This window comes from Sulfurimonas limnophila, assembly GCF_059705345.1.
The window spans coordinates 1957371-2015041 of the sequence record NZ_AP046127.1; the positions used below are offsets into that span (position 1 = coordinate 1957371).

Annotated in this window: 55 protein-coding genes (2 of these 55 cut by a window edge); 23 read left to right on the forward strand and 32 right to left on the reverse strand. The window is 36.0% G+C overall.

Annotated elements, in window-relative coordinates; genetic code table 11:
- From AC6H33_RS09965 to ppk2, 3 genes are all read right to left on the reverse strand, one after another.
- Positions 1-964: the 5' portion of a hypothetical protein gene (locus AC6H33_RS09965; protein WP_497604735.1), read on the reverse strand. 299 nt of this gene lie to the left of the window's left edge; the window shows 964 of its 1263 coding nt (coding positions 1-964); the start codon lies at positions 962-964; its stop codon lies off the left edge, out of view.
- 183 nt (positions 965-1147) lie between these two features.
- Positions 1148-2152: a phosphate ABC transporter substrate-binding protein PstS gene (gene pstS / locus AC6H33_RS09970; protein ID WP_497604736.1), complete on the reverse strand. Its 1005-nt coding sequence runs from the start codon at positions 2150-2152 to the stop codon at positions 1148-1150.
- A gap of 64 nt (positions 2153-2216) precedes the next feature.
- Positions 2217-3071 carry a polyphosphate kinase 2 gene (gene ppk2 / locus AC6H33_RS09975; RefSeq protein WP_497604737.1) on the reverse strand — a complete coding sequence of 285 codons (855 nt, stop codon included), beginning with the start codon at positions 3069-3071 and terminating at the stop codon, positions 2217-2219.
- A gap of 107 nt (positions 3072-3178) precedes the next feature.
- Between ppk2 and pstC the strand changes: the two genes are divergently transcribed.
- The 8 genes from pstC (at position 3179) to AC6H33_RS10015 (ending at position 13062) form a co-directional block, all read left to right on the forward strand.
- The gene (gene pstC, locus AC6H33_RS09980; protein WP_497604738.1) at positions 3179-4036 is read left to right on the forward strand and encodes a phosphate ABC transporter permease subunit PstC; all 858 of its coding nucleotides are present in this window, start codon (positions 3179-3181) and stop codon (positions 4034-4036) included.
- A complete protein-coding gene (gene pstA, locus AC6H33_RS09985) occupies positions 4036-4881 on the forward strand; it encodes a phosphate ABC transporter permease PstA (RefSeq protein WP_497604739.1) in 846 nt (281 codons plus the stop codon). The genes pstC and pstA overlap by 1 nt, the downstream gene beginning before the upstream one ends.
- Positions 4881-5666 carry a phosphate ABC transporter ATP-binding protein PstB gene (gene pstB / locus AC6H33_RS09990; protein WP_497604740.1) on the forward strand — a complete coding sequence of 262 codons (786 nt, stop codon included), beginning with the start codon at positions 4881-4883 and terminating at the stop codon, positions 5664-5666. Before pstA ends, pstB begins: the two co-directional genes overlap by 1 nt.
- 96 nt (positions 5667-5762) lie before the next feature.
- Positions 5763-6434: a phosphate signaling complex PhoU family protein gene (locus AC6H33_RS09995; protein ID WP_497604741.1), complete on the forward strand. Its 672-nt coding sequence runs from the start codon at positions 5763-5765 to the stop codon at positions 6432-6434.
- Positions 6435-6517: 83 nt separating this feature from the next.
- Positions 6518-7948 (forward strand): type I glutamate--ammonia ligase, encoded by a 1431-nt coding sequence (gene glnA / locus AC6H33_RS10000; RefSeq protein WP_497604742.1) that lies wholly within the window; start codon positions 6518-6520, stop codon positions 7946-7948.
- A 126-nt stretch (positions 7949-8074) separates the two neighbouring features.
- Positions 8075-10714 carry a bacteriohemerythrin gene (locus tag AC6H33_RS10005; protein WP_497604743.1) on the forward strand — a complete coding sequence of 880 codons (2640 nt, stop codon included), beginning with the start codon at positions 8075-8077 and terminating at the stop codon, positions 10712-10714.
- 125 nt (positions 10715-10839) lie between these two features.
- Positions 10840-12498, forward strand: coding sequence for a 2-isopropylmalate synthase (gene leuA / locus AC6H33_RS10010; protein ID WP_497604744.1), 1659 nt, complete (start codon positions 10840-10842; stop codon positions 12496-12498).
- Positions 12499-12639: 141 nt separating this feature from the next.
- A complete protein-coding gene (locus AC6H33_RS10015) occupies positions 12640-13062 on the forward strand; it encodes a hypothetical protein (protein ID WP_497604745.1) in 423 nt (140 codons plus the stop codon).
- 27 nt (positions 13063-13089) lie between these two features.
- On the opposite strand, the gene AC6H33_RS10020 is transcribed toward AC6H33_RS10015, so the two are convergent.
- From AC6H33_RS10020 to AC6H33_RS10055, 8 genes are all read right to left on the reverse strand, one after another.
- Positions 13090-15057: a penicillin-binding protein 1A gene (locus AC6H33_RS10020; protein WP_497604746.1), complete on the reverse strand. Its 1968-nt coding sequence runs from the start codon at positions 15055-15057 to the stop codon at positions 13090-13092.
- Positions 15054-15743, reverse strand: a complete 690-nt coding sequence (locus AC6H33_RS10025; RefSeq protein WP_497604747.1) for an ATP-binding cassette domain-containing protein — start codon at positions 15741-15743, stop codon at positions 15054-15056. Before AC6H33_RS10025 ends, AC6H33_RS10020 begins: the two co-directional genes overlap by 4 nt.
- Positions 15740-16834 carry an aminotransferase class I/II-fold pyridoxal phosphate-dependent enzyme gene (locus AC6H33_RS10030; RefSeq protein WP_497604748.1) on the reverse strand — a complete coding sequence of 365 codons (1095 nt, stop codon included), beginning with the start codon at positions 16832-16834 and terminating at the stop codon, positions 15740-15742. The genes AC6H33_RS10025 and AC6H33_RS10030 overlap by 4 nt, the downstream gene beginning before the upstream one ends.
- Positions 16834-18501 (reverse strand): sensor domain-containing diguanylate cyclase, encoded by a 1668-nt coding sequence (locus AC6H33_RS10035; RefSeq protein WP_497604749.1) that lies wholly within the window; start codon positions 18499-18501, stop codon positions 16834-16836. Before AC6H33_RS10035 ends, AC6H33_RS10030 begins: the two co-directional genes overlap by 1 nt.
- Positions 18502-18635: 134 nt before the next feature.
- Positions 18636-19184 carry a septum formation inhibitor Maf gene (gene maf / locus AC6H33_RS10040; RefSeq protein ID WP_497604750.1) on the reverse strand — a complete coding sequence of 183 codons (549 nt, stop codon included), beginning with the start codon at positions 19182-19184 and terminating at the stop codon, positions 18636-18638.
- Positions 19185-19667 carry a hypothetical protein gene (locus AC6H33_RS10045; RefSeq protein ID WP_497604751.1) on the reverse strand — a complete coding sequence of 161 codons (483 nt, stop codon included), beginning with the start codon at positions 19665-19667 and terminating at the stop codon, positions 19185-19187. It abuts the gene before it with no gap.
- The gene (alaS, locus tag AC6H33_RS10050) at positions 19667-22216 is read right to left on the reverse strand and encodes an alanine--tRNA ligase (RefSeq protein ID WP_497604752.1); all 2550 of its coding nucleotides are present in this window, start codon (positions 22214-22216) and stop codon (positions 19667-19669) included. Before alaS ends, AC6H33_RS10045 begins: the two co-directional genes overlap by 1 nt.
- A 71-nt stretch (positions 22217-22287) precedes the next feature.
- Positions 22288-23703, reverse strand: a complete 1416-nt coding sequence (locus tag AC6H33_RS10055) for an aldehyde dehydrogenase family protein (RefSeq protein ID WP_497604753.1) — start codon at positions 23701-23703, stop codon at positions 22288-22290.
- Positions 23704-23764: 61 nt separating this feature from the next.
- On the opposite strand from AC6H33_RS10055, the gene AC6H33_RS10060 reads away from it, so the two are divergent.
- Both AC6H33_RS10060 and AC6H33_RS10065 read left to right on the forward strand, forming a co-directional pair.
- Complete coding sequence (locus AC6H33_RS10060) at positions 23765-23986, forward strand: hypothetical protein (RefSeq protein ID WP_497604754.1); 222 nt, start codon at positions 23765-23767, stop codon at positions 23984-23986.
- Positions 23983-24381 carry a thioredoxin family protein gene (locus AC6H33_RS10065; protein ID WP_497604755.1) on the forward strand — a complete coding sequence of 133 codons (399 nt, stop codon included), beginning with the start codon at positions 23983-23985 and terminating at the stop codon, positions 24379-24381. Before AC6H33_RS10060 ends, AC6H33_RS10065 begins: the two co-directional genes overlap by 4 nt.
- Here AC6H33_RS10065 and AC6H33_RS10070 read toward each other — a convergent pair.
- The 12 genes from AC6H33_RS10070 to AC6H33_RS10125 form a co-directional block, all read right to left on the reverse strand.
- Positions 24378-24707, reverse strand: coding sequence for a YraN family protein (locus AC6H33_RS10070; protein ID WP_497604756.1), 330 nt, complete (start codon positions 24705-24707; stop codon positions 24378-24380). The two genes, AC6H33_RS10065 and AC6H33_RS10070, sit on opposite strands and share 4 nt — an antisense overlap.
- Entirely contained in the window at positions 24707-26770 is a 2064-nt protein-coding gene (locus AC6H33_RS10075; protein ID WP_497604757.1) for a molybdopterin oxidoreductase family protein, read from the reverse strand. The genes AC6H33_RS10070 and AC6H33_RS10075 overlap by 1 nt, the downstream gene beginning before the upstream one ends.
- A 35-nt stretch (positions 26771-26805) precedes the next feature.
- Positions 26806-27534 (reverse strand): SDR family oxidoreductase, encoded by a 729-nt coding sequence (locus tag AC6H33_RS10080; RefSeq protein ID WP_497604758.1) that lies wholly within the window; start codon positions 27532-27534, stop codon positions 26806-26808.
- A 6-nt stretch (positions 27535-27540) separates the two neighbouring features.
- Positions 27541-28803, reverse strand: a complete 1263-nt coding sequence (locus AC6H33_RS10085; protein WP_497604759.1) for a homoserine dehydrogenase — start codon at positions 28801-28803, stop codon at positions 27541-27543.
- A 26-nt stretch (positions 28804-28829) separates the two neighbouring features.
- The gene (locus AC6H33_RS10090; protein ID WP_497604760.1) at positions 28830-30047 is read right to left on the reverse strand and encodes an LL-diaminopimelate aminotransferase; all 1218 of its coding nucleotides are present in this window, start codon (positions 30045-30047) and stop codon (positions 28830-28832) included.
- Between the two features lie 74 nt (positions 30048-30121).
- Positions 30122-30943 (reverse strand): hypothetical protein, encoded by an 822-nt coding sequence (locus AC6H33_RS10095; RefSeq protein ID WP_497604761.1) that lies wholly within the window; start codon positions 30941-30943, stop codon positions 30122-30124.
- On the reverse strand, positions 30937-31833 hold the full coding sequence (locus AC6H33_RS10100; protein ID WP_497604762.1) for a helix-turn-helix domain-containing protein: 897 nt from the start codon (positions 31831-31833) through the stop codon (positions 30937-30939). Before AC6H33_RS10100 ends, AC6H33_RS10095 begins: the two co-directional genes overlap by 7 nt.
- Positions 31830-32510, reverse strand: coding sequence for a 23S rRNA (guanosine(2251)-2'-O)-methyltransferase RlmB (gene rlmB / locus AC6H33_RS10105; RefSeq protein ID WP_497604763.1), 681 nt, complete (start codon positions 32508-32510; stop codon positions 31830-31832). Before rlmB ends, AC6H33_RS10100 begins: the two co-directional genes overlap by 4 nt.
- A 39-nt stretch (positions 32511-32549) precedes the next feature.
- Entirely contained in the window at positions 32550-33365 is an 816-nt protein-coding gene (rsmI, locus tag AC6H33_RS10110) for a 16S rRNA (cytidine(1402)-2'-O)-methyltransferase (protein WP_497604764.1), read from the reverse strand.
- A gap of 12 nt (positions 33366-33377) precedes the next feature.
- Positions 33378-33578 (reverse strand): 50S ribosomal protein L31, encoded by a 201-nt coding sequence (gene rpmE, locus AC6H33_RS10115; protein ID WP_497604765.1) that lies wholly within the window; start codon positions 33576-33578, stop codon positions 33378-33380.
- Positions 33579-33699: 121 nt separating this feature from the next.
- A complete protein-coding gene (locus AC6H33_RS10120) occupies positions 33700-34371 on the reverse strand; it encodes a 16S rRNA (uracil(1498)-N(3))-methyltransferase (RefSeq protein WP_497604766.1) in 672 nt (223 codons plus the stop codon).
- Positions 34368-34769, reverse strand: coding sequence for a hypothetical protein (locus AC6H33_RS10125; RefSeq protein ID WP_497604767.1), 402 nt, complete (start codon positions 34767-34769; stop codon positions 34368-34370). Before AC6H33_RS10125 ends, AC6H33_RS10120 begins: the two co-directional genes overlap by 4 nt.
- 37 nt (positions 34770-34806) lie before the next feature.
- Between AC6H33_RS10125 and AC6H33_RS10130 the strand changes: the two genes are divergently transcribed.
- Positions 34807-36033 carry a molybdopterin molybdotransferase MoeA gene (locus AC6H33_RS10130; RefSeq protein ID WP_497604768.1) on the forward strand — a complete coding sequence of 409 codons (1227 nt, stop codon included), beginning with the start codon at positions 34807-34809 and terminating at the stop codon, positions 36031-36033.
- Here the strand turns inward: AC6H33_RS10130 and AC6H33_RS10135 are convergent.
- From AC6H33_RS10135 to AC6H33_RS10150, 4 genes are all read right to left on the reverse strand, one after another.
- A complete protein-coding gene (locus AC6H33_RS10135; RefSeq protein WP_497604769.1) occupies positions 36013-36594 on the reverse strand; it encodes a 6-pyruvoyl trahydropterin synthase family protein in 582 nt (193 codons plus the stop codon). The genes AC6H33_RS10130 and AC6H33_RS10135 overlap by 21 nt on opposite strands.
- Positions 36594-37355 carry a 7-carboxy-7-deazaguanine synthase QueE gene (locus AC6H33_RS10140; RefSeq protein ID WP_497604770.1) on the reverse strand — a complete coding sequence of 254 codons (762 nt, stop codon included), beginning with the start codon at positions 37353-37355 and terminating at the stop codon, positions 36594-36596. Before AC6H33_RS10140 ends, AC6H33_RS10135 begins: the two co-directional genes overlap by 1 nt.
- Positions 37352-38317 (reverse strand): GTP 3',8-cyclase MoaA, encoded by a 966-nt coding sequence (gene moaA, locus AC6H33_RS10145; RefSeq protein WP_497604771.1) that lies wholly within the window; start codon positions 38315-38317, stop codon positions 37352-37354. Before moaA ends, AC6H33_RS10140 begins: the two co-directional genes overlap by 4 nt.
- A gap of 122 nt (positions 38318-38439) precedes the next feature.
- Positions 38440-39705: an OprD family outer membrane porin gene (locus tag AC6H33_RS10150; protein ID WP_497604772.1), complete on the reverse strand. Its 1266-nt coding sequence runs from the start codon at positions 39703-39705 to the stop codon at positions 38440-38442.
- A gap of 239 nt (positions 39706-39944) precedes the next feature.
- Between AC6H33_RS10150 and AC6H33_RS10155 the strand changes: the two genes are divergently transcribed.
- Positions 39945-40409 (forward strand): RDD family protein, encoded by a 465-nt coding sequence (locus AC6H33_RS10155; RefSeq protein ID WP_497604773.1) that lies wholly within the window; start codon positions 39945-39947, stop codon positions 40407-40409.
- 107 nt (positions 40410-40516) lie between these two features.
- On the opposite strand, the gene AC6H33_RS10160 is transcribed toward AC6H33_RS10155, so the two are convergent.
- Genes AC6H33_RS10160 through mnmG form a run of 5 tightly spaced genes read right to left on the reverse strand, consistent with a single transcriptional unit; the run spans position 40517 to position 46030 of the window.
- Positions 40517-41464 (reverse strand): c-type cytochrome, encoded by a 948-nt coding sequence (locus AC6H33_RS10160; RefSeq protein ID WP_497604774.1) that lies wholly within the window; start codon positions 41462-41464, stop codon positions 40517-40519.
- Positions 41465-41474: 10 nt separating this feature from the next.
- Positions 41475-42689: a cytochrome b gene (locus AC6H33_RS10165; protein ID WP_497604775.1), complete on the reverse strand. Its 1215-nt coding sequence runs from the start codon at positions 42687-42689 to the stop codon at positions 41475-41477.
- Between the two features lie 12 nt (positions 42690-42701).
- On the reverse strand, positions 42702-43226 hold the full coding sequence (gene petA / locus AC6H33_RS10170) for a ubiquinol-cytochrome c reductase iron-sulfur subunit (protein ID WP_497604776.1): 525 nt from the start codon (positions 43224-43226) through the stop codon (positions 42702-42704).
- 59 nt (positions 43227-43285) lie between these two features.
- Positions 43286-44152, reverse strand: coding sequence for a hypothetical protein (locus tag AC6H33_RS10175; RefSeq protein ID WP_497604777.1), 867 nt, complete (start codon positions 44150-44152; stop codon positions 43286-43288).
- Between the two features lie 3 nt (positions 44153-44155).
- Complete coding sequence (gene mnmG, locus AC6H33_RS10180; protein ID WP_497604778.1) at positions 44156-46030, reverse strand: tRNA uridine-5-carboxymethylaminomethyl(34) synthesis enzyme MnmG; 1875 nt, start codon at positions 46028-46030, stop codon at positions 44156-44158.
- Between the two features lie 178 nt (positions 46031-46208).
- On the opposite strand from mnmG, the gene AC6H33_RS10185 reads away from it, so the two are divergent.
- The 11 genes from AC6H33_RS10185 to AC6H33_RS10235 form a co-directional block, all read left to right on the forward strand.
- The gene (locus AC6H33_RS10185; protein ID WP_497604779.1) at positions 46209-47312 is read left to right on the forward strand and encodes an HD-GYP domain-containing protein; all 1104 of its coding nucleotides are present in this window, start codon (positions 46209-46211) and stop codon (positions 47310-47312) included.
- Positions 47309-47674, forward strand: coding sequence for a response regulator (locus AC6H33_RS10190; RefSeq protein ID WP_497604780.1), 366 nt, complete (start codon positions 47309-47311; stop codon positions 47672-47674). The genes AC6H33_RS10185 and AC6H33_RS10190 overlap by 4 nt, the downstream gene beginning before the upstream one ends.
- 3 nt (positions 47675-47677) lie before the next feature.
- Positions 47678-49771 (forward strand): nitrate- and nitrite sensing domain-containing protein, encoded by a 2094-nt coding sequence (locus AC6H33_RS10195; RefSeq protein ID WP_497604781.1) that lies wholly within the window; start codon positions 47678-47680, stop codon positions 49769-49771.
- A 1-nt stretch (position 49772) separates the two neighbouring features.
- On the forward strand, positions 49773-52103 hold the full coding sequence (locus AC6H33_RS10200; protein ID WP_497604782.1) for an ATP-binding protein: 2331 nt from the start codon (positions 49773-49775) through the stop codon (positions 52101-52103).
- The gene (locus tag AC6H33_RS10205) at positions 52100-52882 is read left to right on the forward strand and encodes an HDOD domain-containing protein (protein ID WP_497604783.1); all 783 of its coding nucleotides are present in this window, start codon (positions 52100-52102) and stop codon (positions 52880-52882) included. The genes AC6H33_RS10200 and AC6H33_RS10205 overlap by 4 nt, the downstream gene beginning before the upstream one ends.
- Positions 52883-52942: 60 nt before the next feature.
- The gene (locus AC6H33_RS10210) at positions 52943-53629 is read left to right on the forward strand and encodes a tetratricopeptide repeat protein (protein ID WP_497604784.1); all 687 of its coding nucleotides are present in this window, start codon (positions 52943-52945) and stop codon (positions 53627-53629) included.
- 34 nt (positions 53630-53663) lie between these two features.
- Positions 53664-53897 carry a hypothetical protein gene (locus tag AC6H33_RS10215; RefSeq protein ID WP_497604785.1) on the forward strand — a complete coding sequence of 78 codons (234 nt, stop codon included), beginning with the start codon at positions 53664-53666 and terminating at the stop codon, positions 53895-53897.
- Positions 53890-54174, forward strand: coding sequence for a type II toxin-antitoxin system RelE/ParE family toxin (locus AC6H33_RS10220; RefSeq protein ID WP_497604786.1), 285 nt, complete (start codon positions 53890-53892; stop codon positions 54172-54174). Before AC6H33_RS10215 ends, AC6H33_RS10220 begins: the two co-directional genes overlap by 8 nt.
- A 3-nt stretch (positions 54175-54177) precedes the next feature.
- Positions 54178-54789: a riboflavin synthase gene (gene ribE / locus AC6H33_RS10225; protein WP_497604787.1), complete on the forward strand. Its 612-nt coding sequence runs from the start codon at positions 54178-54180 to the stop codon at positions 54787-54789.
- A complete protein-coding gene (gene recQ / locus AC6H33_RS10230; RefSeq protein ID WP_497604788.1) occupies positions 54789-56564 on the forward strand; it encodes a DNA helicase RecQ in 1776 nt (591 codons plus the stop codon). Before ribE ends, recQ begins: the two co-directional genes overlap by 1 nt.
- Positions 56565-56636: 72 nt before the next feature.
- On the forward strand, positions 56637-57671 hold the 5' portion of the coding sequence (locus AC6H33_RS10235) for a methyl-accepting chemotaxis protein (protein WP_497604789.1). Its footprint extends 1014 nt past the window's final position; 1035 of the gene's 2049 nt are visible here — the first part of the coding sequence; the start codon lies at positions 56637-56639; the stop codon falls past the right edge of the window.

Sequence of the window (57671 nt, forward strand, 5' to 3'; positions counted from 1 at the left end):
CCTTACTTGCAGCTCCAGTTAATGCTGTGTTTTGTGCATCATCATTAGCAATATAGTATTGAGCAGCTATCAAGAACATTGGTTGATTATAAACTGCATGAATTCCGTAGATAGAACGATCATATTCAGATTTATCACCTATAACAATATCATTATCTTTATGGTTTCTAGACATTAAACCGTATGTTGAAACATTTAAATAGGTCGCTTTTGTACGATCGTTTTTACCAAGTTTGTTACCGCTACCAATCAAGTGACCAGTCAAACGCCATTCTAGTGAAAGGTCTGTACTATTTTCTTGATTTGCTGCAGCTTTATCAGCATGATAACCTTCACCGTTAAACATACCTATTTCAGAACTGAAGTTTTCTGTTTTAGTTTTCAAGTTGAAACCAAGGTCAGCCGAGTTGACTAAGTCTGGACCGCTATCTGTTGTATTTGTTTTTTGTTCAATAGCGACTTTGTTGATTGAACGGTAATGCCAAGAATTGTGCTCTTCATAGTCAATCCAAGGACGGTGAGCAATACCAATCTCTACACCAGTATAAGGAAGAACACCTTCTAAATAAAGATAAGCATATTTAGCGTATATATCAGCATAGTCCGTACTAGAACCAAGCTCTTTTGTTGTATCTAATGTTACACGGAAAAAGTCTTTGTCGTTAAAATATGCTTTAACTTGCAAGTAGTTACGGCGAAGCTCAAAACCAGTAGAGTTATCAACACTTGGACCCGTTAAATCAGGCTGTACAGATGTTAAACCAAAATAGTGAGTACCGCTAAAATCTAAACGAACAGCTTTTGAACTTATAGAAACACCATCATTTGCACTTAGAGCAACACGGTCAGGAGCAGAAGTTGTAAACACTTGTCCTTTGTCATCTACATAAAACTGCTGAGCAGCACTTAAGCTAGTCGCGCTAACCGCTAATGCAGCTATAGTTGATAAAACGATTTTTTTCATTTTTTATTCCCTTGTTTTTTTGTGAGAGAATTATAAAATCATTAGATTACGAAAAGATTACAGTTGTTATGCAAAAATAAAAAAGGTTTTAAAACGAAAAAAAGCCCTTGCAATGAGAAGTTGCAAGGGCTTGGTAGGAGATTTTATTAGGAGAGAAAATATAGAATGAGTGTAGATAAACGATTATTTAAGGTTTTCTGCCCAGTACTCTCTAATCATTTTTTTAGTCTCCTCAGGAAGAGGAATGTAACCGAGTTTTTTAGCGCTCTCGTCACCATTTTTAAAAGCATAGTCAAAGAAAGCAGTTACTTTTTTATTCATTTCGCCGCCTTCTCTAGGAAGAAGGATAAATGTAGCCGCAACTATTGGGTAAGATGTATCACCTTGTTGCAATGCTAAAACAGAGTAAAAGTGCTTCTCTTTTGTCCAAGTAGCATACTTTGCGGCAGCTTTGAAGTTCTCTTCTGTTGCTTTTACCCATTTACCGTTTGCAGTTTTAAGAACAGCAGCTGAAAGGTTATTTTTCTCTTTGTAAGCATTTTCTATATATCCGATTGAGTAAGGAGTTTGTTTAACTAAACTTGCAACACCCTCATTACCTTTTCCGCCGATTCCAGTAGCCCAGTCAACCGCTTTACCAGTTCCAAAACTCTCTTTCCAGTTCTTAGAACTTTGAGTTAAATAGTAAGTAAAGTTAAAAGTCGTTCCTGAACCGTCTGAACGGTGAACAACTATGATTTTTTCATTTGGAAGATTAAGCCCTTGATTATCCACTGCGATAGCTTTATCATTCCACATTGTAATTTTTCCTGCAAAAATATCTGCTACAACTTCATTGCTAAGCTTAAGAGTTTCATCAGCAACTCCATCTACGTTAAATGCAACTACGATTGAACCTATCACAGCTGGAAACTGAAATAGGTTATCCTTTGCAAGTGCTAACGTGCTTAAAGCTTCATCAGATGCACCAAACTCAACAACTCTTTTTGCGATTTGCTTGATTCCTCCGCCTGAACCTATTGACTGATAATTTACAAGATTTGTTGTATCTTTTTTATAGTTATATGCCCAATCATAGTATAAAGGAGCAGGAAACGAGGCACCTGCACCGTTTATCTTATCCGACGCGAATGAAGAACTAATTGATGCTGCTGCAACCAAAGTAACTAAAGCTAATTTCTTTAACATTTGTTTTCCTTTTTGAATGTTTGCGAAATTATAATGGCTCCATATTACAAGATGATTACAGCTACTACTTGCTCTTTGGCGAAAATTTGAACTTGCTCTCCATCGCTATTGTTTCATCTCTTCCATAAACTATCACGTCTCTATCAACCTCTATCTGGGCATCTTCTATCTTGTTTGGATAATCCACAAAATTCAAAATATGCTTTATAGTGTTTATTCTGGCTCTTTTTTTGTTGTCACTTTTTATGACTGTCCACGGAGCCGATTCTGTATGTGTCGCACTTAGCATCATATACTTTGCAAGTGCGTACTCATCCCATAAACTTTGAGCGCTTAAATCAACATCAGAGAGTTTGTACTGCTTTAGAGGGTCTTGCTCTCTTTTCGCAAATCTCTTTTTTTGCTCCTCTTTTGTTACTGAAAAATAGAATTTGAAGATTTTTATATCCTCATCTACTATCATCTTCTCAAACTGCGGTGCGTCTTTTAAAAACTTATGGTGCTCTCTCTCACTACAAAAGCCCATAACAGGCTCAACCATAGCTCTGTTGTACCAACTTCTATCAAAAAGAACTATCTCTCCAGCACTTGGCAGATGTGCTACATATCTCTGAAAATACCACTGCGATCTCTCTTGATCACTTGGTTTTGGAAGCGCTACGATTCTCGCCCCTCTTGGGTTAAGATGCTCCGTTATTCTCTTTATCGTACCGCCCTTTCCAGCAGCGTCACGCCCTTCAAAAATCATAAGAACTTTAAGCCCCTTCTCTTTTACATAGTTTTGAAATTTCAGTAGTTCTATCTGAAGTTTTTCCAACTCTCTCTCATAAAGCAGAGTCTCTTTTTTAACCCAAATCTTTATTTTTTCATCTTTTTTACTATTTTTTTTCTCTATTTTTGTTTTTGTTTTTTCTTTCATAAATAACTCCTTGTAAAGAAGTATATAAGAAAGTAAACCCTTTTGTAATCTTTTTGTAATCAAAGAAACATAAAATTCAGCAATTATTTAAAAAAAGGGAGAATTGCTTGAGTATTTTTATAGATAAACTTTTTGCAAATACAACAAGATTTATTGCCTTTGGTATTTTATTGCTTGTTGCGTGGATATTTAGTGTACTTTTTGAGCACTCGCTAGAGTCGATAAAAGCATTTGGATTTCTTTTTATTACAGAAGACAAATGGGCACCAAACTTAGAAAAGTTCGGCGCTCTTCCTGCTATTTACGGCTCAGTTATATCTACTTTTTTAGCAATGATTTTAGCTGTTCCTCTTGCAATTGGTATTGCAATCTTCTTAAGCGAGATAGCTCACGCAAAACTAAAAGGCCCTATTGGTGTCTCAATAGAGCTCTTAGCGGCGATTCCTTCTGTTGTTTATGGAATGTGGGGGCTTTTTTACTTCGTACCAATTATCCGTGATATATTTGGCGGAGTTGGTATTAGTATGCTTAGTGCTGGTATCGTCCTCTCAGTTATGATACTCCCTTTTATGGCGGCTATAACACGTGATGCGATGAACACTACTCCAGATATATTAAAAGAGTCAGCTTATGCTCTTGGCGGGACTAAATGGGATGTTGTAAAAGACATTATCATTCCATACGCAAAGGCTGGAATTATCGGTTCATTTATACTAGCACTTGGACGTGCTATTGGTGAAACTATGGCTGTAACATTTGTTATGGGTAACGTCCATAAGATTTCAACAGATTTAACACAGCCCGCAACGTCAATTCCAGTAACACTTGCAAATGAGTTTGCAGAAGCCGATAGCGCTCTTTACTACTCATCTCTTTTTGAACTATCACTGCTTCTTCTTGTTGTAAGCTTTACGATTATATCTGTTGCTAAGTTCTACTTTTTACGAAGAAAAAGGGTTATATAATGACACACACTCAAAAAAGAATCATCATAAATGAAATAGTCATGGCACTCTCAACCCTCTCTGCCCTCATTGGAATGGGTTTTTTATTTTGGATTTTAAGCGTTCTTATCATAAACGGGATTGACGCACTAAGTATGAGTATCTTTTTAAATGAAGGAGCTCCTCCAGGAAATAGTGATGGAGGACTAAAACACGCTCTTATTGGGCAACTCTATCTTGTTGGCTATGCCTCATTTTTTGGTATCCCGCTTGGTGTTTTAGCTGGTACATATCTAAGCGAATATTCTCAAAAATCTAAAGTTGCAGAGATAATCCGTGATATTTCAGACATTATGATGTCAGCTCCAAGTATCGTTATTGGCGCATTTGTTTATGCTATTGTTGTTGCCCCTTCTGGGCACTTTAGCGGCTGGGCAGGGACGATTGCACTAAGCATCATTATGCTTCCTATTATCCTAAGAACGACTGACGATATGCTCCAACTTGTTCCATCAACTCTCAGAGAAGCAGCCTTTGCACTTGGCGCTCCTAAATATAAAGTAATTATTCAAGTTGTTTATCGCGGCGCAAAAGCTGGTATCTTAACTGGTATTTTACTCGGTGTTGCTCGTGTTGCTGGAGAGACGGCACCACTTCTTTTTACATCATTTAATGATAATTTTTTAAATACAGATATGAGTCAACCGATGGCTTCACTAACTGTAACTATGTACAACTACGCAACAAGTCCGTACGAAGATTGGCAACAACTTGGATGGGCAGCCGCTTTTATACTTAGTATGTTTATTTTGACTCTAAATATATTAGGACGACTATTTTTATTAAAAAAGAGAGGGAAACGTTAATGGCAACAATCATTGAGATAAATAAAGAAAAAGCGCTTGAAGTTAAAAACTTTGAGTTTACCTATGCTGGAGTAGATACGCCAAGTGTTAAAAAACTCTCTATGCCTGTGGCGAAACATAACATAACAGCCCTTATTGGGCCATCAGGATGTGGAAAAACTACTCTTCTTAGAAGCTTTAACCGTATGCATGATTTATATCCAAACAACAAATATAACGGCGAAATTATTTTTAAAGATAGAAATATTTTAACATCAAAAGAGGATTTGATAAAACTTAGAATTCAAATAGGGATGATTTTTCAAAAACCAACAGCTTTTCCAATGAGTATCTTTGATAATGTTGCTTATGGACTGAAACTTCAGGGTATAAAAAACAGAACTGAACTTAGTGGCAGGGTTGAAAAAGCACTCAAAGATGCAGCTATTTGGAATGAAGTAAAAGATAGACTAAAACATGATGCAAACGGCTTGTCTGGTGGTCAACAACAAAGACTCTGTATCGCTAGAGCGGTAGCTGTTGAGCCTGAAGTTTTACTTTTTGATGAGCCGACTTCTGCACTTGACCCGATTTCAACGGCTGGGATTGAAGAACTTATCGTCGAACTTAGGGAGAGAGTCTCTATAATCATAGTTACACACAACATGCAACAAGCAGCGCGTGTTAGCGACTATACTGGGTTTATGTATCTAGGGGAACTTATAGAGTTGGGTAAAACTGAAGATATGTTTGTTACTCCAAAAGAGAGATTAACAGAAGAGTATATAACTGGAAAATTCGGTTGATTCGGTGTATAGCGGTTTATCCTCCTTGGTTGAGGGTTAACGAAGCAAAATGGACGAGTTCCTTTTGCGTTTTAAATCAAATAAAAAGGATTAGATATGGGATCAAAATATCATGAAAAAATAACCATTATAAAAGATAAATTATCACTTCTTCTAGAAGAGATAATAACAGCAGATGAGCTGTCTTTAGAGGCATTTAAGCTAAATGACGCAAAAAGATTTAAAGAGGTTGAGACAATACTCGGCAAGATTGGTTTTAATGGCGATGAAATAGACAACGAGATTATAAAAACATTTGCACTCTTTGGGCCAGAAGCACAAGAACTTCGCTTCTTAATAGCATTTTTAAAGATGACAAACGAACTTGTGAGCATTGGCGCTGGTGTAAAAAAATATGCACGCAGAATGAGTGAACACGCTAAGGGTGGATGCGATCTTGAGCCATTTAAGCCAAGTATCCTACTTCTTCATAAGAGCAGTATCAATGCGCTTAAGTATATTTTGGAGTGTTTTACAAATATCCAAGAGTGCAATTATGAAGACAATTACAGAAAAGTTCTTGTTGAAGAGAGTATGAATGATGACCTTTTTTCTGTTTTGGAAAAAGAGATTCTTAACAAAATCATAGACGAAAAAGAGCTCTCAATAGAGTATGTAAAAGTTCTTGGAAGCTTAAGAAAACTAGAGCGTTCTTGTGATAGAAGTGTAAATATTGCAAACCTCATGATGTACGCAAAATTGGGCGGAGAGATTAAGCTTTTTAAATAACTGCCTAAAATTTAGGCAGTATGAACTACCCTTTTGTACTATTTTGAGTTATACTACGCGTTATTAAAATTTAGGAGAAACAAATGGGAAAATTTGTAAATAACGTAGAAGAATTTTTTTCTTTTTGCCAAGAAAATGATGTTAAATATGTAGATTTGAGATTTACTGATTTAAAAGGTACATGGCACCATGTTACATATAGAGCAAGTGCTGTAAACAGTGACAATTTAACAAACGGATTCCCGTTTGACGGCTCTTCGATAGATAAATGGCAGCCAATCAACAAATCAGATATGATTTTAAAAGCTGACGTTCCTACTGCATTTTTAGACCCTTTTACTGCTGATCCTACCATTATTGTTATTTGTGATGTATATGACATTTACAAAGGTCAAATGTATGAAAAATGTCCTCGTTCTATCGCAAAAGCTACTTTAGCTCATGCAGAATCTCTAGGCATCGCAGACGCTGCATACTTTGGACCTGAAAATGAGTTCTTTGTTTTTGATGACGTAAGAATTATTGACAACATGAATGAAGCTGGATACAAAATAGATACTGAAGAGGGTGACTGGAATTCAAACACTCACTATGCAGATGGATATAACAGCGGTCACAGAGGTGGGGTAAAAGGTGGTTATTTCCCAGTTGCTCCAATTGATACTCAAGTTGACTTAAGAGCTGAGATGATGGACGTGTTAGAGCAAGTTGGACTTGAAGTTGTTTTAGGTCACCACGAAGTTGCACAAGGTCAAGGCGAAATCGGTATCGTTTTCTCTGATATTATCGGTGCTGCTGACAATGTTCAAAAACTAAAGTATGTTGTAAAAATGGTTGCTCACTTAAACGGCAAAACTGCAACGTTTATGCCTAAGCCTCTTTTTGGTGACAATGGAAACGGTATGCACGTTCACCAATCACTATGGAAAGATGGTAAAAACCTTTTCTACAAAGAGGGTAACTACGCTAACCTTTCAGAGATGGCTCTTCACTATGCTGGTGGTATCTTTAAACATGCTAAAGCTGTTGCAGCACTTACAAATCCAACGACTAACTCTTACAAAAGACTTATCCCAGGGTTTGAAGCTCCTTCAATTCTTACTTACTCTATGCAAAACCGTTCTGCATCTTGCCGTATTCCATATGGTGCTGGTGAGAAAGCAACTCGTATCGAGATGAGATTCCCAGACTCTACTGCTTGTCCATACTTAGCATTCTCTGCTATGATGATGGCTGGTTTAGATGGTATCAAAAACAAAACTGTTCCTGTTGGTCCTATGGATGAGGATTTATTTGAACTTAGTCTTGATGAGATTCGTGAAAAAGGTATCCCTCAAATGCCTCATACTTTACGTGAAGCAACTGAAGCGCTTATTGCTGATCACTCATTCTTGAGTCCTGTATTTACTAAAACATTTATTGATGATTATCAGCACTATATGTTTGAGAGACAAATCTGGCCTGATGAGAGCCGCCCAACTGCTTATGAGTTTAAAACAACTTATAGCTGCTAATCTCCATCTATCCTCCTCTGCTCTGCCTACAAGCAGAGCAACTCCACTAAAAATCTTTTTAAAAACTGTTGCACATATTATCAAATTAACATATAATAATATAAACAAAAGTGTTAAGGCATACCAATGCAAGCTATCGATATTTTTCCTTGGAACGATCAATTTAATACAAACATAGAGATAATAGACAGCCAACACAAGAGGCTTGTTGAACTTCTAAATAAATTAGCACGTACGGTTGCCTTTGACTCCCAAGAAACCTCAATAAATTATATTCTTGATGAGCTGCTAGATTACACTGAGTATCACTTCATAACAGAAGAGGCTATCTGGAACAAATATTTTCATTATGACTCATTAGAAGCGGAGCACATAGCAGTACATCAAAAATTTATAGACACGATAAAAGAGCTAAAACTACAAATCAAAGAGCGCTCAATCTCTGAAATCGCTCAAGATACTCTCTCTTTTTTAGCAAGATGGTTAGCTTCACACATCCTCGAATCAGATAAATATATGTCATATGTCATTATCGCTATTGAGAGCGGTATGGAGATGCAAATGGCAAAAGAAGAAGCTACTAAAAGTATGAATGGTTTTACTAGAGAACTTATAAACCTAATACTCTCTATCTATGAATCACTCTCAAGTAGCACACTTCTTCTTATGTATGAGATTAAAAAACAGCGACAGATGGAGTCAAAGCTAAAACTTGCAGCTAGTGTATTTAAAAACTCCAGAGAGGGTATTGTCATCACGCTAAAAGATGGAACTATCATTGATACAAATGATGCCTTTAGCCATATCACAGGATATGAAAAAGATGAAGTTCTTGGCAAAAATATGAGGATTTTAAAATCTGATAAACATGATCAAGAATTTTACACTGATATGTTCAAGCAACTCAAAAAAGAGAATCATTGGAGCAGTGAGATATATAACCGCAGAAAAAACGGCGAACTCTATCCAGCACTTCTTAATATTAGCACTATTGAAGAAGAGGAGGAGGAGGAGGAGAAAGAAGAAAAGAGTGAAACTCTTAAATATTATCTTTTTCTATTTTCGGATATAAGTGCTATAAAAGAGCATCAACAAAAACTTGAGTATATTGCCCACTACGACTCTCTGACGGGTCTTGCAAACCGTATTCTTTTGGGAAATATCCTAAAGCACTCTATGGCACAAACACTAAGACGCAAAAATATCTTGGCTATTGTCTACCTAGATTTAGATGGTTTTAAAGATATAAATGACAAGTATGGCCATGAAGCGGGAGATTATCTCCTAAGCGAACTTGCTCAAAACATGAGATTATCTCTTCGTGATGGAGATATGCTCTCAAGACTTGGTGGTGATGAGTTTGTAGCAGTAATTCACAATTTGGATGATTTTGAATCAGTAGTACCCTCGGTATCAAGACTTCTAAACGCGGCTTCTACTAAAGTTGAGTATGGCAACGCCGTGCTTAAGGTATCAGCTAGTCTAGGTATAACTTTTTATCCGCAATCAACAGAGATAGAAGCAGATCAGCTGTTGCGTCAAGCGGATCAAGCGATGTATCTGGCAAAACAGGCTGGAAAAAACCGCTTCCACATTTTTGATACACAAAAAGATCAAAACATAAAAGCTCTTAACCAAATGATTAGCGACATTAGAAATGGCATCGTTAAAGATGAGTTTATTTTACACTATCAACCAAAAGTAAATATGCACTCAGGCGAAATTATAGGCGTTGAGGCTCTGATTAGATGGGAGCATCCAACCAAAGGGCTTTTAGCTCCAATGACATTTTTACCAACCATAGAAGACCAGCCACTTGCCATAGAGCTTGGCGAATGGGTAATATCTGCTGCACTTAGACAGATAAACAGATGGCAAGAGAATGGTATTAAAGTAAAAGTTAGTGTAAATATAGGTGCAAAACAGCTTCAAGAAGATGATTTTGTCCGTAAGCTAAAAATAGAACTAAAAAAGTATCCTAATATCTCTGCTAAAATGCTTGAACTTGAGATATTAGAAACAAGCGCACTAGAAAATATGAGTAATGTTTTAAATGTTATTTCTGAGTGTAAAGAGATAGGAGTTATGTTCTCAATTGATGATTTTGGAACAGGATATTCATCTCTAACCTATCTAAAAAATCTCCCTGTACCAGTTTTAAAAATTGATCAAAGTTTTGTACAAAATATGCTTTACAGCACTGATGATTTGGCGATACTAGAGGGAGTTTTAGGGCTTGGATTGGCATTTAGAAAAACAATTATAGCTGAGGGTGTTGAAACGATAGAGCATGGGAAAACCCTCTTAAATATGGGGTATGAGTTTGCTCAAGGTTACGCAATAGCAAAACCGATGAGAGCCGAACTATTTTTAGAGTGGAGCAACGCTTGGAAACCTGATGTAGAGTGGATAAAGAGTTGCAAATTTAAAAAAGATGACATGGAGCTCCTCTATGTAGCAGTTGGACATAATACATGGATTAAAAAACTAGAAGAGTTTTTGCTTGATACTACAAATCTAACAGAAGTGCTAAATTTGGATAAATGCAATTTAGAAGAGTGGCTTGAGTCCAATATAGAGACCTTTACTTCAAGAAAATCTTACAAAAAAGTGGTTGCCCTTCATACCAAACTCCACAAATTAGCCCACGACTTGATAGTACTAAAAAAAAGCTCTGCGCTTGTAGATTACTCACAAAAACTTCAACAAATAGATGAGATAAAAAAAGAGTTAAATATGCAAATTATAAATTTAGCCGCCAGCTAATTTCTCTTTTTTCTTGCTACTGCCTCTTTAAAAACAATCTACTAATCGCATTTTTGCTATAATTCGCATCACAATAACTGTATATAAGAGTGCATTATTGAAATTTTAATTTATGAGGGTTTATTATGAAAAATATTCCACAAGGGAAGTATCGTCCCTATCCAAAGATAGATTTGCCAAATAGACAATGGCCAAACAATAGCATAACCCAAGCTCCAAAGTGGTGCAGTGTAGATTTACGTGATGGAAATCAAGCACTTATCAACCCAATGGATATGAATAAAAAACTTTCACTATTTGCACTCTTACTCAAAATCGGATTCAAAGAGATTGAGGTTGGTTTTCCATCTGCTTCAAAAGTTGAGTTTGAATTTTTACGTCGCTTAGTGGATGACAAACTTATCCCAGATGATGTAACTATTCAAGTTTTAGTTCAAGCAAGGGAGCATTTGATAGAGAGAACATTTGAAGCACTTCGTGGTGTTAAAAAAGCGACTGTTCATCTATACAACTCAACTTCAGTGGCTCAAAGAAAGATGGTTTTTCAAAAATCAAGAGAAGATATAATTGCCCTTGCCCTAGAGGGTGTTGACCTTGTTAAGAAGTATGAAAAACAACATGATGGAGAGATATACTTGGAGTACTCTCCTGAGAGTTTTACAGGAACAGAGCTTGATTATGCAGTAGAGATAGCAAACGCAGTAACAGCAAGATGGGGGATTAGTGATAGCAGAAAAGTTATCATAAATCTTCCAGCAACAGTAGAGATGGCAACACCAAATATCTATGCTGATCAAATTGAGTGGATGAGCAGACATTTGGACAATAGAGAAAATGTAATCATCTCAACTCACACTCACAACGACAGAGGGACAAGTATAGCAGCTACTGAGTTAGCGCTTTTAGCAGGTGCTGATAGAGTTGAGGGAACACTTTTGAGCAATGGAGAGAGAACGGGAAATGTTGACATCATAACTCTTGCTCTTAATATGACAACTCAAGGTATTGATTCTAAACTTGATTTTTCTAACGTAAATGAGGTTTTAGATGTAGTTGAGAGATGCACGGAGATAGAGACTCATGTTCGTCATCCATACGTTGGAGAGCTTGTATATACGGCATTTTCAGGCTCTCATCAAGATGCAATCAATAAAGGTTTAGCTCACAGAAAGGTAAATCCAGCTTCACATTGGGAAGTTCCATATCTTCCTATTGACCCAGATGATGTGGGGCGAAGCTATGAGAGCATCATCCGTATCAATTCACAATCTGGAAAAGGCGGAGTTGCTTATATACTAGAGAAAAACTTTGGTTATCAACTTCCAAAAGCAATGCATCCAGAGATGGGCAAGCTAGTTCAAGATGTTAGTGATAAAAAAGGTCAAGAGTTGAGCGGTGAAGAGATATTTGAGATATTTAACGAGAACTACTTCAACATAAAAGAGCATATTTCTTTGGTTGATTTTACAGTCTCATCACTAAAAGGTATCTCAAAATGTACACTTACCTACATCCTTAATGGCACTGAGATAGTCTCAAACGGAGAGGGTAATGGTCCAGTAGATGCTTGTAGAGACGCTTTGATGAAAGATTATAGAAACAGTTTTTCTATTAACTCATACTTTGAGCACTCATTTGGCAACAAAAGCTCTGCAAAAGCGATAGCATATATAGAGATAGAGACCCAGAGCACTCTCTCATGTTTTGGCGTAGGGGCTGATAACGATATAGCCACTGCCTCTGTAAAAGCTCTATTTTGCGCATTAAACAGAGCTTTTAACTAATACACAAAACAAAGAAATTCTCTATTTCTTTGTTTTTTATTAAATAAAAATTCTAAATAATTTAAAAATTTATCCTTAACCTAATCCCTTATCAAAACACATTATGCTACAATTAATTACTACAAAATAAAGGAATTGATTATGACTAAAAGTATAATCGCTGTTGGTTTAGCAACACTTCTATCTTCATCTCTGTCTGCTTATGATTTGAAATCAAATATGCTACTTTTAAATGCTGAACTTAGCGAAGTTCAAAGAGCATTTATCGCAAGTGACCAATCTGGTGTTGAACAATCTGTAAAAAGATTTGCGCAACATGCACAAGATTTACTTGGAAATAAAGAGAAATTCTCTGCAATGCTTCCTGAGAAGAAAAAAAATAAGGCAAATGAAGCTGTTATGAGTGCACAAATCATCAGCCATAATGTTCAAATAATCTTAGATGCTATTGAAAACAAGTATAACCAATCAGGTCAAGTTCGTAGAGAAGAGGCGCAAAGAGCGTACACTTACATAGAACATGCATGTTTTAGATGTCACAACATAGTGCGTGACGAGTATTAAAATATAAACTTTGCAAAGAGGCACTCTCTAAAAGAGCAGTGTCTCGTTTGTGTTTGTTTCTGCGTCAACTCTTGGTGGTTTTGAAGTATCACTAAAGTACTCTCTTTTACCATTTATAGTAATCTCTTTGATACCATCTGGCTTTTCAAACTTTCTTGGAACCTGAGGATATAGCTCTAAAACTTTCTCATAGTACATAGAAAAAGCGGGTCCTGCTATTCTACCACCCGTCTCTATTCTGTCCATTGGAGTATTGTCATCGTTTCCGAACCACACGATAGTTTCTATACTTGGAGAGTATCCTGCGAACCATCCATCCATATTTTTATTTGTAGTTCCAGTTTTTCCAGCAAGTTCTATCCCTTTTACAGCAGCATTACGCCCTGTACCACGATCAACTACATCTCTTAGTATAGTTGTCATTATGTATGCTTGTGCTGGGTCTGTTATATACTGACTCTTTAATTTGCTCTCAAAAATCGTTGTAAGACCTTTGTCTATATTTTTTATAAGAATTGGCTCAACTTGTACTCCGTTGTTTGCAAAAGAGCTATAGTACTGAGCTAGTTGCAATGGAGAGAGTGTGATACTTCCTAGAGCGATAGATAAATCTGGCGGAAGATTTTTAATACCAAACTTTTTAAACTCTTTGAGCAGTTGTGGCAGTCCTATATCGTTGACTAGATTAATCGTTGCAAGATTGCTTGAGTGAACAAGCGCTTCTCTAAGAGTAAGTAGTCCTTTATAACTTTTTTCATAGTTTTTTGGCTGCCACTTCTGCTCCTCACCATCTTTATAGTAAGTATAAGTTCGTGCTATGTCATATAGTTCTGTAACACCTGAATAGCCTAAATCAAGGGCAACTTGATAGATAAATGGTTTAAAAGCTGAACCTGGTTGGCGACGGCCTTGTGTTGCTCTATTGTATGAATTCTTTTTATAATCAACACTGCCAACAAGTGCCAATATCTCTCCATTTTTTGGATTTAACGAGATAAGTGCCCCATTTAGTAGTTCTGTTTTTACTGTCTGTTTATCTTTTGAAGATGTATTTGCTTTTATTCTTGCAACAGATAAATCATACGCCTTTTTGAGTGAGACCTCTGCTGCTTCTTGAAGCTTTAAATCAACCGTTGTATATACTTCATATCCGCCTGTTTTAAAATCAGTGATGCCAATATCAGCAACCCGTCTTAGCACTTCATCAACAATAAATGGTGCACTGTTTTGCGTTAGTGTGTCATCAAAAACTTCTGGTTTTTCAAGTAAAGAAGCTGTGTGAGTATCATCATCAATCCATCCAAGTGCGTGCATTCTAGATATTACACGATTTGCTCTGCCCATAGATATATCATAATTTTTCGTTGGCGCATAAGTGCTTGGAGCCTTAGCAAGACCCACAAGAAGGGCTGTCTCTTTTAGTGTGAGTTGATTTAAACTTTTACGGAAATAGCCATCAGCGGCTGTTTTTATGCCGTAGTAGCCATGCCCAAAATATATCTCATTTAGGTATCTCTCAAGAATCTCTTCTTTACTTAAAGAGAGTTCAACTTTAAATGCATAAATCAGCTCTTTTATCTTTCTTGAGATTTTTTTCTCTCTAGTTAAGAGTCTGTTTTTGACTAGCTGTTGAGTGATGGTACTTGCACCCTCAACCATTTTTCCAGCTTGTATATCCTTTATAATTGCTCTAAAAATAGCATCAAAATTAATCCCAGTATGTTCAAAAAAAGTAGTATCTTCAATTGCAAGTAGCGCTTCAATAGCACGTGGCGGTATCTCATCAAATCTTGCATAGTATCTATGCTCATCTTCAAAAAGATTCGCAATTTTTTCGCCATTCTTATCGTATATTCTTGTAGTAAGAGGCGGATGATACTCTATAATCGAAGAGATGTCATAGCTATACTCTTTTAAAAAATAACCAACAACTACAAAAGGAGCTAAAACACCTGCTAGAAAAAGTGTAAAAAATATATTTCTTATTATTCTCATATTCTAAAATCCCTATTTGCAAAATTTGCATCTATTAAAATTTTTGTGTACTCTTGTGTCGGATTATTTACTATATCTGCCATTTTTCCACTCTCAACAATCGCCCCATTTCTCAATACACAAATATCTTCACAAAGCATCTTTGCCGAGGAAATATCGTGTGTTACAAAGAGTATCTTAAATCCAAGTTCTATTTGAAGCTTTTTTAGGAGTTCTAAAATCATACCTCTTGTTTTTGGATCAAGTGCCGTTGTAGGCTCATCAAGCAACATAAGTTTTGGCTCATGGCTTAGTGCCATTGCTATTACTACTCTTTGGAGCTGTCCGCCTGAGAGTTCTGGAGAAAATCTCTCCAAGAGCTCTACATCCAAACCAACTTGAGCAAACAACTCTTCAACCCTCTTTGTGGAAACAAAAAACTGCTTTTTTATCTTTGTCAGAGGAGAAAGCGCTGTAAAAGGATTTTGTGGAACAAACGAAATAGTCTCTCCTGCAATGAGCTCAAAACTATTTTCATATTTTAGCGACACTTTCATACTGCTTGGCAACATAGACAAAAGTGCCTTTATGGTTAGACTTTTTCCGCTTCCGCTTTGCCCAACAAGAGCTAGGGATGAGTTGATGTTAAAACTTATATCTACTAAAGTTTTCTCATCGAGAGTTATATGCAGTGTTGATATTTTCATATTTTTAACTTCTTTAAACTTCTACACAACGCTCTTAAATCCTCGCTACTCTCGCCAACTCTTGCAATAAGGCGGATGATAGCATGCTCAACTGTTGGCTGTCTTATACCGCCAACTGCGTAACCTCTATCTTTTAGCGTATCTCGTATTTTTATCACTCGCTCATTATCATTTATCACAACGCTACAAATCAGAGCATCCATCTTAATGCCTAACTCTTCATAAACTATCTCTTGTCTTTTTGTTATCTCTTCTTTTAAAAACTCTCTATTTTCTAACATAAATAAAAGAGCGTTATGAGCTAAAAGAGTATCATACAAAGAGAGTGAAGTTGCATATATAATGGGCTTTGCACGGTTTATTAGATACTCAACTATATGTGAAGATGCTAAGATAAATGCGCCAAAACTTCCATAAGCTTTGCCAAGGGTTCCCATTTTTATATGGTTTGGTTTTATGCTTATGTTGTAGTGCTCATACACTCCCATCAAATGCTCTCCTAAAACTCCGCTGCTATGTGCCTCATCCATTATCAAAATCGCATCATGTTTATCACAAAGTTCAAAAACAGCACTATCTACTATATCGCCATCCATCGAGTAAATTCCCTCAACGGCAACTATTTTTCTCTGCGCACTGCTTGATTCAAGAAGTTTTTTTAACTCATTCATATCATTATGTTTAAAAAACACTACATTAATCTTTTTAAAGTTAGTAGCAAGTATGCCTGAAGCATGGTACTTCTCATCCATAAAAAGCATATCTTTAGGGCGAACTAGCGCTTCTATCAAAGCTATATTTGCATTAAAACCGCTTCCTAAAATAACCCCATCTTCAAAACCATTTGCAACACAAAGCGCCTCTTCAAAATCTTTGTGTATCTGATGATAACCATTTACTAAAAGAGAGGCTTTTGAGGCGTGTATAGGCATGTTAGAGAGCTTTTTACATGTTGCGTTATGCAGTTCTTTGTTGTGAGCAAGTCCTAAATAATCATTTGAGGCAAAATCTAAAATAGAGTTATCTACTACCTCTCTAGTTCTATATCTTTTTGCTCTCTTTAGAGCTTCAAGTTCATTTGTGTAGTACATTATCTAAAAACGACCCTGTTTCTTCCGCCATTCTTTGCCCCATAAAGAGCTTTGTCTGCTCTCTTAAAAGTAACTTCAATATCTTCACCTTTTACATACTCCGTGACGCCAAAACTCATAGTAACTGCGAGTATATCTTTATGCTCTTGTACTTTCATTCTTATCTTATCCGCTATCTTGTATGCATCAGATTTATTTACATGCGGAAGGATAAGAGCAAACTCCTCACCCCCGATTCTACAAAATATATCACTATCTCTTAAGTAAGTAGTTATCAGCTTTGTGTACTCGATTAAAACTTTATCGCCTACATCATGCCCGTAATTATCATTGATTTTTTTAAAGTGGTCTATATCAAAAATAACTAAAGAAAGAGGATAAAAGTAACGGTTTGAACTAGCACTCTCCTTCTTGATTTGCTCATTATAGTAGTAACGATTTCTTATTTTTGTAAGAGGGTCAGTTATGTTTGTATGTTCTAGCTCTTTTTGATAAATCTTCTCCTCAGTAACATCGGCAAAGATAACACTATAGTGTCCATTTTCTTCAGATATTAACGATATTCCAGCAGTAAAGTAGTACTCTTTTTCATTGTATGAAATTTTTACAAGATTGTTTTTTGGGTACTTCATAAGATATTCAAGCCAACTTATACCAGCCATATCTTTGTGTATACATCCATCCTCTTGGATAAAAAAATCAGAGATTGATTGATGCGCTTCTTTGAACTCTTCAGGTGTCTTAAATCCATAGAAGTATTTAAAAAATGTTTTATTCATATCTATGATATTTTCTTTATCTACTACCATTACTATATTTGAGGAAGAGTCTATTATGTTTTTATAATACATCTTCTGTTTTTTACTTCTATAAAGCACAAGATTTCCCACAATCCCAGCTATTATCATAAAAGCGACGATTGCTATACTAAACCATTTATACATAAAAAAATCTAAGTTTATATTTAAAACATCGTCTTGCTTTTTAAACATAATATAGTGCCCAATAATTCTGTTTTGAATATTTTTAAGGGGGTGAATACTGATTATGTAGCCGCTCTCGCTCTTGTATGGAAGATGAATATAATTATAAATACCATTTCTTCTAAGATAGCTAGTAAACACAATTGGCGCATCTATATTTGCTATATAGTAATCATCTACAAAAGTCTTACTAAAAGGAATTTTTATACTATTTTTATACTCTTTGTTTAAAACAACTACAGACTCAACTCCAAAATCTTTCATCTGCTGCGAAATAGAGTTAAATCTTGAAGAGATCTCTACTAAACCAATAAATTTACTATCTCTTATGATAGGAACGATGGCTCTAATTGATAAGTCATAATTTCCTACACTTACAGAAACGATAGGCTTTTCAAGAGCTGAAGCCTCCATTAAGTCTTCTCGTATAGTGTTTTCAACGATCCCATTTTGCTTATTTGAACTGAGATATACTGGCTTTAAATCTTTATCTAATATCTGCATCCAACTATTTTTATAAAGGTTGTTTTTTTCAAATTGAAAAATCAGTTCATCAAAATGGTCACTTTTTATTTTTTTTTCTAAAATGTCTTTTGCCAAAGATTTGTCATTTGCTATTGAAAAAGCCATTGCAAGAGTAGTTTTTTGTTTGTACTCAATCATCTTGTCTAATTGTTCACTCATCAAAGAAGCCTCTTTTTTATAGCTCTGTTCTTTGATTTTAAGTTGCTCATTACCTATAAAACTTATATAAAGTAGTGCAATAAGGACGATAACAACACCAACAATAATCTCAACAAGATAGAGTTTGTTAACTTTTAAAATAATAAGCCCCTTAAAAGATTTGTGTTTAAGCCCATAGCGGTACTCTCATACCCTTTTGTACTTTTTATATACTTCTTACAAAAACCCTCAACCATACATGCACCTGCTTTACCTCGCCACTCTCCACTCTCTATATAACTATCTACATCATCCATATCAAAGGCTTCAAAAAGGTACTCAGTTTTAGAAATATCGATGATTTTCATCTCAGGTGATTGAAAAATCATACATGTAATGATGCTTGTAATGCTTTGGCTTTGAGTTAGTAAAATATTTCGCGCATCATCTGCACATCTTGCTTTTCTAAGCAAAAGTCCTCTAGAAGTGACAACTGTATCAGCAACTAAAAGAGGGAAGTCTTCATATCCAAACGCTCTTAGATTTGCTTCAAACTTGCCTATCGTTGCTTTATAAACAAAGTTTTTTGGGGAGGTTGCAACTATACTATCTTCATCAAAATCAACACTTTGCTGGATAAACTCTATCCCTGCACTTTTCAAAAGGGCAGCTCTTGTAGGTGATGATGAAGCTAGTCTAATCATCTAAAGAGAGCTTGAGAGAAATGTTCCTAAAAATATTGCCAATACTCCAAGAGCAATATTTAATGGAACCATAACTTTTCCAATAAGTTCTATCTGCCCTTTAGCACCTACCATATTGCCTTCATTTAAAAATCTCTCTCCTCTGTTTCTTCTTAAAATCATAACCATAAGATTAACAAACATAACACTCCAAATAGCCTCTTTTGCGTATGACAATGGCGAGAAATCACTTTGTGAGAGCCCATATCCTTTAATCATAAAAATAGCAGTTATAAGAAGTATGATAACAAAAGGAATAACGATACTAAAGAGTCTCTTTAGCGCATGAGCAATTCTCTCTAAACGTTTTGCAGGAGATTCTATCTCAAGAAATGATTGATGAGCCGCATAACGCATAGCTACCATCCCACCAACCCATACAACAGCACTGATAACATGTAAAAAAACTATGAGTACTTTATACTCTAAAAATATATCTTGCATTATGAGATAACCTCTGTTATATATCTAAGAGCTTCGATTTTTGCTTCTGAGAGTTTTGAGATATCTTTTCCACCAGCTTGAGCAAAATCAGCTCTTCCACCGCCACCGCCGCCAAGAAGCGGAGCGATATGTTTAATCCAATCTCCAGCTTTAGCATCAGAGCCTTTAACACCAGCCGCCATCATAACTTTGTCATCTTTTACTTGAAACAAAATCGCACAAAGTTTCTCATGTTGGTTTTTTAGTTCATCTATCTTCTCTTTGATATCACCGCTTGTAAGCTCATCAACAACAACACTAACACCGTTGATAGACTCAACTTTTATATCTGTTTTGATACTGCTTTGAGCATCATGGAGCTCTTTTTTTAGCTCAGCTACATTTGCTTTTAGTCTTGCAACTCCAGCCAAAACATCTAAGTTTTTAACCTCATGTTCAACCTCTTTTAGTAGCTCTCTTTGCTCAACAAAGTAGCTATATGCCGCATTTCCACAAACAGCTTCTATACGTCTAACACCAGCGCTTACACCACTCTCTTTTGTAATGATAAATGAGCCGATATTTGCGCTGTTCTCAACATGCACACCGCCACAAAACTCGATACTTGCATCGCCAAAACTTACAACGCGAACTTCATCGCCGTACTTTTCGCCGAACTGTGCTTTTGCTCCAGATTTTTTAGCTTCATCTATGCTCATAACCTCAGTATTAGCACTGATTCCACGCATGATTTCATAATTTACTCTGCGCTCAATCTCTGCTAACTCTTCACTAGAGATAGCTTTTGGATGAGAGAAGTCAAATCTAAGTCTTGAAGCTTCAACCAGTGAACCAGCTTGAGAGATATGGTCTCCTAAAACATCAAATAATACTGCATGTAAAAGGTGTGTCGCTGAGTGGTGCTTTGTTATCTCGCCTCTTGAGATATCTACTATCGCTTCAACCTCATCGCCCAATTTAAGCTCTTTAGTAACCGAGATTTGTGATAAATTTAGTCCAAAAAACTTTTTAGTATCGAGCACTTTTGCAAAACCGCTAAGCTCTCCAATATCTCCACACTGTCCACCACTTTGAGCATAAAATGGTGTAGTATCTAAAAAGACCCAACCATTCACTCCTGCTGATAACGTATCAGCACGATGGTAGCTCTCATCAAGAAGTGCTAAAATCCTGCTTTTATGCTTTGTTGTCTCATAACCTACAAAGTTATTCTCTGCAAATCTCTCTAAAATCTCTTTAAAATCTCCAGCAACTGCTTCATCTCCACTGCCCTTCCAAGCAGCTTTTGCGCGAGAGCGTTGCTCTTGCATCAACTCTTCAAATTTAGCAGAGTCTAGCTTTAAGTTTTTCTCTCTTAACATATCCTCTGTCAAATCAAGAGGGAAACCAAAAGTATCATAAAGTTTAAATGCAACTTCTCCGCTAAATATCTCTTTAGTATTTTCAAGCTCTGCATTAAAGAGTTCAATTCCAGAAGCGATAGTTTTGAAAAATCTAGCCTCTTCAAGCTCTATCTGCTCTTTTACAGCATGTGCTTTTTGAGCTAAATAGTCATATTCACCGCCCATAATATCAACAACCGTATCAACAAGTTTAAACATAAACGGCTCGTTAAAGCCCAAAAGATAGCCATGTCTTACGGCACGACGCAATATTCTGCGAAGAACATAACCTCTTCCCTCATTTGAGAAGTTTACACCTTGAGCGAGTAAAAAGAGTGTTGTACGAATGTGGTCAGCTATAACTCTATAAGAAGCGCCTGTTGCATAGAGATACTCTTTTGCTATAAGCTCTTGTACTTTTTTGATGATAGGCATAAACAGTGATGATGAGTAGTTACTGCTTACTCCCTCGCTAATTGCAACAACACGCTCTAGCCCCATCCCTGTATCAATTGATGGCTTTGGAAGAGGTGTTAGTGTACCATCACTACTTCTTTCGTACTGCATGAAAACCAAGTTCCAGATCTCTAAAAATCTATCGCCATCTCCACCCATGTAATCCTCAGGACCGCTGAACTCCTCAGCACCTTGATCAAAAAAGATTTCACTACATGGTCCACATGGTCCAGTATCGCCCATCTGCCAGAAGTTGTCTTTATCCCCTAGTCGCATAATTCTATCTATGCTTACATGACGTAGCCAAAGAGTCTCAGCTTCATCGTCACTCTCATGAACAGTTACCCATAACTTCTCTTTTGGAAATTTTAAAACCCCTGTTATAAACTCCCATGCATAATCAATTGCATCTTCTTTAAAATAGTTTCCAAAACTAAAATTTCCAAGCATCTCAAAGAAAGTGTGATGTCTTGCTGTGTAGCCTACATTTTCAAGATCGTTATGTTTCCCACCCGCACGGATACACGTCTGACATGAAACAGCACGGGGATTTGCTGGAGTTGGAACTTCCCCTGTAAAAATTGACTTAAAAGGAACCATTCCCGCATTGTTAAAAAGCAGTGTTGCATCATCTGGAACAAGTGGAGCGCTCCCCACTCTGTCATGGTTTTTTGACTCAAAATATCTTAAAAACTCTTCTCTAATATTCATAAACATATCTCTTATTGTAAAGTTGCGCGATTATATCCAAAAATTGCAACGAAGCCATTTAAATGGAGAGTTTAACAAATGATAACACTCTTTATTTCGCTCATCTCTTCTATCGCAAATCTTGGTCCCTCTCGCCCGACACCGCTCAGTTTTACTCCACCATAAGGCTGAATATCAAAACGCAGAGTTGGCATATCGTTGATTACTATTCCACCAGCGTCAAGCTCATTTATCGCACGTTTTGTAAGATTTAAATCATTTGTAAAAATTGAGAACTGCAAACCATAAGGAGAATTATTCATCATAGGCATAGCTTCATCAAAATCTTTTACCTCTATCAAAGAGACAATTGGTGCAAAAACCTCTTGACAAACTATTGCCATATCCTCTTTTACATCCGCCATAACACAAGGGTAAAATACTCTCCCCTCAACTCTAGGTTCTAGCAGTGGTGTTGCACCCTCTTTGATAGCACTTTGCACCCACTCCATCGCTCTAAGGGCTGCTTCATCATTTACAAGAGGTCCCATAAAAGTATCCTCTGCATAGGGAGAGCCTACTATCAATTTTTTAGTTGCCTCAGCCATTTTTGAAGCAAATTCGCTATAAACATCTTTGTGAACATAGATACGTTGCAAAGAGATGCAAACCTGCCCTGAATTTACAAAAGCTCCTATCGCACATCTTTGCGCCGCGAGGTCTAAATCAGCACTTTTGTCTATAAAAGTAGCGGCATTTCCTCCAAGCTCCAGTGAAACTTTTTTTATACCAGCACTCTTAGTGATTATCTCGCCAACACCAACACTTCCAGTAAAGCTTATAACTCTAGGTATCTCGCTAGTAACTAGAGCACCGCCAACATCTGCATCCCCATAAACAACACTTAGCGCATCTTTTATAGCAAACTCACTCTCGATAAATAGCTTCGCAAACTTATAAGCAGTAAGAGGAGCTTCTGGTGTTGGTTTTAGCACAACTGCGTTTCCTGCAACAAGTGCTGGAGCTATCTTATGCGCTATCAAGTTTAGTGGAAAATTAAAAGGAGTGATTGCCACAACAACACCACAAGGAACACGAGAGAAAAAAGAGATTGTTTTTTTTCCAGAAGCAAATGCGTCACTGTTTATAGTCTCTCCATGCATAGTTCTCATAGTCTCTGCTGCTAAAGTAACTGTCTCTATACAGCGCTCAACTTCTATCCTTGAGTAAGTTATTGGTTTTCCAACTTCATCTGTTATGGTTTTTGCAATATCTTCTTTGTTCTGCGCTAACTTAGAAGCAACATCCAATAGCCATGAGCATCTTTGAGAAATAGTTGTCTTAACTGCCTCTTTTGATGCCAAAAGTGCTATGTTTAGGGCTTTTTTTGCGTCATCTGCATCACACTTTACAAACTCAGAAGCTACCTCTGCGTTGTATGGATTTATCCTTTTGCCAAGACTCTCTTTTGATTGCTCAGATGAGCCAAAATATATATTTGCAACCATACAAAACTCCAACTCTTTTTATTTTATGTTATTATATTATAAAAAGAAAAAGGAGGAAGTTATGGAAGTAACTCGTTATTTATTTCAGTCGCCTTATTCAAATCAAGTTCAAATAGGTCAACCCGATACAAGCTCAAATGCAACTTCAAAAGAGAGTAGTTCTTCAAACAATCCAGTTGAAAACATCACATCGCTTGAAGCAAAAACTCCACAAGAGAGTCCAAAAACTACTCAAGAGAGCCAAAAAGTAGACTCAAATACACTCTTAGATATGTACGTATGAGAAACCTGCTCTTTATTTTTCTATCACTATCAACCCTCTTTGGGGCTGATTTAGAGTGGTTACACGACTATGATGAAGCACTTAAACAAGCAAAAGAACAAAACAAAGATGTATACCTCTTTGTCGGAGCTGATGATTGTAGATGGTGTGATAGATTTAAAGAGATGACACTATCAAAAGATGAAGTGATGAAGAGATTAAAAGAGGAGTATATCCCTCTGTACATGTCAAGAGATAGGCACAATATTCCAAAACATTTTGAAGTCAAGGGTGTGCCTAGACACTACTTTTTGACAAAAGATGCAAAGATAATACATGCAGATAGAGGAAGCAGAGAGCCTGATGGCTTTTTTTCTCTCTTAGATGAGATTGAACTTAAAAAAAGTGAAGATTAAATCGTTATATTTTCTAAATGCCAGATATTTTCTGGCGTAACTATCACAGCATCATACATATAATCAACATTTAGGGCATTTTTTTTAAGATAAACATCACCAGTTTTTATAATTTTTGAGAGTTTGCCTTTTGTGATATTTTGAACTGCAAGTTCATAATCAAGCGCACTCTTTACCTCAACAAAATGTAAAACTTCATCTTTTATAACGATAATATCTATCTCTCCAAAGCGGGAGTAGAAGTTTTTATCAACTATCGTATAGCCATTCTCTAAGAGAAATAAAGAGGCTCTCTGCTCTGCTATATCTCCCTTAGCTCTGCTCACTAGATATTTACCACTTCTACTTTTACAGATTTAAAAGCCGCTGTTAAGATAAGCTCATCACTCTCATCTCCAAAGAGTGCATTTATCTTAGATGATGCGTGATGAAACGTTACAAAGAGAGTTTTTGGCTCTACTTTATTTGTAAATTTTACTTTAAGAGGGGTTGTTTGTCCGTTTTTACTCTTTAAAATCACTCTCTGGCTTCTAAAATCTCCAGCGTCATCTTCATTTACAAGAAGTAAATCTTCATCATAACGATCCATCAAACTAGGTGTCTGCTTAGTTTGTGCAGCGTTGTTGTACATAGCGATAGTTCTGCCAGTTGTAAGATAGTAACTTCTTAAACTCTTCTCTAAAATCTCTTTTATCATGTTTCTAAGTTTATACTGATGGTAATGAAACTCACCCAAACCATCATCCGTTCTAAAATCCAACTGATGTAAGATAGGAGTGTCTTCTGTATGAACAGGCCATTGAAGCCCACGTTTACGGTGTCTCTCAAGTCTTACGTAAGAAGCCCCGCTAAAACGGCGATATGCAACTTCACGTACCTCATCCCAAATCTCATTTGAATTTTTATAGGCACTGCTACCACCCATTTTATTATCAAGCATTTGCAAAACTTCCCAGTCGTCTGGCAGGTCTGATTTGACAAGCGGCTGAGAAAGATGCAATCTTCTCATAGCATTTACATAAACTCCCGTCTTCTCATAAGCTGATTTTACACCTATTACGATATCAGCCTTAGAAGTTATATCTGTCATGAAAAGCTCTTGCACCATGATAAATTCAACTTCTTCTAAAGCTTTGTCTATCTTGTTTAGATTTGGATGGATATGAGTTAAATCTTCTCCGATATTTATAATCGCTTTTAATCTCCCCTCCAGCATCTCATCTACTAGTTGCGGTGTCATCAAACCAACCTCTTTTGGTGTTTGATAATCTGGGTCATAATATGGAAGCATCCCCATATCACAAGCTCCTTGAACATTATTTTGTCCTCTTAGAGGCATAAGCCCAGCTCCAGCTTTTCCAATATTTCCAGTCATAAGCGCTAAATGCGTTATAGCCATAACTGCGTAAGAGCCATCAATATGCTCAGTAATCCCAAGACCCCAAAAAATCATAGACTTTTTAAGAGCATACTCACGAGCAACCTTTGGAATCATCTTAGCTAATGACTCATATCCATCAATATTTTCAAAAAACTTAGGATTTGCATAAGGATCATTTAAAATCTTTTGCTTAAACTCATCAAACCCTTTTGTTCGCTCCGCTATGAAACTCTCATCATAAAGTTCTTCACTGATTATTACATACGCCAACATATTTAAAACAAGCAGATTTGCTTCATATGGCATAATCGCTTTATACTTTGCAAATTTATGAAGCTTTATCTCTCTAACATCAAAAACAGCCATATTGTCATGTTTCTGCGCCATATCTACTATACGATTTGCGATAATAGGATGAGCCTCAGTTGTATTTGAACCTATGACAATCATAAATTCACAGTTATATATATCGTTGTATGGATTTGTTGCAGCGCCTTCTCCGATAGTTGTACGCATCCCTTTTAGGCTAGGCGAGTGACAAACTCTAGCGCAGTTGTCAACATGTGGAGAGTTTAGTGTGTGGCGTGTAAATTTTTGAAAAAGATATACACTCTCGCATGAAGTTCTAGCTCCACCTATTGATGCGATACTTTTTCGTCCATATTTTTGTTGTACATCTGTAAGTTTCATTGCAGCAGCAGTTGTAACACTCTGTAAATCACTCTCATACCAAACATCGTCATAATCTACAAGTGAAGGTAAAATCGCCTCTTTGATAGATGGGTTTTTCTCTAAAAAACTCTTCTTTATTCTAGGTACTCTTAATCTCTCTTTTGAGTCAACAAAATCGAAACCATACTTCCCTTTTATGCAGAGTTTTCCTTGTGAAACAACTCCATCTGGATGCGCGAAAATCTTTTGAATCTTATTATCTTTTACATCTGCTGCTATATCGCAACCAACCCCACAGTATGTACATACACTATCTATTGTCTGAATATTTTCCATAAAACCTACCATATAATTATCTATTTTTTTAAAATTTAGCGCAACGAGTTTACAATTTTATCTCTTAAAAATTGCGGAAGCATCTTTAGAGCAGAGATGATTAAATAAAATCTAAGCGGAAATGGATAAAAAGTTTTCTCTTTTTTAATCGCATCATAAATTCTCTCTGCCCCACTTTTTGTATCAAGAAAAAATGGCATCTTAAAGCTGTTTTTATCTGTCATCTCACTCTTTATAAACCCAGGCAAGATATTTATAACCTTTATCCCATCATTTTTATATTTGTATCTAATGCCCTCTGCATAGGCATTAAGAGCTCTTTTTGAGGAGCTGTAAGCAACTGAAGTTGGCATAGATATAAGTGAAGCCAAAGATGAGATAAAGATGATTTTTCCACTCTTTTTGGCTTTAAATTGTGGTAAAAGCACTTCTAGGATAGCGTGGTTTGAGAGAAGATTTATATCATATAGTTTTTTAAAATCACTAAAGGGGGTTATTTCTAAAGAGTGCCCAAGAGATGCACCAGCATTGAGTATTACCATATCGATGTCATTCAAACTCTTTATCTTATCTTGCAAGAGTTCAAAATCAGTTACATCTGCAACAATAATTTCAACGCTTTTTGCGTCAAGTAGCTCTGATTTTAACTTAAGAAGTCTATCTTCTCTTCTAGCAAGTAGGGTTAAAGAGTTTCCATCTTTAGCGTAAAGCCTTGCCAACTCTTCGCCAATTCCACTACTTGCTCCAGTAATAAGAATATTCAAATTATTTTAAACTATCCTAATCATCACAGGCTTTAAGTTAACAAACTCAAGTCCCTCTAATGATGAGATAAGGTTTTGAATATCATGCTCGTAAGCCTTATGAGTGGAGATTAATAGGTTTGCGCTGTCGTGTGAAGATTGTCTTTGTAGAATTGCCTCTATTGATATAGAGTTCTCTTCAAATACCTTTGTAATTCGTGCTAAAACACCAATTTTATCAGATACATTTATACGCAGATAATATTTTGACTCTATATCTCCAGCTGCCCTAAGCGTAAGTTTGCCCTCCATCGGTCTGTCAAAGCCCAACATTGGTTTACTTTTTCCACTTCTTGCTATGTCTATAATATTTGCAACAACAGCACTAGCAGTCGCATCGCCACCAGCTCCAGCACCATAATATAGTGTCTCGCCAACTTTGTCACCAACTACGCTAATGGCATTCATAACACCATCTATCTTTGCAATCATCGCATCTTTTTTTATCAAAGAGGCATGAACTCTAAGCTCAACTTCACTCTTGTCTTTTTTTGCAATTCCAAGAAGTTTGATAACATATCCAAACTCTTTGGCAAAGGCTATATCATCTTTAGAGATATTTTCTATCCCCTCTATCAATATATCCTCTGGTTTTGCATCTATCCCATAAGCTATACTAGCTAGGATAAGAAGTTTATGCGCTGTATCAAACCCGCCTACATCAAAAGTTGGATCTGCCTCTGCATAACCCAGCTCTTGTGCCTCTTTGAGGATAACATCATAAGCGACACTATCATTTGTCATCTTCGTGAGCATATAGTTACATGTACCATTCATGATACCCATGATAGACTCTATATGATTCGCAGATAGTCCATCACGCAGAGCATTTATGATTGGGATACCACCAGCAACACTTGCCTCATACTCAAAAGCTATATCTTTTGCAATGTCTGCTAGTTCATAACGATGGTAAGCAAGTAGTGCTTTATTTGCAGTAACAACAGCTTTTTTATTTTTAAGAGCTTTCTTTACAACTTCAAGGGGCTCTTCTACTCCACCCATAAGCTCAACAACAATATCAATCTCTGCATCATCTAAGATGTCATCAACGTTATCGCTTATTTTTATTCCCAAAGAGCTTCTATCTTTGTTAATATTTTTTACAACTCCGCTTTTTACAACTATATCAACACCAGCACGAGCTGAAATTACATCGGCATTCTCTCTTAAGATATTTACAACACTGCTTCCAACAGTGCCTACACCGATTATTCCAACTTTTATCATGCTACTTCTCCATCTCTGTGTTATTTTTACGCTTTGTCTTGAAACTGCTTTAAAAACTCTTTGATATTTCTTGCTGCTTGACGAATACGGTTATCATTTTCTATAAGCGCGATACGAACATACTCATCCCCGTAAACACCAAAACCAATACCTGGAGCAACTGCAACACCAGCCTCTTTAAGAAGTTTTTTTGAAAACTCCAAAGAGCCTAAATGAAGACAGTAATCAGGAATTTTTGCCCAAACAAACATACTTGCTTGATTTTTTTTGATATGCCAACCAGCTCTATCAAATGCGTCAAGAAGAACTTCTTGACGGTGGTTGTACTTGTCTGTTATATCTTTTACACACTGCTGATCGCCATTTAACGCGATAGTAGCAGCAACTTGGATAGGCGTAAACATTCCATAATCCAACCATGATTTTATCTTTTGAAGTGCGCCAATAAGCTTTTTGTTTCCTACAAAGAAACCAACACGCCAACCTGCCATGTTATAGCTTTTTGAGAGCGTAAAACTCTCAACTGCTACATCCTTAGCACCTTCAACACTCATAATAGATGGAGTTACATAACCATCAAAAGTGATATCTCCATAAGCTATATCACTAATAACATAAAATCTTTTCTCTTTTGCCATTGCAACAAGACGTACATAAAAATCTTGTGTTACCGTTGCTGTAGTCGGATTGTGTGGAAAGTTTACCAAAACATATTTTGGCTTAGGAGATGACTCCTTAAAAACTCTATCTAAATCTTCAAAGAACTTATCTTCGTTTAGCTTATAATCTTCATCAAACTCAATTCCAAATTTTGCAACATTTCCTCCTGCAAGAATGAAAGAGTACTCATGTATAGGATATGTAGGGTCTGGCACTATTGCGACATCTCCAGGATTTGTGATAGCATAAGCGAGGTGCGCGTAACCCTCTTTTGAGCCCATAGTAGCGACACACTCAGTAGAAGGGTCTAAGTCGCAGTCATATCTTCTTTTATACCAATCAGCAATCGCCAACAAAAGTTTTGGAATACCTTTTGAAACAGAGTATCCATGTGTTCTTGTCTTTTGTGCAGACTCTATTAGCTTCTCTCTAATATGTTCTGGGGTGTCGCCATCTGGATTTCCCATAGAAAAATCAATAACATCAACACCAGCTCTTCTCTCAGCCATCTTAAGCTCATTTACCTCAGCAAAAACGTACTTTGGCAACCTTTTCATTCTATCAAACTGTATCTCATCAAACATGATTTTTCCTACTCAAATAATTAACGACATTCTATCAAAAAAAATTTAGAATTTAGTTTATCGTATCCTTAACTTTATCTCTCTACTGGCAATAAAATCAGGTCATCTTTGATATTTTTTAGCGTGTAAATATCTGATATTTTTATATAGTGGGCATCGCTATCAATATCTAGAGTTATATTTGTTTTTTTTGTATCTAGTTTTATTACACTAAGAAGATTTAATGACTTATCATAAAACGCGATGTATGGGTACCACTCATTTCTCACTGAACTCTTAATATCAAGTGTTTGTACTTTTGAAACATCGAGCCAATAAGCATAAAGCGAACGTTTTAGACTAAATTCAACTCCGCCCTCTAGCTCACTTACATTTAGCCTTGCATTTTGCATATCTATAACATATGCCCAATCACTCTCATTCTCACGTACAACGTCACTGATTTCACAACCATTTTTTTTGAGTTCTTGAGAGAGGATTATAGGGTCTGCTGCATACTCTGATGTAAGATTTATTTTCCATACAAACTCAGTTCCATCAAAGCTAGACTCTTTTGTTACATATTTGTAATAACCTATATTTTGAAGAGCGTCACTCATAATTTTTATAAAAAACAGGTCCTCTCCAGTAGTCTTAAAACTTATGTTTATATCACGAGGTTTTTGAAAAAAAAGATTTAAAATACCATTTTCTTTTAGCGTTTTTATAACTTTTACAGAATCAACTGTTCCATCATATTTATAAAATTCACTCTTTGGCGAAAAAATAGTCTCTATAAAAGCTCTATCTTTAGTAAATGTTTTTGGATTTACTAAATTTTGAATTTTTTTTATAAGAAGATCTTGTGCATTTAAAGAGAAGAAGAAAAACGCTAGTAGAAAAAATATTTTTACCATATTTTACCGCTGTTTAACTCTTTAAACTCATCTAAATTTAGCTCTTTTAATTCGCCGCTCTTATATATAAACCTTAAGTTCTTTGTTGTTTTGTACTGCTGAAGTTTACCGTTTGCTTCTATATCTAAATGTCCGTGTCCAAATGTAAGAAGCCAATCTTTAGTAGAATCCAAAGATAGCTCATCCAAAGAGACTGTCTGACTTTTTTTACCAGTTGATAAATCGATATAACCTATCCAGAGTTTACTTTTTGGGGTAATTTTAAGAGATGCGCCTTTAGCTTCTGATTGTAAAGGAGTTTTTTCTTGCACTGTTTCTTTTACAGCTTCCTCTTTTTTTTCATCTGTTATCTCTTGTGTTTTTGTTTGAATAACTTCTTCTATCTCTTCTACTTGAGTATTATTTTGCTCCAAAGCAGAGCTATTTTCATCTATATTTATAAGATTTTCTTCGCTTGCAACTAATGATTCGTTACTCTCTTGAACAACACTCTCAACTTTTGAGATTTCATTTTCTACTGCTAACTCTTCTTGGGCAACATTGGTGCTTAAATACGCAAACAAAACAAAAAGCACAACGCCTAGAATTATGTATAAAAAGGTTAATTTTCTTTTTTTATTATCTGCTAAAAAAATATTTGTTGCTGCAATCTCAGGTTTTGTATATTTTGAAAAAAACTCAAAATGCTCTTTTGATTTTAGTTTTAACTCACTCAAATCAACGCCGTACTCTCTCTCAAGTATTGATAAAAATCCAACAACTTGAACGCTATTGTTCATCTCCTCGAAATTTTCTTGAAAGATACTCTCTAAATGCCCTCTTGATATATGAGTATCCTCATGAATTTTCTGAACACCAATACTCTTTAATTTATCAATAGCGCTACTCATTTTCTCATCCTATCCATCAAAATAGCTCCAGCAACGCTGACATTTAAAGAGTCAAACTCATGTGACATTTTTATACTGACAACTTCATCGAGTTTTGAGCTTACCCTTTGAGTGAGCCCCTCCCCTTCACTGCCTAAGAAAAGTGCTCTCTTTTGTTTAACTTCAACATCACGAATATCTTTTGCGCCCATATCTGCGCCATATGTGGTAAATCCAGACATCTTAAGATCATTTAAAACATCAAGGACATTTTGCTCAATTGCAAAAGGCATATCAAACAGCGCTCCAGTACTTGTTCTTACAATTGCCTCAAGAGGAAGTGATTTCACTCCACAAGCAATTACACCATCCACACCTAAAGCGTATGCGGTTCTAATGATTGCGCCAATGTTACCAACATCAGTAAGCCCAGACAAAACAAGTACAAACTCATAATTTAAAAATGTTTTGTAATTATGAAGAGCGTACTCATCTACATCTGCTAATATACCTTGATGTGAAGCATTTTTACACATCTTACCAGCCGCATCAGAGGGAATTCTCTTTATCTCAAAACCCATTTTCATCAGGCGTGAGTACTCTTTTTTTTCCATCTCTTTTGCAAGATAAAGTCGCTTTATCTTGTTTGGATGATTTTGTATAATATAGTTTATTGGTTGTTTCGCGTAAATTAACATGTAGGCATTTTATCCAAAATTATTAAAATAGTGTGCATTTTAGAGATGCAACAATCTCTCGTAACACACTTTTGTATTCTCACCAGTGATTTTAGAAATTAGCTTTGCTTGAACTTTCTTTGGCAAGTCAAGCTCTAAAATATCCCTCTGGCTGATTGCAGAGCTGTTTTGTCCCTCGTTTGCTTGGATTACTACAACCCACTCGCCTCTTAGATTTTCATTTACTTTTTCTTTAACCTCTAGCGCTGTTCCAAAATAGTATCGCTGGTATTTTTTAGTAAGCTCTTTTGCTAAAAATATTTTTCGTAAAGGCTCTTCTGCTGATAGTTCATTTAAAAGTTTATCAAGCCTATGCGGCGATTCGTAAACAATAGTCGTAAATCCGCTATTAAGTGCGCCTTGAAGTGAAATTTCTCTATCTTTACCTTTATGTGGCAAAAATCCCCAAAAAAGCATTTTTGTATCTACAAAACCACTTGCTACAAATGCGGTTAACAGCGCATTTGCCCCTGGTAAAACATCATATTTTACTCCATTGTCTTGAGCATATCTAACTAGAGCTTGTCCAGGGTCGCTAATGCCAGGCATACCTGCATCACTTGCATAGATAACATTTTCATCAAAAAAAGATGGGTCAAGTTTTTCTATAAACTCTTTTTCATTGTGGGAGTGGAGTGAGATAAAATTTTGTTCTTCTTTAAAAGTAGTGTTATATCGTTCTTTGAGGATTTGGATAAGTTTTTTTGTGACTCTTGTGTCTTCACAAAGAAGTGTGTCAGCGTTACTTAGAGCTTCGATAGCTCTAAGTGATATGTCACCTATATTTCCAATTGGAGTTGGAACTAATGTAAGCAAGAAAAATCTTGACTAGTTTTGAGCGTAACGCTTCTTGAACTTATCAATTCTTCCAGCAGTATCTACCATTCTCTCAGAACCTGTAAAGAACGGGTGACACTCATTACAGATGTCGATTCTCATCTCATCTTTTTGGCCTTCAGTTACAAAACTGTTTCCACATGAACATGTAACAGTACACGCTACTAATTTTGGGTGAATATCTTTTTTCATTTTTTTGCCTTTTGATACTCGGTAATTTGCGAATATCTATATATTTTTTAAATCCGTATGAGGGCGGATTTTAAGAGTGGCATTGTAGCAAGAATTATCTTAATTTAAAAATATTGCTACTCTAAAGTACAATTTTACTTGCAACTGCCAAGACTGCGCTCTCTGAGCGTAAAACCATTGGAGTATCTAGTCTAAAACTTCCAAGAGATTTAAAAAGTTCTCTCTCGTTTGGCGAAAATCCGCCCTCACATCCAATAAGAACAGTTTTTATATCACTATAATCACTTAGCGTATTATCACAAAAATCAAACACTTTTGTATCTGGGTGCTTTGATATAAACTCTTTTACACTCTTGCAACTCTCAAGCTCTATATAGTTACTCCTGCCGCACTGTTGCATCGAGGCTTCTTGAATTCTCTCAAATCTTTTAAAATCTAATTTAAAGTTTTTTTGGCTTCTCTCACATGAGATAAAAGTTATCGCCTCAACACCTATCTCACAAAGAGAAGGAAGCACTTTCTCAATAGAGTTTGAGTCTATCACACACCAGCCTATATGTAGATTTTTTAAGCTTTTTACCTCATTAATCTGAGAAGAGATTAAAATAAGTTCAGCACTTCTTGGCTCAACTGTATCTACGCGGTAAGTGTGCAAAAGCTCCAGATTTTCTCTTGTTCTAAAATGTAAAATATCACCCTCTCTATGACGGCGTACTTTAATTAGATATTTGTGTAGTTCTGCCCTAACATGGAGCTTCTCTTTACCTGCTTCATCATCAAGTATATATATCACATCCACATCCAGCTTGATATACTAAGCACAACAAATATCTCTATCAAAAAGATTTTAAGTGCATATTTTTTATGGTTTGCGAACGACTCTTCATCTTTTACGCTTCGTAAGCTCTTAGAACGCTTTACCTCAAGATAAGTAAGTGCTGTCGCAAAGAGTATCATTACTATATTTTCGATAGTAAAGTTTAGATGCTTCGATGCCATCATAACGATACCTGTAAAAATTACCATACCAATAGCAGTTCCAACAATAGGAGTAAAAAGAGAGATAGCTCTTCTATATCTTACGTTGCTTTTTATGCCAAGGAGCATTAAAATATTTATCAAAATGACACCTAAAACCGCTATAACGCCCCAGTTATGTGTTACAATACTCATATCATACATTTCATTCATGCCGAAATGTTACAATAAAAATGCAAAAAGAAGAAACATGGCAACCTCAATAGAAGATGCGTTAGAACTTATCTACAAGCACACAAAACCAAAATCACTAAAAATTGTACCTCTTGAGAAATCTCTTGGATATGTTTTAGCAGAAGAGATAAAAGCTATCCATAATCTTCCTCCATTTGATAACTCAGCAATGGATGGATACGCTATTAAAGCTGAAGATGCCAATAAGATACTAAAAGTAAAACATACGATTTTTGCTGGTGATGACTCAGATGAAGAGCTAGAGAGCGGATTTGCCATTAAAATAATGACTGGAGCAAAAATCCCACATGGATGCGATAGTGTAGTTCCAATTGAGTTAGTAAAAAACATTGATGAGACTATAACGATTATGGATAGAGTTAAAAAAGGTAGCAATATCCGCTTATGCGCAGAAGATATTAAGAGTGGTACTGCTCTGCTTTATGCTGGGACAAAGCTATATGCACACCACATAACACTTCTTGCATCTCAAGGTATTAGCCACATAAAAGTATATAAAAAGCCTCGGGTGGCAATTTTTGCTTCAGGAAATGAGCTAAAGATGCATTTTGAGAGTGTTGATGCTCATCAGCTCTACAACACAAACAGCCCTACATTTTATGCAAGAGCCAAGGAGCTTGGATGCGATGTTGATTTTATAGGAACGGCTAAAGATTCGCTTGAAAATATATATGAACACATTCAAAGCGCCCTTGATAGCGACCTAATAATCACGTCTGGCGGGGTAAGTGTTGGGGATGCTGATTTTACAAAAGAGGCATTTGGTGCTTTTGGGTATGAAATCTATTTTGAGAAAGTTGATATAAAACCAGGAAAACCTACAGCATTTGGGAAAGTAAAAGACACACTTGTCTTAAATCTTCCAGGAAATCCACTTGCTGCCGCACTAAACTTTGAACTATTTGCGCAAAGCATTATTTTAGCTCTTAGCGGAGATATGGAAAAATATATTGCTCCTATTGAGACTACAATTGCCGATGACTATGCGATAAAGAGCGGCAAAAGAGCTCTGATACCTGGACACTTTGATGGTTCTAAATTTAAACCATATGGAAAATTTTCACCAGGTATGATAACGCCCCTAGCCCTCTCAAACGCATTTATAATCATTGATAATAGATGCGAGATACTAAAGAAAGATAGCAGTGTTAAGATAATATCTACAAGATTTAGTTTTAACTCAAAAGAGCAAAAAGAGCTCTCAAACAGTTGTGGGGTTTAAAAACCTCTCACCTCTTTTCATCTTCTCCCAAAAGTTATTTTCTGCCCAGTCATCTTTGATAGCATCACTAAATATAATCTCATCAAGATTTATAGCTCCCATATTTTTTGAGTAAGCATCTTCGCTAAACGCTTGCGCATAGCCCGTATCTGTTTCGTGTACTATCACGCTGTGAAGCTTTACCTCTTTTTCTCCATTTACTGAAGTAGTAAGAGATAAAAGTTTATCCATAAGGACAAAAAATAGCCGTGAGAACTGTTCAGCTGAAGGAGATAACGGTGTAACTACCCATCTTGCAGAGTGTTTTTTCATATCATCTATATACTCTTTGTCATCTTCACTCCACAGAGTAATAGCGTGATCAAAACTATCAATTATCATTTTCATATTTTGTTTCATTAGCCCAAAATCATAAACCATTTGACCATTATCCAAGAAATTTGACTCAAATAGGAGCTCTACTTTGTATGAGTGGCCATGAATTGAGCTTCTGCATCTAAGAGTTGAACATCCTCTAACTATATGCGCATTTTCAAATTTAAAAAGCTTTCTTATTATCACTAAACACCTCTATTTTGATTCCATATTCGTATATGGAGTCTGTCGCTAAATTTGTACCCTTTTGCTTTGCAAAACTCTATCAAAGGCTCTGTATTTGCTTCAACTTCTTCTTTATTGCCACCAAGTGGCATACAGTAAATATCACTCTCTATGGAGTAAGAAGTTATCTCTAAAATCTCATCTTCAAGTGCTGCATTAATTGAGTCTGCATCTATTGAGAACTTAAAGAAAGCCTCTTTTGCGTTTAAGGCGATATTACTTATTACCTCGCCTTTTACTCTTTTATGAAATGGCTCATTTGAGTTTGATAGCTTTACAGAGAGTGCAAATATACACTTTTTATAAATCTCATATCTTTGAAAATTTACATCTAAAGAGCCGTTTGTCTCAAAAGTGATTTTATGTCCTCTCTCATGTAGATTCTCTAAAAACTCTACAAAGATAGGCTCATTTGCATATATAAGCGGTTCTCCGCCAGTTAAAACAACATCAACAGCAAATGGCAAGTCATAAAAGTTTATGACATTTATAAGCTCTTGTGCGGAGGTTATTGGAATCCAGTTTTGCAAAAAATGCTCTCTATTTACTGCATAGATAGTATCGCATCCTACAACTTTTTCTCCGCTAGAAGTACTCTCCTCACATCCAAAGCCTTCACACTTCATATTGCACCCACCAAAGCGGAAAAAGAGAGAAGGAGTTCCAACGTAACGCCCCTCTCCTTGTATGCTATAAAAATGTTCTACTAGATATACCATCATCCGCCCGTTTCATAAAACGCTCTAGTAGAGACCTCTCCATCTTCACCACCCCAGCGGTTTTTTTCTGGCTTTGTTCTTACAACTTCTCTTAAAACTTCACTAGCTGCTACTATATCGCCCTCTTTTATAGACTTTGCGATGCTTAGAGCCTCATCAAAATATAGACATGGTATAAGCTGTCCCTCTGCTGTTAGGCGGATACGATTGCACTGTTTACAAAAGTCATCCCCATAAGGCTCAATTATGCCAAATCGGTATCCATCACTCATCTTGTAGTAACGTGATGGAGAAGCACCATCATATCCCTCATCAACGAACTCATAATGTTCTCTTAACATAGAAAGCAGTTCATCTGATTTTAGTCCGCTTATCTCTTTGGAAGCGTATTTGTTTTCCATATACTCTATAAAGCGTATAGTCATACCACGCTTCTTTGAATACTCTAAAACATCAACTATCTCATCTGCGTTCATATTTTTCATAGGAACCATGTTTACTTTTACTTTTAATCCAACTGCGAGTGCCTCATTTACGCCCTCTAAAACGTTTTGTAAAACATCTTTTCCTGCGATAGCAAGGGCAACTTCTGGCTTTAGTGTGTCTATGCTTACATTGAGGCGCTTAAGCCCTGCATCACGAAGTTTTTGAGCAGTTGATTTAAGAAGATAGGCATTTGTTGTCATCGCCAAATCAATATCTGGTGCATAATCGTATATCATCTTTATAAATTTATCTAAATCTTCACGCAAAAGAGGCTCTCCGCCAGTGATGCGAATCTTTTTTATACCCTCATCAATTGCTACTTTTACAAACAAAAAAAGCTCTTCAAAAGTAAGCAGATTCTCTTTTGGAACCCATGAAAATGGTTTCTCAGGCATACAGTATTGACATCTGAAGTTACATCGCTCTGTTACGGAGATGCGCAGATAGTCAACAACTCTCTCATAGCTATCTATTAGCATAATAATTCCTAAACTGTTTTATATGTTTGTATTATATCTTTTGGAGGTAAAAAGGAGTTTAAATATTTTGAGGTTTTATAAATGGGGCTTTTGCGCCAAAAAAGAGGCGCAAAAAGTTTGAACTATTTTGTAGCGAATTTGTAATCTAACATCGCCCAGAATTTTGTAGTGTCTACATATGTTGAAGCACTATCTGCATTGAAATCAGCAACTTTTAAAAGACCAGATAGGTTGTTAACACCTGGGATTGCTCTTGCGTAAGTTACGTCAAGTTCAGTACCGTAGTCAGTGCTATCTACTTCAGCAGTATAGTCATGGAATGTTGCTTTTAGCATACCTAAATCTTTTGATTTGTAACCAAGACAGATATTTAAATCTTCAAGACCTTTTGTTGGTGTAGCTAAGAACATATCAGCAAAACCGTTATGAGCGTGTAGTGTAGCAAGTGGTGTAGCAAATGCTGTCTTTCCATCAGTTCCATTTGTACCGCTTAATACCTCATACTGAGCTCCAGCTAAGAAACCACTTACATCAGCATTAAGTTGGAAGTTCATGTAATCTGCATCAACATCACTAGTTGAGTTGCTAAATCCTGAATTTTCCATAGTTGCATCTGTTTGATTTGCATACTCAGCACGGTAACCTACTTTAACACCATCAGCAGCTTTGATATCTCCTGTTAATGCAACACCGTAAGTATCACTACCCATGCCACCAGCCGTACCTGTTCCGATCATATAGTCATAAGCAGTAACTTTTAACTCATCCATTACTTTGTATGAACCGTTTAAGAGTAGAGTTCTTGTATCCCAATTTTTTGTTGTTGCGCCAGCATCATTAGCAAATACTCTATTTACTTGATTTACATATACAGCTGTAAGGTTTAGGTTATCAATGCTGTTGTTTGTTAACGTATATGCATCAAAAGTTTGTGGCATTTGTCTCCAGTCAACTGCACCAACAAATCTTTGGTTATCAAGATTTATCATTTGACGACCAGCTCTTAACTTTGTTTTACCATACTTGATATCAATATATGCTTGTGTTAAGCGAGTCTGACTTGGATCAGCAACTGTTTGATGAGTTGTTTCACCATTAGCAGTACTATTATAGTTTTCATTTAATGCACGAACATCAGTCATCTCAGCATAAGCAGACAACCAATCAGTTCCTAATAAATCAGCACTAACACCAAGGCTTAAACGGTTAGTAAAGGCATTAGCATTAGCATTTCCATTGTCAGAAGCATCAACCATCTCATAACGAGCTCTTACTTGCCCTTTTGCTTTGATATTTGTTAAGATATCAGTTCCCTCTGCTTGAGCAGAAACTGCACCAACACCCATCATCATAACTGCTGCCATAGACATTTTTATCATTTTTCTCATTTTATCTCTCCTATTTTCTCTTATCGCTAATTTAAGATGTGAAATATCACTTCAAGTTATGCGATTTATTAGAGTAGAGAACATTTTACATCCGCAATTTTTAAAGTAAGTTTAAATTTCATGATTTGGGAGCTATTTGTTAATTTATTGTTAATTTATTGTCGCATATTCTACAAAGAGCTCTATTTTATGACTCCCTTAAATGAGAAAATAGTTTTTGAATCTGTTATAATTGCGTTATGAGATTTAGAAACATAAAAAACAGACAAAAAAAAGAGAGCAAAAAAGAGCTGCCAAAATATATTTATGCTCCATATAATCAAAGAGTAAAAGCGTTGATAACAGACATGTTTATGATCTACGCACCAATCCTTTATATAACAGCTTATATCGTAATGGACGGAAAAGATGAGTTTTTATCATCACAACTAGCACCTCTTGGTGCTGTTTTGTTATATGGCTTGATTTATGCGCTACTTTTGAGTAAATTTGGACAGACTCCTGGAAAAAAAGCGTATGAAATCAAAGTTGTAGATGATAAAAGTGGCGAATATATTGGCTTTTTTAGAGCCATTTTAAGATTTTTTCTATTTTTAGTAACAGCTTCAACTCTTTTAGGGCTATTTTTACCATTTTATAGAAGAGATAAAAAAACTCTGCATGATTTACTTTGTGGAACTATCGTAGTTGCACTAAAGAAGTAAAAGTCAATCTACTCATAAGAGTGGATGATATTATTATAAAATGAATTAGTAATGAGTGGTGGAGGATATAATATATCCTACCTCAAGAAGAGGTAGAATGGTAGAGATTAGTGTAGGTCTTTCCAGACTTGTTTTTTCCATAAAAGAGCAAAGATAGCAAAGATTACAGAGTAAATCAATACAGATTTACCAAGTGATTCTCTTTCGTGTCTTTTTGTATCACCAGCATCTTCTAGATATTCTATAACTTTCTCAGCAGCTTCTGCAGTAACACCAACTCTTGGCATTGCAGTACCCTCTAAGTGTGCTTGTGGGTTCTCTATAAATGTACTTATAAAGTGTTCACCACGAGAACGTATATACATACTTAAATCTGGAGGCAATTTACCCATATATTTTGTTAAGTGTTCTTGGTACTCTAACACTTGAATATCAAATGCCAAAGACTCTTTTTCAAACTTAAACGCTGGTTTTTCGCCAACTTGTGTCCACTTCTCGTATGAAACAGCGTGACATCTACCACAAGCATTTTCGTATGCCATTTTTGGAGTAACTTCCTCAGGTTTTACAGCAATTGATTGTAGGTATGAAACCATATCCGCAACTTCTTGCTCAGCATCTCCACCAGCACCAAAGAATGCAGTCATTGGGTGTGATTGCCCTTTTGCAGCATCAAACTTGTGCTCAACTTTTAGTGCATGAGCAGGATTTACTATTAAGTTAGCTAAAAATTTTGCATCATAGATAGCACCTGCATTGCTTAAGTCTGGTGGATTTACACCATAACTAGCAGCAGCAGAAACTGCGTCCATAGCAGCTGGCATACCCTCTTTTTCTATCGAGTGACATCCAGTACATGCAGCAGCACCTGTAACTAACTCTTTACCGCTTGCAACATTACCAGTTTTTGCAACTGGCTTTAAGTCTGCATAAGCAAAGTGCTCACTCTCTACATGCTTGTGCATTACAGAGTGTGCATATGGCTCAACTAACCAATAAGTTAGGAGAGTAAAAGCAACAACAACAACCAGAATTAAAGGTTCTTTATTTTTCATCCTATTCTCCTTATACTTTTTTTTCATTCATAGTTATAAACGGAAGTGCAACCCATAAAAGGATAAACGCAACTGCTGCAACTAAACCGATAGTACTAAACATACCCTCTGGAGGTAATTTGCCCATAGCTGTTAGAACTATCATATCGATAAGTAATAACCAAAACCAAACGCTAAATGCTCCACGGCGAGATGCTGGAACAGCATTTGGACTTCTGTCTAACCACGGTAAAAGTACAAAGATAACTTGTGCAAAACCAAACGCTAGTAGACCGATGTTTACAGAGAATGGACGAAGAATCTCATAAGACCATAAGAAATACCACTCTGGGTAGATATGTGCTGGAGTTTTAAGTCCATCAGCAGGGTCGAAGTTTACAGGGTCAAGTGCAAATCCATATTGGAAAAATACAAGATAGAAGAAGAAGATTAGGAAAAATCCAACAACCATCAAATCTTTAGACATAAAGTCATTTGCAAAACGGATAACTTTTGAACCAGCTTTGTCACCAGCTAAATATTTTTTAGCTTCAGCATCAAAGTCAACTTCTTCACCATCTTGGTTGTTAACGTGTGGAATTCTAAGAGCTGCAAAGTGAAGCCCGATAAGTCCCATAATCGCTAATGGTAAAAGAAGTACGTGAAGCATAAAGAAACGAGTTAAGAAAGCTTGAGCAGGAACATAATCCCCTCTAATCCACTCAACTAAACCATCTAAATGTAATCCACCAAGACTAAAGATATTTGTAATAACCATACCTGCCCAGTAGCTCATTTGTCCCCATGGAAGCATATAACCACTAAACGCTTCAGCAGAGAAAGTAACAAAAAGAAGCATACCTGAAACCCAAATCATCTCACGGCCCTTTTTATAAGAACCATAATAGATACCTGTGAACATGTGGATATAGATAATCAAGAAAACAACTGAAGCAGCAACTCCATGAACATGTCTCCACAACCAACCGTAATCAACATCTCTCATAATAGTAAAGTTTACGCTGTAAAACGCATCTTTAACATCTGGTTGATAGTACATCAACAAGAAAATTCCTGAAACTAAAAGTAGTGCGAATGTGATTGCAAGAACCATACCCATCGCCCACAAGAAGTTAATGTTTTTTGGAATCCAATACTCAGATGCCATAACCTTTTCAACTTTTTCAATTGCTAAACGTTGGTTTAACCAATCTTTAACACTTGTTGCTTTTGTAAAATGTGCCATAATTCCTCCCCCTTAAAGCGTTATGCCGCTATCTTTCATAGCTTGAAACTCTGGACCAACTTCACCAAGAACAAGCGATGTACCTTCAATTTTAAATGGAGGTATATCAAATGCACGCGGTGGTGGAACTTTTGTTACTTCACCAGCCCAATTAAACATACCGCCATGACATGCACAAAGGAATGATTCATCAGCAGGAATATATGCTGGAATACAACCTAGGTGCGTACATAAACCGATAGCTATCATAAAGTGAGAATCACCAACAACGATGTCTCTAGCTTTTTGGCTCTCAGTCTGTTTTGCAATCATCGCCGCTGTTTTTTTCAAAACAAAAATCGGCTTTCCTCTCCACTTTTCTGTTATTAGCTGTCCCTCTGGATATATTGTCATATCAAGAGTTGTAAATCCTGCAGCTTTAACGCTTGGAAGCGGATCCCAAGTCTTTTTCATTGCTACCAATGAAGCAACTGCCCCTACACCTGCAACGGCGCCAAATGCTTTACCCATAAACCCTCTACGGCTACTGTTATGCATATTTGCTCTCTTTCTCATAAAATTGAAGGCTGATTATATACTAAATTACTTTTAATTAATCATAAATTTAAGCTTTCTTTTATAAATTTTACGATTTTTGCTGTACTTTGTTCCGTTTTGGAATACTTTATGTTATTTATCGAGCTTATAATTTCAATAAGGTCTTCTTTTTTATAATTTTTTACAATCGGAATATTTAAGCTCTCAAAAAGTTCTAAAAAATCTGTCGTATAATCTTCTCTTTGCACATATATAGGCATTGCTCCAGATGCAAGAGACTCTAAAATAGCTTGAGGAGATGAAGAGATAAGAATTTTTGAGTTTTGAATCATCTCATCATAATCTTCAAACTCATAATGATTTTTAAACTTCTTTCTTAACATATCTTCATAATCTAAAAAGTAGTAAAAACCAAGCTGAAGAGAAGGGTCTAAATCTTCAATAAATGATAGATTTTTCTCTAAATCTTTCTCATAATCATCATCCCCAAAAAAGTAGCTAATCTCTACTGTTTTAGCTTTTTTTTCAAAATACTTATCATCAACGGCTACTGCGTTACATATCCCATCACCGCTTAAATACGAAGAGATAAGAAACTCTTTCTCCATTTTTACATCATCTTTTTTATCACTAACTCGTATAAAAGTAGAAAAAAAATCTCTCATATCTTCAAGCATTATCGGGTTAGCTTCTTCTGAGTCAAAAATCAGCTTATCGCCATGTTTTGCGATTTGGGGAATGTTTCTTACAACATCGATACCAACGGCTTTATCTACTCCAAAATGTCTTGCTTCATTTGCAATTCTAAAGTCAGAACAAAGAAGTGTAATATCAACGTCTCCTAAAGCTCTCATTATAGTACAAGCCCGTCTAAATCTATCAAGCCCGATTCGATGCCCAGTGTGTACATAGTAGTATATTTTCATTCTCTATCTCTTTTTTTGCTCTATTTTTATATATATATGTAAAATTTCTATGGCAGCTGGAGTTATTCCGCTGATTTGAGAGGCTGCTTGAAGGGTCGGAGGATTAAATTTTTCTAATTTTTCTACTATCTCCTTACTTAGTCCGCTTATGCTTCTAAAGGCAAAATCTTGAGGAATTTCAACTTTTAGATACTTCTTCATCTTCTGTATCTCTTCGCTCTGTTTTTGAACATAACGAGCATATTTTCCCTCTACTAAAATCTCTTCAAGTATATAAGCGTCATACATCTCAAACTCTGGGATTAGCTTTAACATCTTTGGCACATCAAAACTTTTTCTTGCTACTATCTGCTCGGCTGAGATAGTATCTCTTACTCCCTCTTCGCCAATAGAGTTTAAAATTGCTATAAACTCTTTATTTGGTGTAAAAATCGTCTCTCTTAAAATCCTCGCACCCTCTTGAATCTGAGCCTCTTTAGCTTTTACTCTCTCATAGTTAGCATCATCGATTAGCCCTAGTTCGTGCCCATAATGGCTAAGTCTTGTATCTGCTGACTCTTCACGCAAAAGAAGTCTGTACTCTGCACGAGAGGTAAACATTCTATATGGCTCTTTTGTCCCTTTTGTAACCAAATCATCTATCAAAACGCCTATATAAGCCTCATCTCGGCGTAAAATAAGAGGCTCTTTTGCACTAATGCTAAGTGAGGCATTTATACCAGCCATCAGCCCTTGAGCTGCGGCTTCTTCATAGCCCGTTGTGCCGTTAATCTGCCCTGCAAGATATAATCCTTTTATCTTTTTTGTCTCCAGTGAGTGTTTTAACTCTCTTGGATCTACAAAATCGTACTCTATTGCATATCCATAGCGAACTATTTTTGCATTTTCCATCCCTTTTACAGAGTGAATCATCTGTTGTTGAACATCTGGAGGGAGTGATGTACTCATCCCATTTATGTAGCACTCTGTATTTTCAAAAGTTTGAGGTTCTATAAAGAGGTGGTGTCTCTCTTTATCTCTAAAACGGTTTATCTTATCTTCAATACTTGGGCAATATCTTGGTCCAGTTCCCTCGATTTGACCCGTAAACAACGGCGCTCGGTAGAAGTTACTCTCTATGATGTCATGAGTATTTTGATTTGTGTATGTGATGTAGCAAGGAATCTGTTTTTTTGTTTTTCTAAACTCATCACGGTTGGTTCTAAAGCTAAACGGGTTTGGAAGCTCATCGCCGCCCTGCTCTTCCATGACTGAGAAGTCTATAGTTGAAGCATCAACTCTAGCACACGTTCCAGTTTTTAGTCTTCCCATCTCTAGTCCACAAGCTTTAAGAGAAGCGCTTAAACCCTCACTACTCTGTTCGCCAAATCTTCCACCAACCTGCTTTATCTCACCTACATGTATAACGCCACGTAAAAATGTACCGCTTGTTACTACTACTTTTTTGGCACTGTACTCATTTAAAAGATTTGTTTTTACACCTTTTACTTCGCCATCTTCGATGATAAGCGACTCTGCCATCTCTTGAACCAAATCAAGGTTTGGAGTGTTTAGGATTTTATTTCTGGCAATTACGCGGTATTTGTCCATATCTATCTGAGCTCTGCTTCCCCGAACTGCTGGACCTTTTGTCTGGTTTAGTATGCGAAACTGTATCCCAGCTTCATCAGTTATGAGAGCCATCTCTCCGCCTAGAGCATCTATCTCACGGACTAAATGCCCTTTTGCCAAACCGCCTACTGCTGGATTACAGCTTGTAGCACCCACATTTTCCGCCAACATTGAAATCAGCAAAGTTCTGTTTCCCATTCTAGCAGCGGCCAAAGAAGCCTCAACTCCAGCATGTCCGCCACCGATAATAATTACATCATAATTCATATTAGTTCCATATATTTGTATAAACAATTTTTAAAATTATAGCTAGAAGTTTTTAAAATCTCTTAGCGTTAAATGCAGTAACTAAAGGCAACGCTAACAGCTTTTGTTACATTAAGCAATTTAGAATTAATATAGATTTGATTACAATTTTAAAAAGATTATTTGTGAGGTTATGGTTATGGATACAATTACTGTTCTTGCTGTTGATGACGAGCCCTTTAATTTGGACTTGATTGAGTTAGCTTTTATGGATATACCAAATATAAATCTTATAAAAGCTGTAAATGGGCAAGATGCATTAGAAAAACTACCCCTTATAAATGCAAATGTTATACTGCTTGACCTCAGAATGCCTCTTATGGATGGTTTTGCAATGCTTGAAAAAGTAAAAAACGACCCAAACTTTGCAAAAATTCCAGTAATCATAGTAACTGCCAACTCTGAAGAGAAAAACAGAGCTTTAGCGCTTGGTGCAAATGATTTTTTAGCAAAACCTGTTGATACGGTAGAGTTAAAACTACGTACATTAAACTATACAAAACTACATAAGAGCCAAATAGCACTTGAAGAGTTAAATACAAATTTGGATAAGTTGGTTAATCAAAGAACAGCACAACTAAATCTTGCGCTAAAAGTTGCCAAAGAGACAGAGTATGAGGTCTCTCTAAGACTTGGCATGGCTAGTGAGTATAGAGATTTAGAAACAGGTATGCACATCAAGCGAATCAGCCACTACTCTGCACTGTTAGGAAAACTCTCTGGTATGGACGAGGAGCAGGAGAGACTACTTTTGTACTCCTCTCCACTACATGATATTGGTAAAATCGGAATTCCTGATGCTATTTTGCTAAAACATGGAAAGCTTGATGACAAAGAGTTTAAGCTAATGAAAGAGCATACTACCATTGGAGGGTTGATGCTTCAAGATGGAGAGAGATACCCCATCATAAAAGCTGGGCAGATTATCGCGCAACAGCATCATGAAAAGTATAATGGTTCTGGCTACCCACTGGGGCTAAGTGGCGAAGATATACATGTTTATGCACGAATTGTCTCGATAGTTGATGTGTTTGACGCTCTCTCATCTAAGAGAGTTTATAAAGATGCTTTCCCTTTAGAGAAGACATTAGAGATAATGAAAGATGGGGAGGGCTCTCACTTTGACCCGATATTGCTAAATCTTTTTATTGATAATTTAGATAGTTTTTTAGAGATAAGAGACAGTTTTACTGATGTCGATGAAGCACCTCATATCATGAACATGATTGAGGAGTACAGATGAGATTTTTACTAGTTGAAGATGAAGAGTTTAACCTCATCGTACTTGAAGAGATGATAAAAATATCATATCCAGATGCAAAGATACTAAAGGCTAGTAATGGACAAGAAGCTTGTGACATACTCTCTGAGAACTCTTTTGATTTGATTTTAAGCGATATAAATATGCCAATTATGGATGGTTATACATTCATAAAGAAGATAAAAAACGAACTTCTTCTTGCTACTCCCACAGTAGCAGTAACTGCTTTTGCCATTCAAGGCGATAAAGAGAAACTGTTGATGGCAGGATTTGATTACTATATATCAAAACCAATCGATATGGCTGAGTTGCATAAAGTCCTAAAAGTTTCTCTCTTAGATTAAGATATGAATTTTTTAAATATCAGATACAAACTTCTCTTTTTATCTATCGTTCCTACGCTCTTAACTCTGTTGCTATTTTTTATGATTCTATCACAGAGCCTAAGTGAAAAAAATAATTTTGAACTTACAAAAGGGTATATCTTAGAATCAATAGCAATTTCAAAAGTTGTTCATGCCATGCAGACAGAGAGAGGCGTAAGCAGTGGTTTTTTAGCAAAAAATGAACTAGATAAGCAAGATACAAAACTCCTACTAGCAAGAGATGCCCTAAACAAGGCGCTAGATGATGCAAAATATATATACCAGAAGAAGCAACTCAAAGATAAAACTATATTAAATCTGCTCAATGAACTAGATGCCACAAGAAAAGATATGGATTTAAAGAGTAAGTCCATATCTTATATAAAAGAGTATTACTCTCAAAAAATAGAGTTACTTCTAAATTATGTTGCAACTATCCCAACTTTTATGGACGATAGAGAAAACAGAAACTTTGTACAAGCATTAGTTTATCTCTCTAATGCCAAAGAGTCTCTTGGAATTATCCGAGCTACTCTAAATAAAGTTTTTATAGAAAATGAGCTTACAGGAGATGATAATTCAACTGTTGAGGAATTTTTAAAAAACTACAATCGTAATATCTCTGCATTTAAAAATAGCATCTCTAGTGAGTTTTTAAATGAGTTTGAAGAGCTTTTTAAGGGCAAGAGCATAGATAATACATTTGCAATAATTGAACTTACAATGGCTAACTCAAACAATAAAAAAGATTTTGCAACAAATCCAGACTATTGGTTTGATGAAGCCTCTCAAACTATAAATCTTTTAAATGATGTTGAAAATGCTCTATTTCATGACATAAGTAACATTATCGATGAGAAACTAAATGCTATTTTTTATAAATTAGCTCTGATTGTTATACTCTCAACTATTGGAATTATTGCGCTTATAAGCATAACTCTTAATTTTGTAAAAAATATTTTAGCTTCTACAACCAAACTAAATGAAGAGTTCTCAAACTCACAATCTCTGCTTGAGCAGTACAAATCAAGCGTAGATAGAAGTTTTATAGTCTCCAAAACAGACAAGCACGGAATAATTACATATGTAAATGATGAGTTTTGCAAGATTTCTGGATACTCAAGAGATGAACTACTAGGAAAATCTCACAACATAATAAGGCACCCTGATGTTGATGCAGAAGTTTTTAAAGAGTTGTGGCACACCATAAAAGATAAGAAAGAGCCTTGGTTTGGAGAGATACAAAACAGAGCAAAAGATAAAACAGTATATTGGACAAAAGCAATCATAAACCCAATACTCGACTCAAATCAAAATATAATTGAGTATATCGGAATAAGAACAGATGTCACAGAGCTAGAAAATGCAATGATAGCAGCCCTTAGTGCAGAAAAAGCAAAAAGTCTATTTTTAGCAACCATGAGCCATGAGCTTAGAACTCCATTAAATGCAGTTATAGGTTTCTCTCAAATCTTAATGGCTAAGAGTGATATGCCACAAGAAAATATAAGACTATTTGTAGAAAAAATTCACGCTTCTGGAAAGCATCTGCTAAATATAGTAAACAATATTTTGGACTTCTCCAAGATAGAATCAGGCAAGATAGAGCTTAACAAAAAAGATATCTCTTTGGAAGATCTTGTAAAAGATACTATCTTACTTTTAGAGAATGAGGCTCTTAAAAAAGAGATAAAAATCACAACTGATTATTTTTCAAACATCACTATAAATGGTGATGAGCAACTCTTAAAACAGGTTATTTTAAATATTTTGTCAAATGCCATCAAGTTTTCAAATCAAAACTCAACAGTTGCCTTATCATACGAAGAGGATGAGAAAAACCATATCATAAAGATATGTGATAGTGGAGTTGGACTCTCACAAGAGCAGATAGAAAAACTATTTTTACCATTCTCACAGATACAAGAACATCAAAATAGTGCTATCAAAGGCACAGGATTAGGGCTTGTAATATCTCAAAAAATAGCAGAACTTCATAATGGAGTGATAGAAGTAACAAGTCAAGAAGCAAAAGGTAGCTGTTTTTATATAAAATTACCAATCACAAAGGCATAAAATGGGCAACTCTCTAGAATTAATCATAAAAAATTTCAACATAACAGAGCAAGTCTTATCAGATAGAAAAAGCATAGGTCTTTATGTGGAGTCTCTGTCCTCTTTGATAGTAGATAAAATTTATGACTATTTTTTATCAAATGCAGATTTTGCAAAACTTATTGACCCTAAAGACATTCCTATACTAAAGAGAATAAGGGCGCAGTTTATTGTTTCACTCTTTAATGATGATTTTGATGAGGCACTTTTTGAGAAGATAAAACAAGCCTATAAGGACTCTCCAGTTAGACCAAACAGTTACTTAATAGCTTTATCTTTTGAGCTCATTATGCAATCTATCATAGATATCGCCTCGGTAAATCATCAGCTGCAAAGAGGCTTAAAAACTATATATAAATTTTTGCATATCGCTGAATTTATCATGCAAAAAGAGTTTATAAATGATAATACTCAAAAGGCAACTAGTTCAAAAAATGCTCTTATTGACGCACTTGAGTCTCTTTTTGAAATGTTATCTATACACAAAAGCAAACATGAACTTCTGCTTGAATATTATGAAAACAGCCTTTTGGACACTAACAGCAAAATAAAACTTCCATCAAACGATGTTTTATCATGCAGATTTCATGAGACTACCTCTAATATAAAAAATTTGGTTTTAGATATGGATTACTTTAGTGTAGATATCTCTGCCATTGATGAGTTGCATCAAAAATACCACCAAGACGTAGGTGATTTATATAGCGCTATTGATAAAAATTTGTCAAAAGATGCACAACAAGAGTACCTAAACAAAACAATCCAAACATCTCAAAAACTCTTTGAGTACATCAACAAACCATTTGAAAAAGTATCATCACTAACCTTTTTAGTCGTCAATGGCGGTATGCGCTTTATGCAACAGTATGGTTATATTTTAAATGAAACTAAATTTATCCCTTTTGATGAACCACAAGAGATATGCTCTTACATCCAAAACATACTAAAAGAGTCCTTGCAAGGCTCTCTTTCATGGGCAGTTGATTCATACAGTGTAACTACTAAAGAAAATATGACAAACGGTGATATCTCTGAGAAAATAGTTTTTAATAACGCAACAATATTTATAACTTTAAATATTAAACAAATTCCGTATAACTCGTTTATTTTTGATATTTTACATATTTTCTTAGAGATTTTAAAAATCACACTCATCAACAGAGAAAAAGAGCATAAACTCACCGTTTTTGCCGATAAAGCAGAGTCTGCAAATCGTTCAAAAGATATGTTTTTGGCAAATATGTCACATGAGTTACGAACTCCATTAAATGCAATAATAGGCTTTTCGCAAATACTTCAAACAAGAGAAGAGATACCGCAAAATATGCGCTCTTACATAGAAAAAATATCCATAGCTGGAAATAATCTGCTAAACCTTGTAAATACCATTTTAGATTTTGCGAAACTTGAAGCTGGAAAGTTCTCCTACCATCCAAAGATGACACTTATATCAGACATTGTAAAAGAGATTTCAATCATAATCTCTCCCCTTGCTGAGGCAAAAAACATCTCTTTGGTTATGCCATCAGATATATCTTTGGCACTTTTTATAGATGTACAACTTATGAAACAATCACTCATAAACATACTATCAAATGCAATCAAATTTACTCCAAATGACGGAGAGGTTACATTTTCTATAATGTTTGACAAGCAAAGAAATCAGTATGTTTTATCTATCTGCGATAATGGTGTTGGAATGAGTAAAGAGTCTATATCACAACTCTTTACGCCATTTACGCAGATAGACAACCATCTTCAAGTTGCTTCAAAAGGGACAGGGCTAGGTCTTGTTATAACTAAGAAAATAGTAGAAGATTTACATGGTGGCAATATCTGGGTAGAGAGTACTATTGATGAGGGAAGCTGTTTTTATATTGCTATCCCTATACAAACTGAATTAACAAAAGTTGAAATTTTTGCTTCAAAAAACAGTGATAATGAAAAACTCCTTATCGTCGAAGATAGTGAGGAGTATGTAAAAATCTTAGTTGAGAAACTTCTTCCATACTACAACATTACAGTTAGTAACTCCATAAACAAAGCAAAAGAGCTTTTAGAAAAAAATGAGTATGACAAGATGATACTCGACTTTTTCCTAATTGATGGCATCTGCTCAGAGGTTCTATTTTTTATGGAAAGCAAAGAGATACAAACCCCAGCTTACATCATTTCAGCGGAAGATGATTTCAAGATAGTTGAACATCTTCAAGAATCCAGCAATATCATGGGTGTATTTAACAAAAGAGATACTGTTCTTATCTGCGATACGATTAAAGGGGAGAGTGAGTGAACAAGATAACTATTCCAGACTCATTCCCAAATCTTCCCTCCTCTGTAAAAAAGATACAAAAATTGTTCTCTTCACATGAGATAGATGTGCCTTTGCTAGTTAACGCTCTAAAAGAAGAGCCTCTCTTGAGTGCAAATATCTTAAAGCTTGTAAACTCCCCATATTACGGCTTAAAGGGCAGTGTGGCTTCCATTGAACATGGTGTTGCACTGCTTGGAGTAACTGTTGTCAGAGGCATTATTATGGCTACGGTTTTAAAAAAATCTTTTCCTCTGGATTTGTCAGTTTATGGCATCTCTATTGAAGAGTTTGACAAAATATGCATCTTGCGAACAAGATTTTTAAAGGTGTGGCTAAAAGATGAAAATCTGGACATCCAAACACTATCTTCAGTAGCTTTTTTAATGGAGAGCGGAAAAATAATAACTTCAAATGAGATAGTAAAAAATCAGCTAAGCTCTGATTTTTTAGAATTTTGGCAAAAAAGCTCTATTTTGGAAGCAGAAAAAGAGTTCTTTGGTTCTGATAGTTATGAGATAGCATCTCTGTTATTTGAAGAGTGGGAGTTTGAGACGAGTTTTGTAAAACTAATCTCAAATGTACAAAACCACTCAACAATGGAGCAAAAAATCCTGCATATCATCTGCGCTTCTATAAGTGTTGAAGGTATTTTAGAAGAGAAAAATATCACATTAGCAATAGAGCTGATAAATGAGTATGGGTTTGAACAAGAAAAGTTTACACAGGCAGTTAAAACATTCACAAAAGAGACTCTTTAGCCCAATTTTATCAATTTTTAGTATTATTTGCACAATATATTTTAAAGATGGTTTACACAAATGATAAAAAAAGCTCACGACGCATATAACAACAAAGATTTTGAGAGTGCATTTAAACTCTACACACAACTCTCAGACGAGGGAAATGCCGATGCTATGGCATCTTTGGGTTACATGTACCAAAATGCGCAGGGGTGTGATATAGATGAAGAAAAAGCTCTCTCTCTTTACGAGAGAGCCGCTGAACTTAAACAGCCTTATGCTCTTTATAATTTAGGAATTTTATATATGAACGGTCTTGGCGGAGTAGAGCACGACCAGTTTAAAGCACATGACTTGTTTATGGAAGCTGCAACTAGAGAGGTTGTTCCAGCGATGTATGAGACAGCTCTTATGTTAGAGCGTGGGCTTGGTTGTTTACAAAACTTCTCAGAGGCTGCCTTTTGGTATGAGGAGGGAGCAAAAAGAGCCCATCTAGCCTCTTTTAATAACCTTGGTGTTTTATACAAAGAGGGGCATGGTGTTCATAAAGATGAGGCAAGATGCTTTATATGCTTTAAAAGAGCCGCAGATGGCGGACTTGCAGAGGGATTGTACAATCTTGGGCTACTTTATGACCAAGGTTTTGGATGTGCACAAGATCATGACATGGCACTAGACTTATGTAGAAAAGCCGCTTACAAGGGCCATGCAAAGGCGCAAGAGATTATAAAAGGTCTTCAAGAAGAGGGCAAAATAGTATTTTGATTATGCTACAATTTTAGAAAAAGGAAGAAAAATTATGCAAATAGCTATAGATGTGAACGATAATGATATTGCTACAAAAATACTTAATTTTTTAAGTTCTTTTAAACAAGAGATTAAAGTTACTACAAGTATAGATGATATTAATTTTTCTAAAAACAGAGAATCACTTCATAAAATACATAGCAAAGTAATAGAATCTAGAGATAATCTTTGTGAGTTAGATACTAATTTTTGGGATGAAATGGATAGCATAATTAAAAATGCTTAAAAAAGTTGTAGCCAGTAAAGATTTTAAAGACAACCTCTCTCAAATACTTTTGTTTATCTCAAAAGATAGTAAAAATAGAGCCAATATTTTTAAAAATTCTCTCATGAGAGACGCAAATAATCTAATCTTTATGCCATTAAAATTTAGAAAATCTATCTACTTTGAAGATGAGTATATTAGAGATTTTATTTTTAAAGGATATTGTATGCCATATCTTATAAATGAAAAAAATGAAGAGATAATCTTACTCGATATTATAAAATGGGAAGAGAGATAACAAATGTTCACAGGACTCATAAGAGAGATAGCAGATGTTAAAAGTTTGAGCGGAAGTAAACTAAGCATTAGAGCAAAACACAAAGCGTCAATTGGTGACTCTATCGCAATAAATGGGGCATGTTTGACAGTTATAGAGATTTCAAATGATGGTTTTAGTGTTGAGCTATCCCCTGAGAGCCAAAGAGTCTTGGCGATGGATAACTACAAAAACGAAGTTCATATAGAACCAGCCATGATGATGGGCGATAGATTTGAGGGGCATATAGTTCAAGGCCATGTTGACGCTATCGGCGAGATAAAAGAGATAAAAAACAGTGGCAACTCGTATGACGTCTTTATAAAAATAGATAAAAAATTTATCGCATATATCATCCCCAAAGGCTCTATCACAGTTGATGGAATCAGCCTTACTGTAAATGAGGTTTTTGATGATAGCTTCCGTCTAACTATCATTCCCCACACCATGAAAGAGACACTCTTTAGAAACTATAAAAGAGGCTCAAAGGTAAATATAGAGACCGATATGTTTGCCCGTTATGTTGCGCACATCATCTCTCATAAAAAAAACTCTCTCTCATGGGACGAAGTTGACGCTATATCAGCTAGATATTGATGAAATACAAACTACTCAAAGAGAACTTTGGGCATAACAGTTTTAGAGAGCTTCAAGAAGATGGAGTCGATGCCATCTTAAGCTCTCGTGATTTGCTTATGATTTTACCAACAGGCGGTGGAAAATCGCTTGTTTATCAACTCCCTACACTTCTAATGGATGGCATAAGCATAGTTATATCGCCACTTATTGCACTTATGCAAGACCAAGTCTCTTCACTTAGAGCGCAAGGGATGAGTGCGCAGATGATAAGCTCTGCACAAAGCAAAGAGGAGGTAGATGAGATAATCGCCCAAGCGCAAAATGGCGAGTTAAAGTTTTTATATCTCTCTCCTGAGCGTCTAAACAATCAAGCCACAACCACAATGCTTAGAGGGTTAAAGATAAACTTTTTTGTAGTCGATGAAGCGCACTGTATCTCGCAATGGGGACATGAGTTTAGGGATGATTACAGAGCTTTGGGAAACTTAAGAGCAAACTTCCCAAGAGCTCCAATCTGCGCATTTACCGCTACATCAACCAAGCATGTAACCGAGGATATTTTACGGGAGTTGAGATTTCACAATCCGCTTCTTCTAAAAGGGAAAATATTTCGCAAAAACATCTTTATCTCCCTTGAGCGCAGAGTTGCAAATGGATATGAGCAACTTAAAATATTTTTATCAAGACATAAAAATGAGAGCGGAATCATCTACGTAAGCTCAAGAAAAAAGGCAGAGGAGCTAAGTGTCGCTCTAAATAAAAGCGGTTACAAATCTCTTCCATATCACGCAGGTTTGCCTCAACACGTAAGAGAGCAAAACTTCAAAATTTTTGTAAATGACAAGATAAATATCATGGTTGCCACTATCGCTTTTGGAATGGGTATAGATAAGAGCGATATCCGTTTTGTAGCTCATATGTCACTTCCAAAATCGCTAGAGAACTATTATCAAGAGATAGGCAGAGCTGGGCGTGATGGCGATGAAGCAGAGGTTTTGATGCTCTTTAATGCAGCAGACCTTGCCCAACACAAAAGATTTTTAGATGATATACAAAATAGTGAATACAAAGAGCATTTAGGCAAAAAAATAGAGACTATCTACAAATACGCAACGAGTGAAATCTGTTTTCACAAGCAGATAGCTGAGTACTTTGAAGATACACTTGATGAGTGTCTAACTAGATGCGATAACTGCGCAAACTCAAAAGAGATAAGAGAGAGCATAACCAAAGAAGCACAGATGATTTTGAGTGCCATCTACAAAACAGAGCAAAACTTTGGAAAGAACTACATTATAGATATTTTAAGAGGTTCAAAAGAGCAAAAACTCCTAGCAAACAGTGCCGATAAACTCTCTGTTTATGGGATTGGACAGAGCAGAGATAAAAAAGTTTGGTTTGTAATCTTAGAGAGGCTCATAGAGCTAAAGATACTATATCTAGGCGAATTTAGCACTCTCAAGCTCACTCAAGAAGCAGCAGAGATACTAAGAGGCAAAAAAGAGGTTTTAATAAGAGCTTCAAGATTAAATATAAGCGATAAAGCAAAAAAGGTCAAACTTGGAGATGCAGAGGATTTTGATGCAGAGCTCTTTGAGAAACTAAAAATAAAACGCTCACAAATCGCTGGTTTGCTAAATGTTCCAGCCTACATAGTCTTCACAGACAAGGTGCTGAAAAATCTCTCTGTTGCAAAACCAACCGATAAAGAGAGCATGTTGCAAGTAAATGGAGTTGCTGAGAAAAAATTTCAACTCTTTGGGGAACAGTTTTTAGAAGTTTTTAAAAGTTAAAATAAAATATGCCGTATTTTTACAACTACTATGTTAAGATTCACGCTAATTAATATTAATGGAGTCAAAGAAATGAAAAAAATGTCTATAAAAATGCAGGTAATCCTGTTAGTAGTTGCCTCGTTAGCTGTGTTAGCTTTAATATCTACTTCAATAGCTAGTTCAAAAAGCAAAGAAGCGCTTCTTAGTAAAAATATCTCTCAACTATCAAAAGGAAGGGATCTTAAAAAAGCTCAAATTGATAATTTTTTCCAAGCAAAAGTAAAGGATATTGAGGTTCTCTCAAGGTCTAAGGATTTGGCTGAGCTCGCTAGCTCACTTATAAGAGTCCATAATGAACTAGATGTTCAAGGTGAAGATGATTATCCAGTTAAAAACCAGATGGCATTAGCTGAAATTGCTCCTCATGAGGCATATTTTCAAGCTTATATAAAAGATTATGGTTATAGTGATATATTTGTTGTGTGTTCAAAACATGGTCATGTTATGTATACTGCGGCAAAAGAGTCTGACAATGGAGCAAATCTTACTCATGGTTCACTAAAAGATAGCTCTTTGGGCATGGCATACAGAGAAGCCCTAAAAAACAATCGCCCTACTTTTATAGATATGAAGCCTTACGCACCAAGCAACAATGAGCCATCAATGTTTCTATCAACACCTATAAAAGTAGATGGAGAAATTAAAGCTGTTTTAATATTCCAAATCTCAAATAGTGCAATAAGTAAAGTTATGAACTATAGAGAAGCCGAAAGTGCTATAACTCAAGATGACTATCTAGTTGGTACTGACAAACTTATGAGAAGTGATAGCTTCTTAAGAAAAGATACCCACTCAGTAAGAGCATCTTTTGCAAATCCATCTACTGGATCTGCTGATACAGAAGCGACTCGTAACGCTCTTGAAGGAAAAACTGGAAACGTTACATCAGTAGGTTTTGATGGCAGTAGCGTTATATTTTCTTACTCTAGCATTCAAATAGGAGAGGACCTTAAATGGGCTATCATTTCAAGAATAGGTGAAGAGGAGGTTGTAGCATCTGCAAATGAGATAAGAAATACTTTAATCATTGATTCGCTAATCCTGCTTATTATTATTATTGCAATA

Coding starts and splice junctions, on each gene's coding strand:
- pstS (WP_497604736.1), bottom strand. CDS start 2,152: ATGTTAAAGAAATTAGCTTTAGTTACTTTGGTTGCAGCAGCATCAATT.
- ppk2 (WP_497604737.1), bottom strand. CDS start 3,071: ATGAAAGAAAAAACAAAAACAAAAATAGAGAAAAAAAATAGTAAAAAA.
- pstA (WP_497604739.1), top strand. CDS start 4,036: ATGACACACACTCAAAAAAGAATCATCATAAATGAAATAGTCATGGCA.
- pstB (WP_497604740.1), top strand. CDS start 4,881: ATGGCAACAATCATTGAGATAAATAAAGAAAAAGCGCTTGAAGTTAAA.
- AC6H33_RS09995 (WP_497604741.1), top strand. CDS start 5,763: ATGGGATCAAAATATCATGAAAAAATAACCATTATAAAAGATAAATTA.
- glnA (WP_497604742.1), top strand. CDS start 6,518: ATGGGAAAATTTGTAAATAACGTAGAAGAATTTTTTTCTTTTTGCCAA.
- AC6H33_RS10005 (WP_497604743.1), top strand. CDS start 8,075: ATGCAAGCTATCGATATTTTTCCTTGGAACGATCAATTTAATACAAAC.
- leuA (WP_497604744.1), top strand. CDS start 10,840: ATGAAAAATATTCCACAAGGGAAGTATCGTCCCTATCCAAAGATAGAT.
- AC6H33_RS10015 (WP_497604745.1), top strand. CDS start 12,640: ATGACTAAAAGTATAATCGCTGTTGGTTTAGCAACACTTCTATCTTCA.
- AC6H33_RS10020 (WP_497604746.1), bottom strand. CDS start 15,057: ATGAGAATAATAAGAAATATATTTTTTACACTTTTTCTAGCAGGTGTT.
- AC6H33_RS10025 (WP_497604747.1), bottom strand. CDS start 15,743: ATGAAAATATCAACACTGCATATAACTCTCGATGAGAAAACTTTAGTA.
- AC6H33_RS10030 (WP_497604748.1), bottom strand. CDS start 16,834: ATGTACTACACAAATGAACTTGAAGCTCTAAAGAGAGCAAAAAGATAT.
- AC6H33_RS10035 (WP_497604749.1), bottom strand. CDS start 18,501: ATGAGTGAACAATTAGACAAGATGATTGAGTACAAACAAAAAACTACT.
- maf (WP_497604750.1), bottom strand. CDS start 19,184: ATGATTAGACTAGCTTCATCATCACCTACAAGAGCTGCCCTTTTGAAA.
- AC6H33_RS10045 (WP_497604751.1), bottom strand. CDS start 19,667: ATGCAAGATATATTTTTAGAGTATAAAGTACTCATAGTTTTTTTACAT.
- alaS (WP_497604752.1), bottom strand. CDS start 22,216: ATGAATATTAGAGAAGAGTTTTTAAGATATTTTGAGTCAAAAAACCAT.
- AC6H33_RS10055 (WP_497604753.1), bottom strand. CDS start 23,703: ATGGTTGCAAATATATATTTTGGCTCATCTGAGCAATCAAAAGAGAGT.
- AC6H33_RS10060 (WP_497604754.1), top strand. CDS start 23,765: ATGGAAGTAACTCGTTATTTATTTCAGTCGCCTTATTCAAATCAAGTT.
- AC6H33_RS10065 (WP_497604755.1), top strand. CDS start 23,983: ATGAGAAACCTGCTCTTTATTTTTCTATCACTATCAACCCTCTTTGGG.
- AC6H33_RS10075 (WP_497604757.1), bottom strand. CDS start 26,770: ATGGAAAATATTCAGACAATAGATAGTGTATGTACATACTGTGGGGTT.
- AC6H33_RS10085 (WP_497604759.1), bottom strand. CDS start 28,803: ATGATAAAAGTTGGAATAATCGGTGTAGGCACTGTTGGAAGCAGTGTT.
- AC6H33_RS10090 (WP_497604760.1), bottom strand. CDS start 30,047: ATGTTTGATGAGATACAGTTTGATAGAATGAAAAGGTTGCCAAAGTAC.
- AC6H33_RS10095 (WP_497604761.1), bottom strand. CDS start 30,943: ATGGTAAAAATATTTTTTCTACTAGCGTTTTTCTTCTTCTCTTTAAAT.
- AC6H33_RS10100 (WP_497604762.1), bottom strand. CDS start 31,833: ATGAGTAGCGCTATTGATAAATTAAAGAGTATTGGTGTTCAGAAAATT.
- rlmB (WP_497604763.1), bottom strand. CDS start 32,510: ATGTTAATTTACGCGAAACAACCAATAAACTATATTATACAAAATCAT.
- rpmE (WP_497604765.1), bottom strand. CDS start 33,578: ATGAAAAAAGATATTCACCCAAAATTAGTAGCGTGTACTGTTACATGT.
- AC6H33_RS10125 (WP_497604767.1), bottom strand. CDS start 34,769: ATGAATGAAATGTATGATATGAGTATTGTAACACATAACTGGGGCGTT.
- AC6H33_RS10130 (WP_497604768.1), top strand. CDS start 34,807: ATGGCAACCTCAATAGAAGATGCGTTAGAACTTATCTACAAGCACACA.
- AC6H33_RS10140 (WP_497604770.1), bottom strand. CDS start 37,355: ATGATGGTATATCTAGTAGAACATTTTTATAGCATACAAGGAGAGGGG.
- moaA (WP_497604771.1), bottom strand. CDS start 38,317: ATGCTAATAGATAGCTATGAGAGAGTTGTTGACTATCTGCGCATCTCC.
- AC6H33_RS10150 (WP_497604772.1), bottom strand. CDS start 39,705: ATGAGAAAAATGATAAAAATGTCTATGGCAGCAGTTATGATGATGGGT.
- AC6H33_RS10155 (WP_497604773.1), top strand. CDS start 39,945: ATGAGATTTAGAAACATAAAAAACAGACAAAAAAAAGAGAGCAAAAAA.
- AC6H33_RS10160 (WP_497604774.1), bottom strand. CDS start 41,464: ATGAAAAATAAAGAACCTTTAATTCTGGTTGTTGTTGTTGCTTTTACT.
- AC6H33_RS10165 (WP_497604775.1), bottom strand. CDS start 42,689: ATGGCACATTTTACAAAAGCAACAAGTGTTAAAGATTGGTTAAACCAA.
- petA (WP_497604776.1), bottom strand. CDS start 43,226: ATGCATAACAGTAGCCGTAGAGGGTTTATGGGTAAAGCATTTGGCGCC.
- AC6H33_RS10175 (WP_497604777.1), bottom strand. CDS start 44,152: ATGAAAATATACTACTATGTACACACTGGGCATCGAATCGGGCTTGAT.
- mnmG (WP_497604778.1), bottom strand. CDS start 46,030: ATGAATTATGATGTAATTATTATCGGTGGCGGACATGCTGGAGTTGAG.
- AC6H33_RS10185 (WP_497604779.1), top strand. CDS start 46,209: ATGGATACAATTACTGTTCTTGCTGTTGATGACGAGCCCTTTAATTTG.
- AC6H33_RS10190 (WP_497604780.1), top strand. CDS start 47,309: ATGAGATTTTTACTAGTTGAAGATGAAGAGTTTAACCTCATCGTACTT.
- AC6H33_RS10195 (WP_497604781.1), top strand. CDS start 47,678: ATGAATTTTTTAAATATCAGATACAAACTTCTCTTTTTATCTATCGTT.
- AC6H33_RS10200 (WP_497604782.1), top strand. CDS start 49,773: ATGGGCAACTCTCTAGAATTAATCATAAAAAATTTCAACATAACAGAG.
- AC6H33_RS10210 (WP_497604784.1), top strand. CDS start 52,943: ATGATAAAAAAAGCTCACGACGCATATAACAACAAAGATTTTGAGAGT.
- AC6H33_RS10215 (WP_497604785.1), top strand. CDS start 53,664: ATGCAAATAGCTATAGATGTGAACGATAATGATATTGCTACAAAAATA.
- AC6H33_RS10220 (WP_497604786.1), top strand. CDS start 53,890: ATGCTTAAAAAAGTTGTAGCCAGTAAAGATTTTAAAGACAACCTCTCT.
- ribE (WP_497604787.1), top strand. CDS start 54,178: ATGTTCACAGGACTCATAAGAGAGATAGCAGATGTTAAAAGTTTGAGC.
- recQ (WP_497604788.1), top strand. CDS start 54,789: ATGAAATACAAACTACTCAAAGAGAACTTTGGGCATAACAGTTTTAGA.